Consider the following 57,671-nt stretch of genomic DNA (forward strand, 5'->3'; position numbering starts at 1 on the left):
TTCTACTCTTTCGCGCATTCCAATAATGCCGTAATGGCTTCCTTTTTCGATTTTCTTGTCGATGTTGTCCAGGGTAAACCCGACTCCGTTGTCGGTAACGACAATTTTCACCATTTGCTTCTGGTAGGTGACCTCCAGCATCACATGAGATGCTTGAGCGTGCTTGACTACATTGGAGAACGCCTCTTGAACAAGCCGGTAAATGGCTACTTCCATTCCGGAAGGAAGCCTCGCATCTTTGCCGGTGAATTCAAACTGCGTTCGAATCCGCGATTTTTCTTCAAAATCCTGCACAAATTTGCGCAAAGCGGGAATAACACCCAGATCGTCAAGCGCCATCGGCCGCAGATTGAATATGATTTTACGAACTTCTTCAATCCCGCCGCGGACCTGACCTTTCAGATCGACAAGCTCTTCTTTTACGGACGTATAGGCCTGCTTGGTTAACATTCGTTCGGCGATTTCGGTCCGGAGCACAACGTTAGCCATCGTTTGCGCCAACCCGTCATGTATTTCCCGGGCAATCCGTTTGCGCTCTTCTTCTTGAGCCAAAATAATTTTCAAGCCGAGCAGCTGCCGGTTTTTAGCCGATTCCAATAAGCGGGTCACCTGGTTCAAATCGCCGGACAGGTACTCCAGCACTACATTCACCTGGGATACGACCGCTTCAGCCCTCTCCAATTGTTTATCGACATTTTTAATCCTTTTTTGCAGATCATCTCTTCTCGCCTTCAGGTGAAGCTCTTTCTCCCTGTACATCGCGAGCTGGGTTTGCATCTGGGTGGCAAATTCATAGGCTGTGCGAATGTCATCCTCTTTAAAGCGTTTAAAATCACGGCTAACCTCGGTTAACCGAATGCGCGCCCGCCGATATTCCATTTCAATATGATCGACCATGTCGATAGTCTTAGTCGTTTCGTCGATAACTTGCTGCAGCTCGTTGTTCAGCGCATTGCGCTCTGACCGTACATTTTCGCAAATTTCAAAGATCTGATATTTGCTGCTCTCCATGACGTCAATCGCATTTTTGATAATGCGGTCTAAAGCGTCCACTTGCATACGTCGGGCTCCTTCTTCAACAATTCCCAAATGAGGAGCCTGTGCGACCCGATTGTCGGACAGGCTCCTAGCAATATAGTACCATATTTATAGTCGATTGTAAGAGGAGATAGGAACTAATTATTGCAATGTGATCTGCTTCGTCTTTTCATCCCAAGTCACTTTCCAGCCCATATTTTCCGAAAGAATACGCAGCGGCACGACGGTAACGTCATTCATAATCTTCGGAGCCACCTCAGCCGTAATCCGTTTGCCGTTCACAAGCAGGTCCGGATTGTCGATCCATAGATCGATCAGCTTGTCCCCGCGAATGACCGTAACCTTGCGCTCTTTATCGTCCCAGCGTACGGTACCGCCCAATGCATCCGTGACAAAACGGATGGGGATCAGCGTATTTCCGCTGACAATTACGGGAGCCTGTTCCAGCGTCATATTTTTGTTATTGACCGTAACGGCCGTTTTATTCACCGTCAGCTTAACCGAATTGTTCGACGGCACGGAGAGCTGGCCTTTGTAAGTGAACGTAATATCGTCGATGCCGATCTTGCCTACGGTAGCGCGTTCGTCTTGACCGACGCTTTCGCTATATACATATACGCTCTTCACAACAATCGGGAACTTGAGATCCAGATCGGACAAATCGGCCGAAACCTGCTTCCAACCCTTCCAGTTAATGTTCTTGGCTAATTCAACATAGTACACTTTGCCGCTATTATCTTTAATTTCCGTACGGAGAGAGTTCAGGCTTTCATCGCCGTCCACCTTCATCTTAATAAACTGCGGCTGGCCTTCGATCTGGATGCCTGTGTCCATATTGGCGTAGGCCCACTTCTCTCCGGTAGCTTTAGAAAAATCGTAATTCAGTTCCAAATATTTGTTTTTTGCCGCGCTCTCACGAATATAAACGGATGCTGCAACGCTTTCTTCCGGTTTGGAACCCGAGTTCGTCAACACCGCATTATGGTCCAGATCGTACCATACGCTGTCTTTGCCGATCGGAAGCGTCAGCATGGTGCTGTATCCGTCATAACGGGCGATAAGCTGAAGCTGTTTGGCGTCTGCCAAGCTATTCACGGTAAGGATGCCGTCTTTAACCTCAGCCTTCATGCCGAGTACTTCCCATTCAATGAGCTGCGGGGGCACTTCGCGAGATTTGCCCGATTTGGTCGTTGCTATGACCGGGAGCTTATAAGAACCGCCTTCCGATAGAGCAATATTGGTGGCATCAATCTGAAGTCCCGCCAGGTCGTTCCGTCCTACAACCGGAATCTCGGCCGACTGGCTTCCTTTTCCGGACGCAGCCGTTACTTTGGCTATTCCCAGCTTCGTCGGCGTGAATACATTATCCTTGAACGTTCCGTTGTCTGAAGACCATTGGGCCGTTACGCTGCCCGATTCGATCGGATTATAGTATTCGTCGTAGCCTTTAAAATTCAGCGGCGCCTGTTCGTTTAAAAACAGAAAATCGGGCGCTTGAATGAACAGCTCCTTAACATCCCCCTGAGGCGCCGTTGAGAACACGCCGACTCCGTTAACGACCTTACGTTGAATGCCTGTCTCCGTCTTATTGATAAGCACCGGATTGAACTCCCCAAGCGGTCGGGCCACCATCTGAGTCGATCCTCCGCCGTCCAGGTTCATCCCTTTCCAGACGCCGACTTTGATCATAAACTGCTGCAGCTCTTTCATGCTCAAGCCTTTGCTGTCCCCGCTATTATCCACGGTAATGATATAAGCCGTTTTTTCATCTTGAGAGTAACCGATCGCCGTTCTTGAGCGATAGCAGCATAGACTGTCCACTTCGCGGGAAAAATCGGTCGGCTGGCCGCCGTCTACCAAAATGGTATGGCCGCCGATCATCATTTTGAAATTTTTCGTATCGTACGTTTTGGTAGAGTCCTGCGGTAAAATATCGTAATCCGCTTTGAGCGGATCTCCGATCTTCATATGCTGCCGGACAAAGTCGGCCGCTTTTCCCGATGCTCGTAAAATATAGCCGTCCTGCGGAGCGATCATATCGATCGTCGTGTTATCTGCAATTTTCTGAATAATGCCTTTCTGGACGAGCACTTCCGTCGGTACCGTCACCCCGTCGTTCGAACGGTCCGATTGGCCCCATGCGTTAGTGTACATAAACATGGCATCTACGTGGCTATGCTCTCCGCCGGGCTCGAACCAATAATACGTTTTGTTAATGCCGCCTAATGCGAATTTGGCCCCGTCCTTGGTCATTACCGACCCCTGGAACGTAAACAAATCGACGATCGGCTTATTGTCCTTGGAGATAGCGAACGAATAAAAGCCCGGCAAATAAGGCGGCGTCGCCATCAGCCTGCCATTCTCGATCTCCGGCCCCATCGGAACGCCTTCCGCCTGCGTATTGTAAAAGTCGCCGTTTACGCCGGCAACCGCCTTCGTCTCGGTAGCCATTCCAAGGACGCTTTGCTTCTTCGTAAATTGATCGTTCGTCCCTGTCATCACGTCCAATTTTACGTTAGGATTCGTCAAATCTACTTCTATTACATTGCCATTGGTCGTAATCTCTTTATTGCTGCGAGTCGATTTCCAAACGTATTTTTTCATAACGGCGCCGGAAGTCAAAATTTCCTGGCCGGTCATCGTCACCGTCGGCTCCGAAGCCGCGTATACCTCAGCCGTTGTAATAAGAGGCGATAAACCTATGAATGCAGATAAAACAATAGAGGACATCTTAATCCAAGCCTTATGCTTACTCACACCTATGTTTCTCCCTTCTATTCCCACTCTCCTCTTACTTAGACTCTATTAACATGGAAAAAGTTACGTTTTTACTAGGCGAAATCGTGAACAATTTGGACAAGTTTCGCCATTTTGTGAACAAAAATAGCCCGGCTCTATAAAAGAACCAGGCTTTGGTATCGAATGCTATGAGAAAAACGTCTATCGATGTCGTTTCAAAGACGTTCAACCGCGTTCACTTTCCAATACGGTGAAAAAGATTTAAACGAGCGCATCGCGCTTCAAAAGCTCGGCTTTGTCCGTACGCTCCCAAGGAAGATCGACATCCGTGCGGCCGAAATGACCGTAAGCTGCCGTTTGCTTGTAGATCGGTCTGCGGAGATCCAACTGCTTGATAATGCCTGCCGGACGCAGATCGAAATGTTTGCGAATGACGGAAACCAACTTCTCTTCCGACACTTTGCCCGTTCCGAACGTGTCGACCGCAATCGATACCGGTTGTGCGACACCGATAGCATAAGCAAGCTGAACTTCGCATTTGTCCGCCAGACCTGCGGCAACGACGTTTTTAGCTACGTAGCGAGCCGCGTAAGCGCCGGAACGGTCAACTTTTGTCGGGTCCTTGCCGGAGAATGCGCCGCCGCCGTGACGAGCGTAGCCGCCGTACGTATCGACAATGATTTTACGGCCGGTTAAGCCTGCATCGCCTTGAGGTCCGCCGATTACGAAACGGCCTGTCGGGTTAATGAAATATTTGGTATTCTCATCGAGAAACTTCTCGGGAACGATCGGTTTAATGACATGCTCTTTGATGTCCGCTTGGATTTGCTCCAAGGATATATCTTCACTATGCTGCGTAGAAACGACAATCGTATCAACGCGCACTGGCGTATCGCCATCATATTCAACAGTAACCTGAGTTTTACCGTCAGGACGCAAATAAGCGAGCGTACCGTTTTTACGAACCTCGGACAAACGTCGGGAAAGCTGGTGGGAGATTGAGATAGGAAGAGGCATCAATTCCGGCGTTTCGTTCACCGCGAAACCGAACATCATCCCTTGGTCACCGGCGCCGATGGCTTCGATCTCTTCATCGGTCATTTGCCCTTCGCGTGCTTCCAGAGCTTTGTTAACCCCTTGCGCAATGTCAGGCGATTGTTCATTCAAGGAAACGAGCACAGCGCAAGTTTTCGAATCAAATCCGAATTTGGCGCGTGTATAGCCGATATCTTGAATCGTTTGACGTGCGATGGATTGAATGTCCACATATTCGGATTGGCTCGTAATCTCACCGATAACCAATACCAAGCCTGTTGCAACGGAAACTTCGCAAGCTACACGTGCGTTGGGATCGTTCTTAAGAAACGCATCCAAAACTGCATCGGAAATTTGGTCGCAAATTTTATCCGGATGACCTTCCGTTACCGACTCCGATGTGAATAGGCGTCGACCGCGTGGAATAGACATATAATCAACCTCCTACTAACTAGTATTCATTAATAAAAAAGTACACATACAAAAAATCAACCTTTTCCCGTAGGAAAAGGTTTCATTCATACCTTCTTGTAGTTATGTTACTGGATTTGTCGAGTACTGTCAATAATATTGCATGAGTTCCCAAAAAATTAACAATCCGCTTACAGGTTCAACATCATCTCTTCTGCCTTACGGATTAAGCGGCTTGTTATGGCCCCGCCTACGGCACCGGCATCGCGGGAAGCGATATGTCCCCAGTAATCTTCCTTTACCGATCCCGATGGAATAGCGCCGAGCTCTGTGGCAAATTCAACGTTAGCATTAGCCATGGATTTGCCTACAGGAAGTCCAAGTTCAGCAGCAATTTCATACTTCAACTGATCCAATGCTTGTTTACTTTCAGGTACCACTTTATTCGCTTTAGCCATAAAATCCACCTCCAAATGTGATGTAACGATAGTATGTCCTTGCGCTTTGGAGGCAAACGTATAAACGGTTGTCAATAAGGGTAAAATTTATGATGTAATCTTCGTTCCGTTCGCATCGGTCAAAACGTAGCTGCCGCGAACCATAACATAAATATCTTGCTTTTGTTTCGGATCGGGCTTAATGCCGCGCCCTTCCCTTGGAATGATAAGCAAATGGTTATTTTCTATCGCAGCGCCGGCTGCAATGTCCTTACCTGAAGTTACATCTGCAATCCCATTATCGTCAGAGCTGACTACCGTTACTTTACCGGTACGGACAATGATTTCTGCTCCGTCTCCGCCGTATAAGATTTGTCCTTGCTCAAGCTTAATAACCTGTAATTCTGAGCCCCCATTTGATTCGGAAGGTGTTGAAGCATCAGGAGCTGGCTGAGCGGGCGTAGTAGAGCCCGAGCCGTTTTTTCCAAGCTCCGCACTAATGATTTGACGTACTTTCTCTTCGGTAATGGACTGACTCGAAAGCTCGTCCGCAATTTTCTGTTTAATGTTCTGATCAAAATAACTCTTTGTTATAACAGGATCATCTACTGAGCCCGGCTGTACCGATGTGCTTCCGCTGTCGGCATTAGCACCGACAATGGTCGCCGCCCACAACAGCAAAGTGCTTATGGCCACTTTCGTACGTGTTTTATTCATGTTTCACCTCTATGTATAGAAATTGTTATGTATGTTAAGTATAGCTAAGTTAAATAAAAAAAAGAAGACCCCGAAGGGCCTTCTCTTAATGCTTATTAGTTAGCAGAACCAACAGTTACTGCGAAGGATGCAGTTACACCGCTTGGTGCCATTACATTGATTGTGAAACTGGATACGTTGCTTCCAACTGCTTGGATTTTACCAGGGTTGTCGGAGTCAAGTGTAACTTCATTGATTCCAGTTCCAGTTTTATCATTTTCTTTCAGCGTAATGTCGCTGACATAGAAGCTCAAGCCAAGAATTCCAACATGACGTTGCAAGAATTGGTCGCTGTCACCATTTTCTTCGTTCAAGGAACCAGGAGCACCTTCGGACACGATTTCATCACCGTATTGGTCTTTGACAGTGATTTTCTCAGCCAAAGTTTTATCCCACAGATATTTACCAGCAAGATCGCTCACAGTTTTACCTGTTTTCTTCAGGGAGATCGTAGCTACAGAAGGTCCTTCGTTCTTCGTAGTCAGATCGATTTGAGATGTTTGTTGCTCGTTCTTAGCATTAACAAAGATTACGTTCAGCTTGGCTGTACCTGCATCCAAACCATAAACGAATTTCTTCTCAGCGATGTTAGCAACACTTGGGTTACTGGAAGATACGGAAACGATGCTGGAAGGAATTTTAACTTCTTCACCGCCACTGTTCTTCGCTCTGATCTTGATTTCTTTACCCAGTTTTGGATAATGATCTCTCATGTAAGTTGCATCAACCGCAGTATTCAAGTTGAGATAATCATCGCCAGCAAGGATTGTGTTGTTAACGCCTTTATCCAAGTAGGCTTCGTAAGTCAATTTGTTTTGGGCTTTCTTAGGATCGATAACTTCGATCGTTTGGCTTACGGAGTCAACCAGTTTAGCGTTGGCATCGTTGTATCTCGTACTGTTGCCATCCAGCTTAATATCATACGAGTACAGCTCTGCTTTAACTGTGAAGGTGCCTTCAGTAGCGCCAGTTTTGGACCACACTTTGAACGATTTGTCAAAGAAGTTATCCCAGTCGTTAGCTTTAAGCAACTCTTGAGCAGTTTTCAGATCGTAGTATTTATAAGTAGCATCACCAGCAGATGCTAAGAATACATCTTGTCTATCGCCGTAGTCTTTATTGCTATCTTTAGGGCCTTTTTGCTTGGAAGCAAGATAAGTGTTTGTGTCACCGCTAGGACCGCTGTAGATCAGTTTTACGAAATAACCGTTATCTACATATTTGGAATCCTTGTTGATATACTTCATTTCTGCGCCTTGTTGGTCGTAGATTTTGAATTTCAGCTCATTATCGGAACCAGCAACCATTTGCTTCTTAGGAGCAGTGGAGAACTTGATTTCTTGAGCTTCACGCACATCGCCAACGGAGATATTCATAGTTGCCTTTTGGTTCGGGAAATCTCTCAACGTTACAGTGATGGATGCAGATCCTTTTCTGTCAACGTTTTGGATTTCGATTTGACCTTTATGAGTACCGGAAGTTGCGATTTCCATGTTTGCCAGGTTGATACCGCCGGAGGAACGGATGTCGAGTTTGTCTCTACCGTCGCCATATGCGTCAACAATGTCATCAGCATCCAGCAGGTCGCCATTGGAATCTTTCAATACCAAAGGTACGTAGAACTTGTTGTCTACAGACTCGTCATTGGTGTGGCTGTCGCCTTCAGCCAATGTGTAGTTGTAAGAACCGAATTCCACAGTAGCAGGAACTTTGGAAGCTTTGATTTTGATATCTTTACTTACCGATTGTCCGCCGCGAGCAAAGATGTTAACGTTGACTGTTTTCTCTTCGTTGTTAGTGGAACGCAATTTCAGGTCAGCAGCTGTATCGCCTACTGCGTCGTCTACGAATGCGTCTTTGTCATTGTCGCCAATTTCAAGATCGCGATCTGTAGTCGAAACAGTTACGGAATCGTTCAGCAAGCCTTTGTTCTCAACACGCAAGCCGTATTGATCCCATGCTTTCAGATCCAAGAAAGCGTAGCTGTTAGATTCGATAGCGTCAACTTTGTTGCCGGAAGAGTTCAACAAGTCGCCAACTTCGATTTTGGATACGATAGGTTCGTCGCCGATAGTGAAGATTTTGTTCACTTGAACGCCGCTATCTTCGTGCAGGATCGTGATGGACAGTCTGTCGTTTCTTTCCGTTTTGCTGCCTTCAGTCAAGTTGAACGCTTGAGTGCCAGCGATCGTAGCGATGGAAGCATCTCTGTCGCTTACACGAATATCGAAGTTGCTTGCGATGAAGGAAGCTTGTTTGCCGTATTGGTTCGTTGCTTTGAAGTCAATACGAACTTTGTAACCACTGTAAAGTGGGTTGCCGTTTTTATCAACTGCAAGTGGAAGTGTATCGGATGCAGTCAAGAAATCGATTTTTGTTACTTTTTCTTTCGTAGTTGTTACGGAAGAAGTTTTAGCAGTGTCGTCGATGTTGGACAAACCGCTGATTGTAACGTCGAATTTGTTTTCAACGAACTTCGTATCGAAAGTCAAAGTAGCAGTTGTTCTGTCATCGTTCCACTTCGTAGTGTAACCGGAAGACAATACGTTGCCGTCTTTCTTAACTTCGATTTTCAGGTTTTTCGCGTCGTCTGCACTCAAAGCGCCGTTCAGCTCAAGAGTCAACTCTTTAGCGTCAGTAGCTTTCAAGGATGCGATAGCGTATTTACCGTTGAAGTCAGGTTTGTATTGTTGTTTAGCTTCATAGGAGCCAAGCACCAACAGGTCGCGAGTAGCTGCAGTAGTACCGCCAAATGTGCCGTCGCTGCTGTTAGTCAACAATTTTTTCTCAAGAGCCAGAGCTACATAACCTTTAGCCCAGTCAGATACTGTGCTGTCGGAAACGCCTGGAGTTGCTTTAGCGTCGCTATCCAATTTCAGACCGCGAAGCAAGAAAGCAGCCAGTTGTTCTTTAGTTACTTCACCAGCTGGGTTGTATTCACCTTCAGCGTAGCCGTCAGTGATGCCGGCAGCTTTAACCGCTTCGATGTAAGGAAGAGCGTATCCGTTAGCAGGATCGTCAGCTTTAACATCGTTGAAGGAGGAAGTTTTCAAGGAAGTGTCAACTTTCAGTTTGAAAACCAAAGCTGCAACTTTAGCGAACTGAGCGCGGTTCATTTTGTCTTTCAGACCGAATGTACCTTCAGATACGCCGTCGAAAATTCCTGCGGAAATCATTGCGTCAAACTTAGCTTTAGTAGCCGCGTCAAGATCTTTCAAATCGCTGAAATCAGCGGAAGTTTTAGCAGCTTCAGCTTCTTCCCCAAATGCTACGGAAGAAAACATCGAGAATGCCATAGCAAGGGACAAGATTGTAGATAAACTTTTCTTCATAACCTTTTTTTCTCCTCCTCGAATATCTTTCGGTTGTTGAGAGTTTTGTTTAAATAAATTAGAGCTCGATTCTCTCATTAGCCGATTCACCCCCTTCCCAGAGTTGAGCGAATTAATTATTATAAAGGTCTGCAACGTATAGGATTGCAGAAACTAGTAAACAATAAAACTGGTAGAGCTAGGGACTCGCATACCCTTATACATTATACACTGCAAAACTATTAAGGTAAAGAGGGTATTTTGTGAAAAATATCCAACAAATGCTGGCCTTTATTGATGCCTTTTTGTTAGTTCACTGTATTAAACGCGTAGCCCTTTAAAAAGTTGCGCTGCTTTGAAAAACTTTTTTAAATTTATCATCGCCTGTATTCATGCTAAGATTCGAGCTTGTATATCATCTTGTACATCACTTTCGTATACTCGCTCGCTTACGAAACTTAGTATACAACGATCTATCACCTACGTCATCACGAATTATTTTCCAATGTCACGATACGAGTCATAACCACCGGCTTAGCCGGTGGCTTCCATCAGCCCTATAAGGGCATGGTACTAGCACGCGCCTAAGAAGGCGCACTGAAAGTCTGCCAACCGCGAGCGGTCCCGGGCTTGCCCCTCAAAGGGGCTCTTTTATTTGCCCTTTCCTACCGACTCACCCGTAAACGGGTCGAACAATTCTTTCATCGTGATTTGTTCGTAGTTCTTATCCTCTGTTAGTTGATTTCGAATGTATTCGGCTATCGCTTTCCTGTTTCGCCCTACCGTATCCACAAAATAGCCTCTGCACCAAAATTGCCGATTTCCGTATCGATACTTCAGGTTCGCAAATTTATCGAAGATCATCAGCGAACTTTTTCCCTTTAAGTACCCCATAAACTCCGATACACTCAGTTTCGGTGGAATACTCACCAACATATGGATGTGATCCGGGCACGCTTCCGCTTCGTGAATCTCCACCCCTTTGCGCTCACACAACTCCCGGATGATCTTTCCGATCTCTCTTTTTAATTTCCCATAGATGACTTGCCGTCTATATTTCGGTGCAAATACAATATGGTATTTGCAGTTCCAGCGGGTATGTGCTAGACTGCTCTTATCCATTCCCTTGTCCTCCTTGATTTGATGTTGCGGTTGGCAGACCGGCTATCATCTTATCATAAAGGTCAAGGGATTTTTACTCATAGCTATAAGCTTTCCCGAACCCCCAGTCGAACTGGGGGTTTTCTTAGACAAGAAAACCCCGCCGCACGGCGGGGTTTAAGCTATTATTTCGGTATTTTCTTTTGCTGTTTCAATACGCGAATCGCCACTGCCGCAGCTTCCGCTCTGGAGAAATAATCTTTTGGAGCAAAGCGCAGCGTTTGTTTCTTTTGCCCTTCAAGAAGCACATTCGGCATCCCTTCGATAAAGCCTTGCTTGGTTGCTGCTTCAACCGCAGAACGCGCATAATAATCGATGCTGGCCGCATCGGTAAATGATTTCTGCAAAGAAGCCAGCACAGCAGTATCATTGCTGTTCATCTTCAAGTCAGCCGCGCGAGCTATCATCACCGCAGCGTCCTGCCTTGTGATGGCATCGTGATGACCGAAATAACCGTCGCTGTTGCCCCGAACGATTCCCGCTCTTGCCGCAGCTTCAATATGCTTGAAGTCGTACAAGCCGGCAGAGTCAGTCAAATAATTGCCTCTTTGAACGTCTTTAAAGGTTCCGTCATATTTCGGATCGGTGCTATCGATAATATTCGTATCTTCGTTTTCTAACGGAATATTGAAGATTTTAACGAGCATGGTTACGAATTCGCCGCGCGTAATGGACTCATCCGGCAAAAATTTGGTCGGACTCGTTTCCTTATTCGTCATAATTCCTTTGGAATACAAAGTATCCAGGAAATCGCGAGCCCATGAATGGTTCGTCACGTCGTCGAAGCTGTCATCCATATACATAACTTGATAATACCCGAAAGAGTCGAAAGGTACGGTAATCGAGTTACTTTTCAGGTCAATCACTCCGCCGATATTTCTCCATTCCGGACGGGCCACGTTAGGATCACCGTTATTATCGGCAAACGTATTGAATTGGAATACGGTAATGTATTTCCAAGCGTCGTCTCTAATGTTAGGATCGTATTTCAACGTCAAGCTGCCCCGCTTGGTAGGCACAACCATATCTTTAATGTAACGATTGTAGAAAGTGTCGTTCGACGAACTATACTGCGACGCCTCATTAGGCAAACGTCCGCTGCCTTCCAAAGCATCCTTCAGCTTCAAATCTTCATTTGGAGCCGAAATTTCCTCAATTGTACCGCCGTCGATCCAGAATCGTTTGCTGGCAGGCTTGAACCGTCCCGTCGTTTCCACCAAGAAGTTCTTACCGCTGCGATCCTCAAGTTCCTTATCGACACGGCCGTCGTCATTGCTTGCAATGCCGAACAGGATTTTTCGGTCAGCCGATATATACTGTTTTTCCGCCGTTCTGTCATTGCGCATGAGCTTCGTGTCCTTAGGGAACGTTAACACTAAATCGCCATTAAACACTTTGAACGAGCTAGCCAACTTCGCCTTATATTGGTTGCCTTCAATGGGCGTATCTACATTGTAAAGGATAAAGCTTCCGCTTAATTTACCGGAAGACCGGTTGACGGTGAACTTAATTTCATTTTTGCCCGGCTTTAAACCCGTTGCTTCATAATAATAAATCCCCGGCTGATTAGGATCCGTTTCTTTTACAGCTTCCTCTTTGCCAAACAATACGCTGTCCGCATTTTCAGCCAGAATCGTGATCTTCTGGAAGTTCTTATTAATGTTGGCTTGATCTTTGCCGTCTTCATTTTTAATCAAGGTAGGAACCAAGATTTGATAAGGCGTAGGTTCCCTAGTTATGGAGAACGACTTGCTTACCGTAGCTCCGCTGGAGTTCGTACCTGTAACGGTGAACGTATACGTTCCGAAATCATTCAGCGAAATTGAGTCTACCGAACGAAATACCGTTGTCGTCGCGCCAGCCACTACAGGGGAAATGTTGACTGTAGCCGGCGATGTGCTGCCCGGTTTCAAATACGTTACAGATAAGCTGGCATTTGCCGCAGAACCACTGATTTTCATTTGATTGGCTGTCGTATAATACGTATCCGGCCGCGTGTCTTTGCTAAATCGAACGTCCTTCGGATCATAATCCGGCGCAAAGCTTACAATAGTCGGTAAAAAATTGCTGAATACAAAAATATCGTAGTTGGCTTCCGTCACTTTCTGGTTGTTGATAAAGATTTCAAAGTGAACCGGCTTGCGCCCGTCGTCCGTGCCGAAGTAGGAAACGGCATCGACTTTTACAGTAAACCGCCCCGTCGCCGGATCGAGTGTGATCGGGGAAGCGGTAGCAGAATTGGTAACTACTTTGTTATTAATGGATACGGTCATTTCCCCGGAGCCCAAATTAACTACTCTACCCGAAATACAAGGCCCGCCTTGATCTGCACATGTAATTTCGGTTGCACTCTTCACAACCATACCATCAAATATGTTATCGACAATAATATAAGGCGCTGCTGAGATGATAAGATCATAAGACTTGGCTCCCGCAGGCACTGATTCGTAGGCGGCATCGTAAGGAATCACTTCAAGCGTCGAAGCCCCGTCGCGTATTCCTTGCAAAATAATGTCCGCCGTCCCGGTTGTTCCTGCCGTAAGAGGATAGATGCCCCCGCTGTGACTCCCGTCGTCATAGGCATTTCCATTTAGCTTCACAAGCACTTGCGATGCATTCACCGCAGTAACTCGCAGCGTTGCCGGGAATTCGGTGATTTGGGTATTGCCCGTTTCGTTTAATACTGGGCTTGGCGTTACATTAGGGATAATGCGCTCCACCTTGTCCACGTAAGCAGCATCTTGATCGACAAAGTTAAACGTAAAGCTGGACTTCGTCGTATCGATTAAATTTTTATGAACGAAAGTGACATCGATTTGCTGAAACCTGCGGCTTTTATTAATCGGCAAATCAAGCTGAATGTTGTGAACTTCATATGCGCCCGACGAATCGACCGTAACATTTGCATTAACCGTATTCAATGCAGGCACAAAGGTCGGAGTTTCGTTTTCATTAAGAACGCCGGGATTGGACGGGTCGACGAAAGCCATCTTTTTATCGTTAAAATTGTAACGAAGCTTGTACACACCGCCTGTGCCCACCATTTCAATGTCGGCATATACGTAATCGGATACTCCGCTGGTTCTGGTTGTTTTCAGTGAGGTGGAGAAAGTTACGTTATTGCCGACTGTCGAGCTTTTTTCAAGCGTCGGATGCTGGCTCGCGCTGAGTTTTTTCGTCGGTGCGGCCGACGGCGTGCTTTTTGAATCGATATAAGAATTATAGGCGAATGCCTTGCCGTCATCGTAAATAAACGATTTGACCAAGTTATAGGTATTCGTGCTGTTCTTAGACACGAAAGTAACATCGTTATCTCCGGGAACAAACTTAATATCGTTGACCCTGCCGGTGTTCGTAATATAGGTAAAAGTTCCGCGTGTAAAATTGGCAGGTATGTAGGAAGTCGCGCCTCCGTTCAAGTATGCCTCAATGCTTGTCGCATTGCCGGCTGCACCTGTAATCGTAGCCCCGGTATAAGGAGCTTTCTTAGGATACATTTGTCCGTCAACGATGGAATCGCCGTTCATGTAGAGATTACTAATAGTAGAAACGGGAATATAGTACGCCCAGCTTGGCGCCGATGCGGTATTGACCGTTCCATCGAACCTCAGCACAATTTTGTTCAAGCCTTCAGTCAAGTTTACATTAGTAAATGTAATCTGATTATTTCCCGATTTTACAGGCTTGCTGGTTTTGTCTACGAAAGACTTGCCCGTACTCATATTTGTGACTTCAAAATAAATGTTGCTCATCTCTTCATCGGAGATGCCGTTAACATCCGCGATGACAGTGATCGGGTTAGTCGTGAACTGGTCTACCGCTGCATTTGCTCCCGGCGGTTCCTGCGTATTGCGGTACTGCAAATTCGATATGCTTAGCGTCACCTCGGCAAACGCCGTGATAGGTGCCACCAAGCTGATCAGCAGCGCCAACACAATAGACAAGCTCGTCCACTTGTAAGTTAGTCGTTTCAAGGGTGGTTCCTCCTTATGTAATGATGCTTGGTTTTATTGGTTATAAGCTGTCGCTTGTCTGCCGATAGTCAAAAACTCCTCCCTCATCCTTGGATTGCAAAAGTCTGTCTTCTTCGCCATATAAAGTGTCATGTACTCTTATTTATCGGTTTGAAGCCGCCAAAAATTTAGTTTTATCCCGAAAATAGACACAACAAAAAATCCCGAACCTAAGCGAGCAGGAACGGGACTTTCGTAATCTTTATAGTTATTTGGTCATGCGCGAACGGGCGCTAACCATCATCTTCACTTTTTGAAAAAATTGCAGCACAGGCTTCTTGGTCTGACTGATAATGCCTATCGCTTCAGCTCCCAATACCATAACAGCAAGCAGTACAACGATCAGCAGCACCATTCCCCATATCGTTTCTTGCTCCGACATATAGGATAAGAGCACCGCGGCGACTCCGAAAATAGAAGCGACTCCGTATATAATCAGCACCGTGATTCGATGGCTGAAGCCTAACTGCAGCAAACAGTGATGCAGGTGGCTTTTGTCCGGCTTCGAAATCGGCAGGTTGTTCACCCATCTGCGCAAAATCGCAAAGAACGTATCGGACAAAGGTACGCCCAAAATCATGATCGGCACCAACAGCGACAATACCGTAGCTTGTTTGAAGCCTAAAATAGACAAGGTTGCCAAGCTAAACCCGAGGAATAACGCGCCAGAATCGCCCATAAAGATTTTGGCCGGGTGAAAATTGTAAAACAGAAAGCCGACGATGCTTCCAAGCAAAATAACGCTAAGCAGAACGACTGTAATATTGCCCATCATCAATGCCAATACGAGAATGGTCGTTGTTGCAATACCCGATACGCCCGCCGATAGTCCGTCCAGTCCGTCGATCAGGTTAATTGCGTTGGTCACGCCGACAATCCAGAAAATCGTAAGCGGAACGGCTAGCCAAGTCAGTGAAACCGTCGTATCCCCGAACGGCACATTCACCAAGTCGATGACGACCCCGGAATACACAACCACGCAAGCCGCAATAATTTGGCCCAGCAATTTGACCTTCGGAGACAAATCGAACCTGTCATCCAGCGCGCCGACGAGCACGATAATGGCTCCGCCTACCAGCAATCCAATCGCCACATCGCCGTTAAGCGAGTCAATGGCCGGCGAAATAACGAAATAAGCTCCAACAAATCCAACAAAAATGGCCAAACCGCCCAGCCTCGGCATGATGCGACTATGTACCTTTCGATGATTAGGAGCGTCGACCGCGCCAACCCAAAAAGCAAATTTTTTCACCAAAGGCGTCATAAGAAGGGCGATCACGCATGCGACAGCAAAACCAATTCCGTATAAAACATTCATTTTTGTCTTCACAGCCCCTTTTATCTATAAAAACCCCAAACACTACAGATTATACTCCGTTTGAGACCCCAGCACCACATCAATTTTACGGAAAATAGGCGGTTTTTCGGGTGTTTTCATAGTGATTTTCAAGGTTTCTGTACATTTTCTTTTTCGCGGATCACTTTCGCTGCGAATTTCGGCAGGACCAGCATTCGTTTATACCGCCAAGGCTCCTGCAGCAACCGATAAAACCACTCCAAGCGAAGCTTCTGGAACAACGCCGGCGCCCGCTTCAGCTTGCCTGACAATACGTCGAAGCTGCCACCCACTCCCATAATGACCGGAACCTGAAGCTGTTCCTTATATTGGGCGATCCAAGGCTCCTGGGTATCCGCCGATCTTCCTACCAATAGGATGTCCGGATGATGCGACCGAATATTCTCGATGACTTGCATATCTTTATCGGTTTTAAAGTATCCGTCCCGATAACCGACGAGCTGCAGCGCAGGATATTGCTCTTTCAACCGAAGGGCCGCCGCCTCGATAATTTCGGGCGATGCCCCTAATAAAAATACTTTCCAGCCTTTGCTCTCGCCATGGCTCATCATCTGGTGTAACAGATCAAAGCCCGCTACGCGCTCGGTAACCGGATTCCCGATATAGTTGGCCGCCCATACGATGCCGGCGCCGTCAGGCACAATCAAGTCCACGCTCTTCATCATGTTCAAATAAGCCGGGTTTTCCAATGCCGACATTACCATAATCGGGTTAGCCGTTATAATCTGATGCGGCTTGCCGGATTCAATCATTCGGGTAATCAGGGCTACCGTGTCCTTCATACTTAGTTTGGAGAACGGTACGCCGAATATCGAAACTTTCGGTATAGTCACTTGGAACCCCTTCCTTTGATGAAAAATGATGCGATTTGATGTGCGGGCCTCTGTGCCTCGTCCTTCAAACGGTGAATCAGTTCGCGCTTTTCTTCCTGCCATGCGGAGCGCCGCTCAAGCAGCCTCAGCATCTCCTCGGCTACTTTCGCCGAATCGACGGTTTGCGTGCTCGCAATGGCTGAAGTTTGCAGCCGGTTGAGAAACTGATCGATTTTCGGATCGTAAGATATCCCGAGCAGCGGCACCTCCTGCGATGCCGCATAGATCAGCGAATGCAGCCGCATGCCGAGAAGCAGCCGGCAGCGGCCGACTTCGGCGAGCATATGCTGCGGATGGGTTATATGATCGGCCACCGTCATCCTTGAATCGAAGCCTCCGCCGATCCATCCCATTAGCTCGGCGGATGCAGCGGCATCGGACGGTAAATGAAACGGAAGGAACCGGATGACGGCCTCGCTCCGCTCCAGAACCGTACGCAAAGCCTCCGCCAGCGCCTTCAGCTCGGAACGATCCTGATTCCAGTAGCGCACCGAAACGCCGATGACCGGCTTATCCGAAGCCGATCCGCCGCGATCCGCATGAGCGGCCGCCTGCGAAGCGCAAGAACCCAGCGGCATTCCCATAACGGGGTCCGGCACTACGGCAATCTCTCTGGCGACCTTCATCTTCAGCAGCAGTTCTTTCGATTCCTTATCGCGCACCGAGATGTACTTGCTTTTATTAAAGACCGAACGAATCCATCCGAAGAACATCCCCCGGTGGACCGGACCGATTCCTTGGGAATAAATGAAGGTCGGTTTACCGAATAGCTGAGCTATCTTGAGTATCGCCAAGTAATAAGGAATCGTCTTCGCGCTGGTCGCATCCTGCAGCAGGCTGCCGCCTCCGCTAATCAGGCCGTCCGCGCCGCGGATCGCGCGAATGACTTCGCCGATCCTCATTCGATGCGCCGCTTCGACTCCGTAGGTCGCCTTCGTTTTCTCCGGGCTCGCCGAAAGCACTATCGGCACGAAACGAATGCCGCTCTCGCGCCCTTGCTCCTCCAGAGCAAGCAGGATGGATTGCAGTACCGCTTCGTCGCCGCTGTTGTCAAAACCGTAGTACCCCGATAAAACTATTCTTTTAGTAACGACGGTGTCCAACGACGCCAACTCCTTACGACAATCTCCCAAACGATAATGTATCCGATGCCGATAACAATCCCGAACGACAGGCCGTACACGATCCGAATCGACGAGATCATGAGCGGCGTATGCAAATGGGCGAATGTATCGACAATCGACGCCTGCCCGACTACGCCAACCAAAATCAACAGCAGCGCATTGCGGTATTTAAAGCTGAGGTAAGCTCCGAGCAGGAACAAAGGATGGGCTATCAAAAACTCCTTCGTTCTCGGACGGATGCCGAGCGTATTCTCCAAAAACGACCGGAACAGCCGTTCGAATGCGGAAGCTTGCCCTTCATTACCCGTTCTCGACAAGTAATACATGCCCGCAGCAACGATCACCGCGGCGCCGATAACCCATAGAACGCTAATATAAGAGGACAGCAGCTTCTTGCCTTTGACGATTTTATCGCGATGAGACAAGTTCTCGTTGAACAGCAGCCAGTACAGCGCCGCCAGAACGATAGGAAGCAGATGTAAAATGCTGACTCCCCGGAATTGGTCAATCACCAGCGGATAAATAATCTGATTGAGCAGCCCGACAATGAAGCATACGCCGATAACCGATATCGCCGCCGTCCGCACCAGCAGCCATATGGCAAAGCCGAGCCGCGATCCGGTGCGGGATTGAAGCTTGTCTCTGGCCGTACGAATAGCGAATATCGTAGCCAAAGTCGGAGCGCAAGTGCCCGCCCCCAGAGCTAAAGCTTGTGCGAACAAGTTCGGCGACAGCACGTATAGTCCGGCTGCCCCTATCAGGCCGATGACAAACACGAACAGGGCGAGCTCCGGGATAAAATAAGCTATCGTCAAAGCGATTAAAGCTACTGCCCCGACGAAGAGCACCACTTTAGCCGCCTTCTGCCAGCCGGAATGGAACGGGAAGAACCGTTCGGCGATTCCCATCGAATAGCCGGCGTTTTTAATTCGCGGAATCGCCCCGTCAGGGCCGTTCAAGCTCTCACGAATCGAATCGAGCGGATTTAAAATCTTGCCTTTATCTAAGTTTTTGACGGCTCTGGCATTTAAGAACACCATGCGGATATTGCGGTCTTTGACCGCGAGCACGAACCGGTCGGCTACACCTTGAATCCGTTCGTCCAGCTCTTGATCGGTTAAATTCTCGGTTAGCTTCTCTCCGTCCTTCTCCGTAAAGGAGTGAAGCCGGACGACGTTGTAATCGAGCAGCTTGGCCAATCGATTGAAGCCTTTTTGCTGCGTCTTTTGCAGCTCGATATTGGCCAGCCCCATATGATGCTTCTTCATGAGCTCAGCCATGACTTCGAGGTTTTCCGGTTTCGACTCGCTTACATAGCCCGGCACGGTCTCTCCGTCCACAATAAACCGCTTGACTCCAAGCTGCTGCAGCTGTCCAAGCAGCGCGTCCATCTGCGCTTCGTCAAACGGTCTGCGGTTCGACATCCGCATGACGATTTGAAAGCCCTGTTCCTTGAGCATTTGCAGCGTAATCGGATCGGGGTCCATAGGCTTCATATTCGCCTCGTCCAGTCCCATCTCAATGATCATCCCGTTTTGATTTTTAAAGCTCCACGGTCTCGTCTTTACATTGAGGCTCGCGAACGTCTGGGTAATCAGCGGCTGAAGCTTGTCCTGGGCCACCTTATCCGTAAACAAAATATACGTAAAGTTTTCGTTCGGCGAGATCGGACTTTGCGTTAGCGCCGTGGCCTCGTGAGAGGAAAACACCTCAATACGGCGGCTTAGCCTGAGCTCGCTCAGCGTCGCTTCGTAGACAGCCATCGATTGGACGCCCGCTCTCTTCATTTCTTTCAACTGCGTCGCCACGAACTGCTGCGGATCGGTCTGCAAATCGGAAATCTCCAGCAAATCGCGGTAGTCGAACACAAATTCGACTTTTCGCGCCGTCTTTTGTTCCGTCTCGTTTCTCTCATATGCTATAGGGAGGGAAGCCAGCAATCCGAGGATCACCAGCCACCACAGCCATTTGATGCAACGTTGGTTCCAGTGCAAGTAACGCCCAGTCAACACGTTCACTCCTACCTATTTTTGGTCAACCCGGCTCATGACGGCATTAACCAGTCCATGAATCGCGTCGGAGGCTGCTTGCGCTGAAGTACCGCGGACAGCAAAATATACTTTAATCTTCGGCTCCGTACCGGATGGCCGCAGGCAAAACCACGAGTTATCCGACAAGGTGTATTTCAATACGTTTTCAACGGGCAGTCCGTACAGCCCTTGAGAGAAATCCTCTATCTTGACGACTTGCTGCCCGTTCACTTCAGCAGGCGGATTCTCGCGCCAGTCGCGCATAATCGATTGAATCTGTTCCACGCCGTCTTTTCCCTTCATCGTCCGCGATTCCAGCGATTCCAAGAAATAACCGTGGCGCTCATAAAGCTCTTGCAATACTTCGTACAGCGTCTTGCCCTGATGTTTGTAATAAGCGGCTGCTTCGCTGATCAGCATAGCGGCAATGACCGCGTCCTTGTCTCTGGCGTAATTACCGGCCAAATAACCGTAGCTTTCCTCATAGCCGAACAAGAAAGTCGCTTCCTTCGATGTCTCGAATTGAGTCATTTTCTCGCCGATGTATTTGAAGCCCGTCAGCGTATTCAGCGTTTCCGCGCCATAATGCTTGGCTATGGCCGCTCCCATCTCGCTCGTCACGATCGTCTTGATGACGACGCCGTTCTGAGGAAGCTGTCCCCTCTCTTTCAAAGCGCCGAGCAAATAATCGACCATAATGGCGCCGGACTGGTTGCCGGTCAGCACGAAATATTCGCCGCTTGCATCCTTCACTACCGCTCCCATTCTATCGCAGTCCGGGTCCGTGCCGATAATAATGTCGGCGTTCGAAGCCTTGGCCTGACGGATAGCCAGCGTGAAGGCTTCCTTCTCCTCCGGATTCGGAGATTTGACCGTCGAGAACTTGGCGTCCGGCAGCTCCTGCTCGGCTACAACATCAACATGACTAAATCCGACCGCCTGCAGAACGGCTCTTACCGACAAGTTGCCCGCACCGTGCAGAGGCGTATATACAATGCGGAAATTATCGCTCATCTTCCGAATGACATCTTGATTCAGGCTAACGGACGTAACTTCCTGTATGTACCGCTCATCGATATCCTTGCCGATCCATACCAGCAAATTTGCCCCCTCTGCCTGAGCACGAGTCGCACGATTGACGTCGGCGAACGATTGCACCTGCTGAATCTCGCTGATCACCTGCTCGGCCTGTTCCGGCACCAGCTGTCCGCCGTCGGCTCCGTACACCTTGTACCCGTTATACTCCGGCGGATTATGGCTTGCCGTCACGACGATGCCCGCGGAAGCTTTAAGCTCTCTTACAGCGAAGGAAAGCTCCGGCGTCGGGCGCAGCGACTCGAATACATAAGCCTTGATGCCGTTGCCGGCCAGCACTTTGGCTGCTTCCAGCGAAAACTCGGGAGATTGGTTGCGGGAGTCGTAAGCAATGACAACGGAAGGATTCGCATGTCCCGATTTATTGACGAATTGGGCCAAGCCTTGCGTAGCGCGCGCTACCGTGTATAGATTTAAGCGGTTCGTGCCGGCGCCGATGACGCCGCGAAGTCCTCCAGTGCCAAACTCAAGATCCCGGTAAAAACGGTCTTCGATCTCTTTGGGCTGATCCGCAATGGATTTCAGTTCATTTTTCGTGTTTTCATCGATGGCAGGATCGTTCAACCACAGTTTATATTGTTCTTCCACTCGGTTTTGCGTACTCATAATCCATCTCCTTCGGTATATGTATCGTTTTACGATTTATATGAACACTGGCCCGTAACTGGCATCCTTGCAGTCAAGGAGGTGTTTAATTTTTATCTTTGGCCGGGTCGGATAGAGCGAACATCAAGGTGCCTTCCGCTACCACTTTGTCTCCGACTTTCGCCGTAGCCCGTCCTTTGCCGATCGACCCTTTAAGTCGGGTGATCTCCACTTCCAAGGTAAGCGTATCCCCCGGAACGACCTGCCCGCGGAACCGAAACTCGTCAATGCCGGCGAAGAAGCCCAGCTTGCCGCGGTTCGCTTCGACCTGAAGCATAGCTACCGTACCCACTTGAGCCAAAGCTTCCACAATCAGCACGCCCGGCATAACCGGATAGGATGGAAAGTGACCCGCAAAAAACGGTTCGTTAATGGTCACATTTTTAAGACCGACCGCTCTGACCCCGGCCTCCACCTCCAAAATTCGGTCTACAAGTAAAAACGGGTAACGATGCGGAATAATTTCTTGAATTTGCATGGCATCCAGCACTGTCAAGTTGCTCCTTTCTCGGTTTAGTATAAAAACGGTGAATTCAACTTACACTATAGTTGTCCCTTCATGAGCTGCAGTAATGAAGGTTGATATAAGGGAGCTTATGTATAGATTTGCCGATGATGGCCGGCCTAGACATAAGCTCTTTTTACGCTTTTCTCATTAAAATAGACAGCCTTGTTACAAAATAACACGCCTTGAGAAGACATACAAGTTCTCTTGTACGCAGCGTTATAATTCCTTGTGAAAACTTTTGTCGGACTTTGTCCGAAGACTGCTTTTTTCCCGGTTTATACTATTAAACTGATATATGTATATAAAGGAAGTAATGAACGAAACGATGATCACAAACCATAAATAAACATGCGCATAAGGAAGTTGGAATATAATAAGCAAAATCGCTATGTAGTACAACACGGTCGTCAGCTTGCCCATTGCGTTGGCCGGAACGGTTCGCTTGCCCCGAAAATGGAATATCGCCGAACCCACAATCATCCCCGCATCCCTTAAAAACATCGCCACCGCCGCTTCCCACGAAATCATACCGGAAAATACCAAAGAGAGAATGACCGTAATCATCATCGACTTGTCCGCGAGCGGGTCAAGCATGCTGCCAAGCTGGGTAACAAGCTTTCTCTTGCGCGCAATATAGCCATCGAGCACATCTGTCAGCCCCGCAGCCAGCAAGACCAAAAAAGAAGTCTTCATGTATCCGGATTCGAATACGGTTATATACACGGGAATTAGTAAAAATCGGCATACGGTCAGCAGATTAGGTAAATTCAGCACGTAGTCACAGGCCTCTCCCTCCGTGTAATATACGCATCGTTCCATCCTTCATTATACCGTTGTTAAGGCAAAAATAAAACTCCCGTACAAGGGAGTCAGCATAATCCGTTTAAGTTTGAGAAAATACCAAATCATAAATATGACGCCATGTTTCCACTTCGTATACTTCATCCAAAGGACGCTTGCCGAGATACACATATCCGATGACCATCCCGATGGATACGGCCAGCAGACATGAAACAGGAATAGCCAGCCATTTGCATAAGGACAAAACGACTCTTTTCCATTTCTTGACCGGACGTTTCTTCTTCTTTTTTGCCTTCGGTTCTTTCTTGCCTTCTGCTTCTGCCATGCTCACCAACCTCACTTCAAAAGATGCTTAGCCGTTGCGCAAATTGTTCGCAATGCCCATCATCGTATCCGAGGAGGAGACAGCCCGTGAATTTAACTGAAATGCTTTTTGTACCTGCAGCAAATCGGTCATTTCATCAGCCAGCGTAACGTTCGACTGCTCCAGAAAACCTTGGCGAACAGAGATCGGATCGACAGCATTATTTCCAGTATCTACGGTTTGCAAAATATCTTCACGGTTAGCCGCATTGGCCGGCACACTGTACATATTGTCTCCTAGCTGCTGAAGCAGCTGAGGCCGCAGCACACGAACCATCTTGATCTGACCGACTTCTATGGGAGCCGCGGATTTATCAGCGTCGTCGGAGGCAAAAATCGTTCCGTCGGATTCGATGTTCACACTGGAATTAGCCGGAATTCGGATCGGGCTGTCATCGGTTCCCATAACATATTGACCGTCTTTGGTCATCAAGAATAAATCCGGATCGGCAGGGTCCGTCGATTGGCTCAACTGAAAGGAACCGTTGCGCGTCCAGGCCGTTTGAGTAGTCAGACTGTTATTGGCATCACGAACTACATTATTAATCTCGAAGAGGCCATCCCCTTCGATTGCAAGATCCAGACTCTCCCCGGTAGGTTTCAAAGAGCCTTGGGCCATATTCAGCTGGGCTTGTACCAGTCTGGCGCCCCAGCCTTGGTTGTAACCGAGCGGCGATAACCGTCCCTGCTTTTCAAACCCGCCGGGCTGCTGTTTTACGCTGGTCAGCACATCCTGAAACGAGGCGTCCTGACGCTTGTAGCCTACCGTATTCAGGTTGGCGAGATTGTTCGCAACCATATCCAGCTTTTGCTGCAAAGAGCGCATCGTTACGGATGAGTTAATCATCGAATTATTCATGCGGTTCCTCCTAAGAGTTTTGCTTTAGCAAAACTGACTTCGTAAGCATCCACTTTGAGTTTTGCTTTAGCAAAACTGACTTCGTAAGCGCTAGACTCGTCCAACCTCGTTGGCGGCTTTATCCATACTCTTGTCGTAAAACTGAATCACCTTCTGATTCGCCTCATAGGCTCTCAGGGCCGACATCATATCGACCATCGATTGGGTCGGATCGACATTGGACCGTTCTACGAAGCCTTGACGCACTTCCACTCTATCGTTAGGGTCGGCCGGATCAATCACCCGGGCCAGACCTGCCGTTCCTTCATTTAAATGATACAACCCGTTGCCTTCGCGAACCAGCTGGTTCGGATCTTCGATCCGGCTGATCATAAGGCTTACCGGCTGGTTGTTGGCGTCCAGCAGTTCTTCTCCGTTAGCATTCGTAAATTGGCCGGAAGCCGTAATGCGGAAATCCGTCAGCGGCGTCTGAAAAACCGGGTCTACCAGGACGATCGGCTGCCCGTCGCGCCCGACCACATAGTCCCCATCCGTTGAGATAAGACGTCCGTTCACATCGACGGAGAACTTGCCGTCCAGCGTGTAACGCTGCTCGCCCGCCGCATTTTGCACTGTGAAAAAGGCTTGGGGCTGCACAATCCGCTGCCCGTTCTCGTCCACGTATTTGCCGGATGCGTCGAACTGCGCGCCCGGCACCTGAATATCGGACACCAAAGCGAAGTCAAACGGATTTTTCGTTTCTTGAATATCTCCCTGCTTATGTACGGAAACGTTCTCTTCGGCCATTACTCCGGTATTCAGACGGCCGACCGGCACCGCAGCCGGCTCGTCCTTGCCGTTGCCGATACGCGAAATCAGCATTTCGGGGAATGACCGGTTAATGGCATTCCCCTGTTTGAAGCCGGGCGTATTCACATTGGCAATATTATTCGTCACGATGTCGTGTCTGCGCTGTTGTGCGATCATTCCTGAAGCTGCGGTATATAGACCTCTTAGCATGGAACAAAGTACCTCCCAGACGTATGTTCTGACTTGGAACGATTGCTGATTCGTCCACCCTTTTCAGCCGCCGCTAAAACTTGCGCTTCGATACCTTATCCAGGTTGTCCAACATAATGCCGGTCCCTTTGACCACGCAGTGCATCGGATCTTCGGCGATAAGAACCGGAACCTTGAGCTCGTCCGCCAGCAATTGATCGATCCCGTGCAGCATTGCCCCCCGCCGGTCAAGATGACGCCGCGGTCGATAATATCCGCCGACAGCTCCGGCGGCGTACGCTCCAGCACCGACTTGGCTGCAGCCACGATCGACGATACCGGGTCCCACAAAGCTTCCTGAATCTCGTTCGAGTTGATGGTAATCGTAAGCGGCAGCCCGCTCACCATATCTCTGCCGCGGATATCCATCGTTTCCTTGCGTCCGTCCGGATAGACCGTGCCGATCTTGACCTTAATGTCTTCCGAAGTGCGTTCACCAATCAACAGCTTGTACTTACTCTTGATGTATTTCATAATGGCCGAGTCGAACTTGTCCCCCGCGATTTTAATGGAAGAGGAGGTGACGATGTCGCCCATCGACAATACAGCGACATCTGTCGTCCCTCCGCCGATATCTACGACCATATTCCCGCTAGGCTGGTAAATGTCCATGCCCGCTCCGATCGCTGCAGCTTTAGGCTCCTCTTCCAGAAATACCTCCCGCGCGCCGCTGCGTTCCGCCGCTTCGCGAATTGCTTTTTGCTCCACGGACGTTATATTGGTGGGGGCGCAAATGAGAATTCTCGGATGGCTATACCACTGCTTTCCTCCCACTTTATTGATGAAATGCTTAAGCATCAATTCCGTAATTTCAAAGTCGGCAATAACGCCGTCTTTAAGCGGGCGGATAGCCACAATATTGCCGGGAGTACGGCCTACCATACGGAACGCTTCCTCACCGACAGCCAGCACCCGCTTCGTATCGCTTTCAATGGCGACGACGGACGGCTCATCCAGCACAACGCCGCGCCCCTTCACATGAATAAGGACGTTCGCTGTCCCCAGATCTATGCCAATATCCTTGCTTAACATTGAAATGTTCCTCCCTAAACAAAACCGTCCATTCCTTAAAAAGAAGCGGCACCTCTATTATAATCATTACTTTAATACATTCGCTATTTATTTTCAAAATCCTCTTTTTTATTCGGTTTTTTCGACATGAGTCGCTTCGATTTGTCGGTTCGGATCGGTTACAGGGAGCGGTTTCGGATTCCATTCCATTTTACTTCGCGGTGACCAGTTTATCCTGCGATTTCGGGTTTCGCGTCTTCCGATATTTAATCTTCGTAGCTTCCCCCCCGCGCAGGTGACGAATCGACTTGTGGTACTCCAGAATGTGCTTTACTTGATTGGCCAGATCCGGGTTAATTTCGGGCAGTCTCTCGGTCAAATCCTTGTGCACCGTACTCTTGGAAACGCCGAATTCTTTTGCGATCGTGCGAACCGTGTGCTTCGTCTCCACAAGGCAACGTCCGATTTTGATGGTTCGCTCTTTAATGTAATCGTGCACTCCCCTCGCCTCCCTACTCGAGTTAGTTTGGTACATTATATGAGGGGCGTTTACTTATATTCTTTGTTTCCAAGCGTGACAAGCCCATTAAGCCACAATTATTTTCAAGGACAAGCGCTTGGGGCCGGGCAAACCGCCAAAAAAAAGGGGGCGTCTGTGCGCCCCCGTAAGCTATATGCCGATTTTCGATTACTGAGCGGTGAAGAACTGCTCCGGATTGACGGCTTGCCCGTTCTCCCCTTGACGAACCTCGAAGTGAAGGTGGTTGCCCTGCTCCTTCTCCAATTCGTTGCGTCCCGCTTTGGCGATGATATCGCCTTTTTTGACCTCGGCGTCTTTAGCCACCTTGATGTCGGTCAAGCTTTGGTATACCGTCACCAATCCGTTAGGATGCGTAATTTCAACCAAATTGCCGACTACGGGGTTTTTCTCGACAGCCGTCACTTTTCCGCTCATAGCGGCCATAACGTCGAACGCTTGATTGTCAGGCCGGGAGAAATCCATTCCCATATGCGGAGTGAAGGTGTCGCCATACTCGACCATTGCCGTCTGTCTTACTTCGTTAGAAGCTTTGCTGTCGAAGAACGGGAGAACGACTTCCAATTCGCTGCGGTCTTTAAACGGCCATTGCATCGTTTCGGTGCTGCCATTGACAGCCATGGCATCGGGCTTCATAACATTGTCGGTTACCGTTGCAGACGGGGTGCTGTCAATCCCGAGCTCATTGCCCGTGGACGACTTTCCGGCATCCTGGTAGACCCACATTAACGTTAAGATAATTGCCGCCGCTGCCATGTACGTTGCGGGAAATACCCACTTTTTCGCCAGTAGTCTTCTCCAGGAAAAAGATGGACTTGTTTGCGCTCCCTCGTTAGTTTTAGGAGCTTCTTCATTGTTTTGCAAATCTCTCTTTTGATCATTCATAGATTTATCACCTCGCTACTCATTGTTGCCACGGCTGCGAGTTTTATACGCGAGGCGATCTATTTTTTTTGCATATATTTCAAATAAATAATAGTTTGCGTTTCACGGGGCAACGCCGGGGAATCGGCGCTACCTCCGGTTCAATAGAACCGACGCTCTATCAATCTCGATTCCGGTATAAAAGTACTTGACGATTTCGTCCGCCTTGCGTCCCTCCATCGCCATCCCGTTAGCTCCCCATTGACTCATGCCTACTCCATGCCCGTATCCGAAAGTCGTAATTTGCAGATCGTTTCCTTTCCATGTCCACTGGAATTGCGAGGATGCCAATCCTAGCTTTTCGCGAACCTCTCGTCCGCTGAAGGTTTTGCTCCCGATCGTTATCTTTTTGATGCGATGCCCTTGGGAAGTTTCCAGCACCTTCAGTCCTCCGCTGCCGCCGCCGGCCGAGACCGGTACGACGCCGCGGACGCTCAGCTTGCTCTGCAGCTCCTTGTACGAGATCGTCACCGTATCCTTATAGCGCGGCGATAGCTTCACATCCCACGGGCTCGGAACGCTGCGCAAGTATGGAATATAGTCGTTCCAGTAATCTTCCGAATTTTCCGTGTACCCGTTGCTGGTAGAGAAGAACGTCGCTTCGATCGGCTTGTGCTGATACGTCAGTATCAAATCCCTAGTTTCGCTGATCGCGCGGTTCAGCTTGTCCGAATTGGTCTGATAGGCCGGTCCCCAGCGCTCCTTCAGCTCTTCATCCGTCACATAAGCTTGATGGGCGATCGTATCGGTCACCCAAGCGCCCGACACCGGCATATTGCTGAAATCCTGCTCTATTACCCTGCGGACAATATAGGTCCGGGCGGCCATAGCCTGCGCTTTCATCGCCTCAATCTCGAATTCGATCGGCATCTCCGCCGCAAGAACTCCTCGGATATAAGCTTCCAATTGAATCGATTCTACTTTCTTCTGTTTCGTCAGATATACGGGAACGACGAGCGAGGATGCATCCTGAGTTTGGAGCTGACTCCATGCCGATGCGGACGGTTGGCCTACCGGATCTTGGGAAGGGGCGGTCGTTTTTACGAGAATTGCCGGCACGATGACGATCACAGCAATAAAGCTGGACAAAAAAGCGGCTGCCGGGCGTATCCATTTCTTCTTGTTCATTAAGCTTCTTCCTCCGTATTCTGTCCGCTCTTAGAATGTCTCCTGGCAGCAACTGCAGGTAACATCATCTTATGAGCGAAAAAAATAGAATAGAACACGGAAAGAGAAAAGAGGAGACCCTCTCCTGGTTTGAGAGAATCTCCTCGCTTAAGCTGATTGTATAGGGGTTATGCCAAACTCGGACTGACCGCAAAAATTGAAATCGGCTGTTCTTCCGGCTCTTCCGCCTCGGCGGTAACCATCTGAACATCAGCTCCCACCATTCGCAGCTTAGCCGCAATGTCGACATAGCCGCGCTCGATATGATGGATTCCGGTAATCTCGGTCTCTCCTTCGGCGGCCAACGCCGCAAGAACCAGCGCCGCTCCCGCTCTAAGGTCGGTTGCGCACACTTTGGCTCCGCGCAGCTTGGTTCCTCCGCTAATGACCGCAGCGCGCCCGTCCACTTTGATCTGAGCATTCATATTGACGAATTGCTCCACATGCATAAAACGGTTTTCGAAGACGGTTTCCGTCACGATGCTGGTTCCATCCGCAGTCAGCAGCAGCGCCATCATTTGCGACTGCATATCCGTCGGGAAGCCCGGATACGGCAGCGTCTTCACGTCAACGCTCCGCAAGGGGCGGTCCGTATATACGCGCAGCCCGTTCTCATCCTCGGTAATATGCACGCCCATCTCCTGCATCTTGGATATAACAGGACGCAGATGGTCGCCAATCGCCCCTTCGATGTACAAATCGCTGCCGGTAATCGCCGCCGCAATCATATATGTACCTGCTTCAATCCGGTCCGGTATGACCGTATGTACAGCGCCGCGCAATCGTTCTACGCCGTCGATCCGGATCAGCCCGGTTCCGGCTCCGCGAATCTTGGCGCCCATGGCATTGAGATAGTTCGCCAGATCGACGATCTCCGGCTCCTTGGCCGCATTCTCAATCGTCGTCGTGCCCTCCGCCAGCGTGGCCGCCATCATAATATTCTCGGTGGCGCCTACGCTCGCAACGTCCAAATACACTTTGGCGCCCTTCAGCCGGCCGGACACTCTAGCTTCGATGAAGCCCTGTCCAAGCTCTATTTCCGCTCCCATCGCCTCAAAGCCTTTGAGATGCTGATCAATCGGCCGGGTGCCGATCGCGCATCCGCCCGGCAATGAAATTCTCGCCTGACCCATCCGGGCCAATAAAGGTCCCATAACGAGAAAAGATGCCCGCATTTTCCGGACCAATTCATAGGCCGCCTCGCAGGTTGTAATATTTCGCGCATTGACACGTATGGTTTCATCTTTATATTCGATTTTTACACCGAGACTTTCCAGTACCTTATTTATAACGATAACGTCGTCCAAGGGAGGCGCGTCGTGAATGACGCTTTCTCCTTCTGTACCTAAAATAGAGGCTGCGATAATCGGCAATACGGCATTTTTCGCGCCGTGAATCCTTACTCTGCCCGATAATCTTTGGCCACCGCGGACGATAATTTTGCTCATCATGGTCCCCCTCCGCGCTGTTTTCACTGCATACTGTACTAGTTTAGCATTGAACCTTCAGCATGTAAATTTTCATTTTTTGAAAAACCGGTCATGATACTGTTCGGAGCTAATCAGGGATTTGCAACGGTTGTACTATCCATTGTTGACAAAATTCACCTCAGTTATTCGCGAATCGGCCGGAATAAAGCTATGTAGTGTCCTTTTGGAGCAGGAGGAAGCCTCTTAAGCACGGTTAACATCGCCGCCCCACTCCTGCAAGCCGTACCATTAGCAAGCGAACGCAGCGCGGCTGAGCAATTTTCGCTCGAATCCGCGCGCCCGCCCGCAATATGCATGGTTAAAACATTCCCGACAACCAGGTCGACCAAAGAAAATAGTCGATGAAAAAACGCGCCACTTGATAACCAAGCGCAATGGCCAGCAATATTTGCAGCACTTTGCTTTGCGTGCTTTTCGGTTTCTTCAATATTTTATCTAAATGAAGCTCCTGCAGCGCCCACCAAGCAAAGACGATGCAGATGAGAACGATGAAAATGTTCAACAATCCGTTCATCCCCATCGAGCTGTTCATTTTTTCAACATAATCCACAAGCAAATCCTCGCTTTCACATTAAGGCATAATTTGGGCCAGCATGGAGACGAACTCGGCTCGGGACGCTTGCTGATCGGGCTTGAAGCTTCCGTCGGCATAGCCGGTAATCCAGCCTTCGGCTTTCATCTGCTTCAAGATGCCGACGCCCCAATAATCGTCATCCACATCGGTAAAAGGAACCGCTCCCCGCACTTTGCCCGATTTATTCATGCTTCGCGCAATCATGGAGGTCATCTCCATCCGGCTAACCGGCTGATCGGGAGCAAACGTTTGGTCAGGATATCCGTCAACGATGCCGCTCTGCGCGGCTCGCGCAATATCCACATAAGCCCAATGACTAGGCGATACATCCTTATACTGAATGTTTTTTTGCTTACTGAGCTTAAACGCCCGGCTTAAAATGGCCGTCGCCTCCGCGCGGGTAATCGGAAGATCCGGGCGGAACGTATAGTCGTCATAGCCGTTAATGATCTGCTTGCCGCTCAGCTCAAGGATGTTATCCTGCGCCCAGTGGCTCTGAATGTCGCTGTACCCGCCCAGCAGCGGTTCGGCATGGACGATCAGCTGATACAGATCGCGATCGAACGGCTCGCTCGCCGTCAGCTTCAAATAATACGTGCCTGAAGGCAGCCGCTGATGCAGCTGAATCGCGGTTTTACCGTCCCCGCTGCTGACAGGCTTCATGCTTCCGTCGTATAAGTTCGCAAACATAGTCACGCCGGACGGAATGTCCGTTATATCGGTTTGAACGTAGCTGTCGCCGGAAATCTGGAACTGGAACCAGTCGATATCGTCCGCCTTATCCATCAAGCCGGAATATTCCGTATCCAGCGATATCGTCGTCGATTGATACGATTTATTATTAGGCTCGTTAGGATCAATCTGCTTGGCGTCGTATTCAATATCCAGCGTGTACTCCCCCGTTACGGGAAACGCATATTCCTTCACGTTGCTCACGCGGATATAATAGCTGCCGGGAAACACCTCGGGCAGTACCAGCATCTCCGTAACCCCGTCTCCGCCGTCATCGACCGTAACTCCCTTTTCTCCCTGCTTTTGCACGTATAATACGGGGTCGATCCTGGCCGTATCCGTGCTGAGACGGATCGTCAGCATACCGGATTGTTCCACGGGGAACTCAAACCAATCCTGGTCGTTCATCTGATGGAATGTGCCCTTGATCGTCTGACTTCGCGAAGGAATGACGTAAGCTTTGTACTGTTTATCGTTATCCTCAAACTGATCGGCGTAGATGTCGAAGGACGTCGTCAGCTTGTAAGGCACTTCTTCCTTCTTGCCACGGTCGCTCAAATGAAGCTGCAAATAACTGCGCCCTTTGCTTACTTTGAGCGCTACAGGCTTCCCGGGAGCGGCAGTTACTCCGGTAAACGTTCCTTTGGCATCCGTATGCTGAACGTCCACCGATTGTCCCGCTTCCAGATCGAAATTCAGATTGACCGTACCGTCATAAGGAGCGTCAAAATAAAACCAGTCCTGATCCGATCCGCCCGTAAACGAGGCTGCGATCATTTGGCTGACGGACAGCGCCTTCGCTTGATCTTTCCGGTTGTTCGGCTCATACATGTCGAGCAGCGGCGTCTCGGTCAAAGCACGGTCCGCCCTAAGCAGTCCGTAGCCGGTGACCGCGTCCCATCCAGGCACCATCAGGTCGTCCGCAGTTTGGCGCAGCAGCTGGCGTATTTGGTAAGGCTTCATGTCGGGATATTTGTTCCAGACCAGCGCGGCGACCGCCGCCACTTGGGGAGCCGCCATCGAGGTGCCGTCCTTGTATTCGTACGTGCCGCCGAGCGCCGTAGTGAACACATCCCAGGGGGCGACCAGGTCGATCTCCGGACCCGAATTGGACCGGGTATCCGCAATATGATCCGGCGTCATCCCCCCTACGGCGAGCACCGTAGAATAAGCGGCGGGATATCGTACCCGATTGCCTTCATTTCCCGTAGCGGCCACCAGCAGTACGCCCTTCTCCTCGGCATACTTGACGATATCGCTCATATATGTCGAATATTTATTTAATCCCAAGGACAATACGACAATTTTCGCGCCATGATCGATAGCATAACGAATGCCTTCGCCGAGCTTAGCCTCTCCGCCGGAACCGTCGGCCTCCAGCGCCTTGATTGGCATAATCTTGGCATTCCACAAAATGCCGGAGACGCCTTGATCGTTATTCGTTACAGCGGCGACGACGCCGGCCACGTTGGTGCCGTGCCCGTTATCGTCCTGAGGGGGCAGCTTCGGATTCATCAGATTGACTCCCGGAACCAGATTCCCCTTCAGATCGGGATGATTCAAATCGACGCCCGTATCGACGATCGCTATTGTAATATTCGGGTTTCCTCGAGTCACATCCCAGGCATCCGCAATGTGAATTTCATTTAAGTATTTTTGCTTTTCTCCCAGCGGATCGTTAGCCGTCGCCCCATCGCCTGTCCGGCAAAGGCAAACAGCATCACAATACCAATGACCCAATGAACGAATCGGCGAGTAACGGTTTTATGTAACATGTCCATGGTTCCTTCTTTACTTAATTGGAGTAGCTTTACTAATTCGATAAGGGGGGTGGGTTTCCTGCCGTATTTTCTGAAAACAAACTGGCAAATAATGGAGTTTTATTGAATGTCGTTTAAGGTTTTTTTAAGCTGCTCTTAAGCCTTCTCATTGTACCATTTATCACAAGCCCAGTCATGTAATTTTAGCCCTAAAATAAGGCATATTAGCATCACTTTCGGCCGTTTTGACCGCTTTAAGCGAAATGAATAATTCACAGCTTCCATTCTATAGATTTATCGTTAAATCTGCGCTTCGTTTGTATTTTGGGCGGACTCTTTCAACACGAATTTCGAAGGCGGCCGCTATCGCTTCTCTCCTTACCCAGGGAAACACGAAATTTTATAAATCCTATAAGAACAAATCCCCCAAAAGCCATCCATGCCGCTACGCGGCACCACAGACAATGGAAATGGGGTACCAAGAGTAATTTCCAGGGTAGTGATGTGATGCTCTGAAGCTTATTCCGTCCGCATCCAGCCTAAGCTGGATCGGCGTCTAACCATTCCTCTGGGATCGTTCTATGGGTAGACATTACCTTTGGGGGAGCCCCCGGATATCCACAGGATATGGCTGCGCATCATTTCCTAAACAATGAAAAAAGCCCAATCATCCAGAACCGCAGGACAATTGGACTTATGTTCAGAGGCCTCAGCCTTAGCTGAAGAAAAACAAATCTTGCGTCAAGGCGAATATCCGGTCGATCCAGCCCAGCACCCATTGCGGCACGATCCCGAGCAGCAAGCTGGCTCCCGCGCATAACCACAGGGTGATACCCAGCGGTACGGGCACGATGACGTCGCGGGACTCGAAGTCCGTCCGCATGAACATCTGACGGATAAACCCGAAGTAATAGTAAAACGAAGTTACGCTCGTGGCGATCATAACCGCCGCTAACCAGTAATGCTGCGTCTGCAAGGTACCCAGCATAATGAACAGCTTCCCGAAGAACCCGCCGGACAAAGGCAATCCCGCCAAGGACAGCAGCAGGAATACGGCAGCTACGGCCGTTCCGGGCGCGCGGTAGTACAAACCCGCCAAACCTCCGATCGATTCGTCGCCCGTGGAACGCTCTATAATCATAAGCAGAGCGAATATGCCGATGTTCATAAACAAATACGCAATCAAGTAAAAGGCGAATTCTGCGAAGTTCGTATAATGCACCATCGAAAATTGCGTCGAAATGGGAACCAGCAAATAACCCGAGTTGGCAATCCCCGAATAAGCCAGCAACCGTTTCAGGTTATTTTGCCTAAGAGCGGTGAAATTACCGAGAATCATTGCCGCCGCTGCGACAACCATAAGCGCGAGCAGCATATCTCCATGGAACGGCAATTCCATTAACGAGCCGATTCCGAATATGCCGTACAGCACTCGGAACAATATAGCGAAGGCCGCCGCTTTAGATACAACGGCCAGAAAAGCCGTTACCGGGGTCGGCGCTCCTTGGTAGACGTCAGGCGCCCACATATGGAATGGCGCCGCCGCTATTTTGAACCCGAAGCCTGCGAGCAGCAGGAAAAAAGAGACGTATAGGAACGGCAGCATCGCCTGCGCGTTTTGCCCGAGCGCGGTATTGATCTCGGCAATGCTGGTGGAACCGCTCATGCCGTACAGGAAGGACATGCCGTACAAAATGATCGCCGACGAAATCCCGCCCAGCACAATATACTTGAACGATCCCTCGTTCGAACGCAGATCTTTCTTACGCATCGCCACCAATATGTACGAGGTGATGCTGAGCAGCTCAAGACCGACGTACAGCGTAATGAGATCGCCGGAGGAAGCCATAATCATCCCGCCGAGCGTAGCCGGCAAAAGCAGGTAATAAAACTCGCCGACATGCGGCACTTCCTCTTCCTTCACGGTGCCGAAACTCATGAACGTGACGAGGCCTGCGCCTGTGAGCAAAATCAGCTTCATGATACCGGCGAAATCGTCGATGCGATAGCTGTAATCCAGCAGCTGCTTCGGTTCGGCAGGATTCAAATAACCGATGACGAATAAGCCGGAGATGATGATGCCGACCAGCGATAACCAACCCAGAATCGTCCGGTTCGTCTGCTTGGGCATCAGAAGATCGAGCAGCGATAAGATGACCGCAGCAATAACCAAAGTCAGCTCCGGTGCCAAGTATCCGAGATCGCTCCATTGGAGACGTAGTTGTTCCACCGGTCTAACCCCCTATCTTCACTACGGATTGAATGAACTGATCGAAGCTGCTGACGGTTTGTTGCAGCGGATCGCTCAGCACCGCAGGATAAATGCCCAGCACAACGATAAAGGCAGCCAGAGTGACCATTGGAATGGCCTCCATCAGACGAGCGTCGCGCATACTGTCGGACGGGAGCGCCGGCGGCCCGTAGGTCATGCTGAGAACCCCCCGAAGGACATACACAGCGGTCAATATAACGCCGACCGTCCCAACGACCGTAATGATTTTGGCGGTCTGGAACAAACCGACGAAAGCGAGAAATTCGCTGACGAATCCCGATAATCCCGGCAAGCCCAGCGAAGCCATCCCGGCCAGCAGCAAAATCCCGGAAAGAAACGGCACATTTTTGGCCAGCCCGCCGAGCTGGTCCAGCATCGTCGTCTGCGTCCTCTCGTAGATGGCGCCTACGAGCAGGAACATGAGGGCCGAGATCAAGCCGTGAGAGACCAGCTGGAATACGGCGCCGCTCATTCCTACCGTATTGAAGGCCGCGATCCCCAGCAGCACGATGCCCATATGGCTAATACTGGAATAAGCCAGCACCAGCTTAAAATCCTTCTGCACAAAAGCCAACACGGCCCCGTACAAAATATTGATAACCCCCAGCACCGCCAGCACTTTGGCCCATGCCGTCGCCTGCTCGGGAAAGAGCAGTACGCCGAAGCGGATCAAGCCGTAAGCGCCCATTTTCAGCAAAATGCCGGAGTGAATCATAACGATAGACGGAGGAGCTTCGGTATGGACCCGCAGCATCCACGTGTGGAACGGAAAAATCGGCAGCTTGATGCCGAACGCCACCAGCAGCATGATGAATAAGGTCCATTTCATCGCCCCGCTTAAGAAGAACGGGTTGCCCTCCAAATCGCCCTGATTGACGTAGGAGCCCTCGCCTTGGAACAGATGGCCTGTAATGACGCTTAAGTCGCCGCTGTAAAAGATCGATGTCCCGCTATCGTTGGACACTTGCCCGAAGCCCGCCGTACAAATAAGAATGAGAAAAGCGATTAGCATGATGGCCGAGCCCAAACCGTTATACAACAAAAATTTGTTGGCCGCCCGTTCGCGTTCCATATAGCCCCATATGCCGATCAGGAAAAACACCGGAATCAGCGTAACTTCGAAGAAGACGAAGAACAAGAACAAATCCTGCGCCATAAAGACGCCGAACATCCCGGTTTCCAGCAGGAGGAACAGAATGTAATACGACTTCCATCTTTTCTTAATGTAGATGGATGCCAGAGCCGCCATGGAAGCGACCAGTGCGGTCAGGAATACCAGCGGCAGCGACAGTCCGTCGACCGCCATCGTGTACTTGAATTCAAGAAAGAACGACGTCATCTGATTCAAGCCCTGGGCTTCATGATTGAGCGGTATTCGAATCCAGCTGTAATCTTCCTTGAACTGCATGCCCTCCAGTTGGTGATTGAAGACCGCGTACAGCCATGCCGACAAAATCAGCGGGATGAAGGTCGCGGCAATTCCGACGGTCTTGATCCAGCGGCCTTGATGCTTCGGCACGAAGAGCAGCACCAGAACGCCCAGCAGCGGCGAGAAGGTTATCAGCGATAAAATATGTAAGCTATCCTGCATGGATAAACCTCCTTCCTGCTATAGCCAGCACCAGAATGAGCAATCCGAGCAAAGTCGCAAGCCCGTAGGACTGCACCTGCCCGCTCTGGAGACGGGAGCCGACGCGCCCGATTCCGACGACCGAGTAAGCAGCCAGCCTCACGATGCCGTCGACGACATACTCGTCGAACAGATTTAAGATTAATCCGAGAAACTTCAAAGACCTGACGAAGACCGCCTGATAAATCTCATCGATATAATATTTGCGGTTGAGCAGCCAGTACAGCCATGGTGCCCGGCTCGATACGACGTCGCTCGGAATCGATTGCTTCACATAGATCAAATAGCCGAGCCCGATCCCCAGCAATCCGACCACCGTAGACAAGATCATCACGACGGCGTTCGCATGCTCTTCCTCCGCATGACCGGTCAGCCAAGTGCCGAGCCACGGGCTGAACGGCGTGAACACGAATCCTGCGACAACGGCCAATACCGCCAACACGACAAGCGGCAGCGTCATGCTGGCCGGCGACTCGTGCACCTTCTCCTGATGCCGCGGTTTGCCCAGGAAGACGAGGAAGAACAGCCTCGACATATAAAAGGCGGTGAAGAAGGCGGCAATGAGGCCGACCCAGAACAGCAACGGGCTATTCGCATAAGCTTCCGAAAGAATGGCGTCTTTGGACCAGAAGCCCGAGAACGGAGGAATTCCTGACAGCGCCAGCGCGCCGATGCCGAACGTCCACGCCGTTATTTTCATTTTCCGGCCGATGCCGCCCATCTCGTGAATATCCTGCGTATGCACGGCGTGAATGACGCTGCCCGCGCCGAGGAACAATAACGCCTTAAAGAACGCATGAGTGAAAAGGTGAAAAATCCCGGCCGTGTAAGCAACCGAAGTCCCGATCCCCAGCGCCATCATCATGTAGCCAAGCTGACTAACGGTGGAGTAGGCAAGTATCCGCTTAATATCGTTTTGCGCAATCCCTATCGTAGCTGCAAAAATCGCCGTAAACCCGCCTATACACGCAACTACCATCAGCGCCGCCGGAGACGCCTGGAATACGTCGAAGGTGCGCGCCACCAGATATACGCCCGCCGCAACCATCGTCGCCGCATGGATCAGCGCACTGATCGGCGTCGGCCCTTCCATCGCGTCAGGAAGCCACGTATGCAGCGGAAACTGGCCGGATTTGCCGACCGCTCCGACAAAGATCAAGATGGCGATCCATGTGGCCATGCCGCCGGATATTTTGCCGCTGCTGAACGCATTATGAATGGACGTGAAGTCTAGCGCATGATTCGGCATCGCCCAGAACAGCAGCAAAATCGCGATCAAGAGACCTACATCGCCGATTCTTGTCACGATAAAAGCCTTTTTGGCTGCGGCGCGAGCTTCCGGCTTGAAGTACCAGAAGCCGACCAGCAGGAAGGAACATACGCCCACCAGCTCCCAAAATATATACAGCTCCAGCAAATTTTCCGAAATGACAAGCCCCAGCATAGAGAACGTAAACAAGGCTATGTATGCAAAAAATACGTTGATCCTCTCGTCGCCGTGCATATACCCTTTGGAATACAAATTGACCAGCAAGCTGACCAGCGTCACGATGACGAGCATCAGCGCGTTTAAATTGGTCACTTCAAATCCCATATTGAAGGAAAACGTACCGAGATTGATCCAATGCAGCTTATTCCACGTATAATCTTCAATTTGCCCGCCCAGCCGTTCGATGAAAATGAGCAGAGACACGACAAACGAAGCGAAAACCGCAACAATGCCGATATAAGCGCCCGCTTCTTTCAATTGACGCCCTACTGCCGTCAGGAGCAGAAACGAAAGCAGCGGAAACAACGGGATAAGCCAGGCATACTGCGAGTAGGCCGATATCATGAATTTATGTCCTCCTCCTACAAGTTTGCGTCAGCAAGCTTACCTCGGGCTCCCGAGTAAGCCCGCGCCCGCAAGCTATCGTTTCAACGAATCCATCTCGTTGACATCCGTCGTTCCTTTGTTGCGGTAAAACGCAATCAAAATCGCTATGCCGACCGCAGCCTCCGCCGCGGCTATCGTAATGTTAAACAGCGAGAAAATTTGCCCCGTCAGGCTAGGCTGAACGCCCAGCTTGGAGAAGGCGACGAGATTCAAATTGACGGCATTGAGCATAAGCTCGATGGAGAGCAGCACGATCACCGCATTTTTTTTGGATAAAGCGCCGTACAAACCGATACAAAACAGGATGGCAGCAAGAGTCAAATATGGGGTTGCCGATCCGGCCATGCTTTTAGTCCTCCTCTCTCTTCGCCACGACGATCGCACCGATGAAGGCTACGGTCAAGAGCACCGACATCAGCTCGAACGGAATGACATGCCGTTGGAACAGCAGCTTGCCGATCTCCAGCGTGTTGTCCTCCGCCGCCTTGAACTCGCCGCCGGGCAGCGTCACGTTTTGGATCGCATAGAAGAGAATCCCGAACAGCGCCAGCGCGCCGATAAACAGCAGCGTGTTATAGACCGGACGCTTCGGCTCCTCTTCTTCGCCCTGATGCTTGGTCATCATAATCCCGAAAATCATCAGAATCGAGATGGCTCCGGCGTAAATGAGCACCTGCACGAAGGCGACGAACTCCGCATTCAGAATGACGTACAAGCCGGCCAGGCTGATAAACGTCAGCGCCAAGGCAACTACCATGTGGACGACCTTATTGAAGCTGATCATGAAAATCGCTCCGCCTATCGCCATCAGGGCAAAAATGAAGAAGGCGATATTTTCACCGTTTGACAGAAACGCCGCAATATTGGCCAGCATCTTATTTCGCCCCTCCTTTCGGAAGCGCCGAATTGTTCTCCTTGCGCACATTCACATTGTTCTCGTTCAGCCACTGCAAATTTTTGAACAAATCGTCGCGGCTGTATGCGCTCAGCTCGAAGTTGTTCGTCATGACGATCGCTTCGGTCGGGCATACTTCCGTACACAGGTCGCACAAGATGCAGATTTCAAAGTTAATATCGTACGTGTCGATCACCTTGCCCTTTTTTTCGGGGTCGGGGTTCGGCTTGCCGGTTAATGTAATGCATTCCGTCGGGCAAATGCGCGCGCATTGATTGCAGACGATGCATTTGTCAGGATCAAAATGCTGAATGCCTCTGAACCGGTCCGGCATCTCCAAGGGGACGTCGGGATACGCATAGGTCACTTTTTTCTGCGTCATGCTTTTCAGGGTAACGCCGAGACCTTTGACTATGCCTTTCATGATTTCTCACCCTTTCCAAAGCATCATGGTTTATTTAAAAAAGTAAACCGACATCACAGGCCCGATACTCATGTAAATCGCCGTTACGAAAATGTTGATCAGCGCCAGCGGCAGCAGCACCTTCCAGCCGAGCCCCATCAGCTGATCGACCCGAATCCGCGGCAGCGTGGCGCGAATCCAGAACAGGAAAAACACGATGAACGCGAACTTCAGCAAAAACCAGATGATCCCCGGGATAAAATCGAGGAACGGAAACGGCGACTGCCAGCCTCCGAGAAACAAAGTCGTCGTCAGTCCGGCGATGGCGAAGACGTACACATATTCCGCCAGCATGAAGAACGCGAACCGGAAGCCGCTGTACTCCACGTGATACCCGGCCACAAGCTCCGACTCCGCTTCGGGAAGGTCGAAAGGGGTCCGGTTCAGCTCGGATACGCCCGCTATGACGAAGACGACGAAGCCGATGATTTGCGGCAGGAAGTTCCAATGCCAGAAGCCGCCTGCCTGATGCTCGGCAATCACATTCAAATTCAAGCTGCCCGTCATCATAATGATGCCGATAACCGAGATGACGAGCGGAATCTCATAGCTAATCATTTGCGCGGCGGAGCGCATGCCCCCGAGGAGCGCATATTTGTTATTGGAAGCCCAGCCTCCGAGCACGATGCCGATCGTGGAAATGCCCGACAAAGCCACGTAAAACAGCAAGCCGACGTTCAAGTCGGTGCTGATCAGCTTCTCCGAATACGGAATGACCGCTATGACGACGAAAGCCGGAATGAACGTGATAACGGGCGCGAGAATGAACAGCTCCCGTTCCGCCTTTCGCGGAATCGTGTCTTCCTTAATCAGCAGCTTGAATACGTCCGCCACCGTCTGCAGCAGCCCTAACGGCCCTACCCGGTTCGGCCCGATCCGAAGCTGCATCCAGCCGATCACCTTGCGTTCGAAATAAATGGCATACGTAACGAAGCCCAGAACAAGAAGCAACAATACGACGCCCCAAGCGCAAAAAATCGCAAAATTCGTCCACGTGAGCGGTTCATGCAATATACTGCTCATTAGCAGTCCACCTCCCCGACGACAATATCGATGCCTCCGAGTATTGTGATCAAATTGGTCATCGTCTCGCCGACGAGCAGCTTCGGAAGAATTTGCAGGTTGACGAACGACGGTCTGCGGAACTTCAGCCGATACGGCTTATCCTTGCCCTTGGATACGATATAACAGCCGATCTCGCCGCGAGGCGCTTCGATTCGGGCGTAAACCTCGCCCTCGGGCGCGCGAAGAACGCGAGGCACCTTGCCCATAATCTCGCCCTCGGCAGGAAATTGCTCTACGGCCTGCTCCAATATGCGCAGCGACTGCCGCATCTCCTCAAACCGGATTAAATAACGGTCGTAGCAATCGCCGTTCGTCCCAACGGGAACGTCGAACTCGAAGCGGTCGTACAAGCAGTAAGGCTGGTCCTTCCGAAGATCCCAATTGACCCCCGTACAGCGCAGATTGGCTCCGCTCAGCCCGTAGGCAATCGCCGTCTCCGCATCGTATTTGCCTATGCCCTTGATTCTGGCGAGAAAAATTTCGTTGCCGCTGACCAAATTGGTGTACTCATCCAGCTTATCCCTCATATAAGGAATAAAATCGCGAACCTTCTCGATCCACCCCTCCGGTGCGTCCCATTTCACGCCGCCGACCCGCATGTAGTTATAAGTCAGACGCGCACCGCACAGCTCGTTAAACAAATTGATGATGATTTCCCGATCGCGGAATGCATACAAAAACGGGCTCATCGCCCCGATATCCAGCAAATAGGTGCCCCACCATACCATATGACTGGCAATCCGCTGCAGTTCCATCACGATGAGCCTTAAGAAATCGGCCCGTTCCGGAATTTCCAGCTGCATCAGCTTCTCCACGGCGTGAACCAGCACATAGTTGTTGGTCATCGCCGAAACGTAATCCATTCGATCGGTATACGGAATAATTTGCGTATAGGATAAATTTTCGGCGAGCTTCTCCGTCCCTCTGTGCAAATAGCCCATCACCGGGTCTGCGTGGGTTATAATTTCACCATCGAGCTTAACCACGATCCGAAATACCCCGTGGGTACTTGGATGCTGAGGCCCTACGTTCAACAGCAGTTCTTCCGTTCTAATCAAGAGACTCTACACCTCCGGGTCAAGCGGTTCATAGTCTTTGCGCAGCGGGTGGCCCACCCAATCGTCGGCCATCATAATTCTTCTCAAATCCGGATGTCCCGGGAAATCGATGCCCAGCAAATCGTATATTTCGCGTTCGTTCCAATTGGCGGTCGGCCAAATCGGCGTTACCGAAGGAATCGACGGAGCTTCGCGGTTCGTCTTAACCTTGATGCATACTTCATGCTTCGTATCCAGCGCGAGCAGATGATAAGCGACCTCCATATGGGTTTCTTGGTCGACGCCGGATACGTTGCGCAAATAGTTCATACGAAACTCGCTGTCGTCCCTCAGCTGTTCGGCCGCTGCGGGCCACAGTTCACTTTTAATGACTATATAAGGAAGATGTCCGTCCTTCTCGTTAACAAAAGCCTCCTCCACCGCCGCATCGCCATGCTGCGCCTTCAACAAGGCAATCCATTGATCCAGCCGCGGCTGATTGGGAGACGGCTGCTTAGGCGCAGCCTCTTCGCCCTCCGGCTTTTTGGCACGTGCGTTCGCTCTGGCCGCGCGGGCTTCCGCCGCCGCCTTCGCTTTGGCTTCTTTCTCCGCGTCCGAAGGAACGGCCCGTTCGGCGGCCGGAGCATCCGACGGCTCCTTGCCCGGATCAGCCGCAGCCGGCTCCGCCCCATCGGCCGCCGCCCTGGCCCTCCGGCGCGGGGCAGCTTCCGGCTTCGCGGAAGCTTCCGTGCCTGCCTCGCCGCCGGGTTCATCCGGCTTGGCCGCAGCCGCTGGGGCCGCTCCTTCCGGCGTCTCGGCGCTTGCAGCCGGCTTCTGCTCCTGCTGAGCCTGCACCTGCGCTTCGGCAGCTTCCGCCGCCTTGGATTCAGGCTGCTCCGAAGCTTGAGCCTCCGGCTCGGGCTTCGCTTCCTCGGCGGCCGCCTCCGCCTCCTTCGGCTTCACGGCTTCCTCGTCCGCCTTCGGGAGCATATCCTTCTTCTGTTCATCGCTCATCGATTCGTCACCTGCTTACCGGTTTTTGCCTCGTAGCGGATCTTTTCCTGCAGCTTGTTGATTCCATAGATCAGCGCCGCCGGATTCGGCGGACAACCGGGAATATAGACGTCGACCGGTACGACCTGATCGACGCCCTTGACCACCGCGTACGATTTGACGTACGGACCTCCCGCCGTAGCACAGGAGCCCATCGCAATCACCCATTTCGGCTCCGGCATTTGCTCATACAAGCGGCGCAGCAGCGGCGCCATCTTCTTCGTCACCGTACCGGCGACGATCATCACATCGGACTGTCTGGGCGACGTACGGAAAATAACGCCGAACCGGTCAAGGTCGTAATGGGAAGCCCCGGTCCCCATCATCTCGATAGCGCAGCAGGCAAGACCGAACGTTAGCGGCCACAGCGAGTTGCTTCGCGCCCACGCCTTGATTTGCTCCAATGTCGTCATAAATACATTACGATCCAGCTCTTGTCTCTCTTCCGGGGAAATCGACTCTAAATTGAAGTCCATTGCAGCACCTTCTTCTTCCAAGCGTAGATTAACCCAACCACAAGCAGCCCTACAAAAATGCACATCTCTACAAGCGCAAACAAGCCTAATTGCTTATACGCAACGGCCCATGGGTACAAAAATACAGTTTCCACATCGAAAATAACAAACATCAGCGCAAACAAATAATAGCGGATATTGAAGCGCACATGGCTTTCGCCGACAGGCTCATTACCGCTTTCATAAGTGGTATACTTCTCCTCCACCGGCTTGTTCGGGCGAAGCCATCGTCCCACTGTAAGCGCTACAATTGGAAGCAACACACCAAGCACGAGAAAAATCGCAACGACCACGTAACTGTTCATGTACATCGTGAACGATCCGCCTCCCATTTACGTTTTGGAAAGTATGTACTCCAGCAAGCATGTGCAGACTCATCGTGCTGAACGAGGAGGGCTTGTTCTGTTCTTGTTTCCATTGTAAGCGCGAACAAGATGAATTTCCCTGCAGACTCATCTAACGATACCTTATCATGCACAACACTTCTGTTAATATATGTCTAAGCAATTATATCAAATGCCTGTTGGGGTGTCTAATATTTCCTGTAAGAAACAAATCCCCCAAAAGTGACGTGATGCTCTGAAGCTTATTCCGTCCGCATCCAGCTTCGGCTGGTTCGGCGACTAACCAATCCCCCGGGATCGTTCTATGGTTAGACATTACTTTCGGGGAGCCCCCGGATATCCAAAGGAAATTGCTGTGCATCATTTCCTATAACAAAAAAAGCGAAGGAACCCGGTTCCTCCGCTATTTCTTTCGTTCCAACTTCTATTTTCTCCCAAAAACCTCGATCCGATTCAATGCTTTTTGCAAAGCCAGTTCCGCCCGTTTGAAATCGTAATGGTCCTTTTTGGACGCCAAACGTTTCTCCGCGCGTTCCTTGGCCGCCTTGGCACGCTCGATATCGATTTGTTCCGGCAGCTCAGCGCTTTCCGCCAGAATAACCACCTTATCTTTGCGGACTTCCATGAAGCCACCGTTCACCGCAATATAATGATCTTTACCGCTTTGCTTCACGGTAACCGGCGCAACTCTCAATGGAGTAACCAAAGGAATGTGATTCGGCAGAATACCAAGCTCTCCATCGACGCCCTTGACGATAATCATGTTTACCTCTTGAGCAAACACTTTACGCTCGGGAGTTACAATTTCCAGCAGGAAAGTACTCACTTGGATTCCTCCTAAGAACCTTTCTTTACGAAAAGTCCACTTCGTAGGCATAAATCGAGCCTATTCGAGCATAGCCCGTTCTTCAGCCTCTAGTACACCAGTATCTTTATTGGCTCGTTCAGGCATGATCGCTCATGCCTAAACGACGTCATATTACAATGTTTTCGCTTTTTCGATCGCTTGCTCGATCGTACCTACGTTATGGAAAGCCGGTTCCGGAAGATCGTCATGCTTGCCTTCCAAAATTTCTTTAAAGCTGCGAACCGTTTCTTTAACTGGCACATACAATCCAGGAATACCGTTGAACGCCTCGGCCACGTGAAGCGGCTGGGACAAGAACAATTGAATCCGTCTTGCGCGGAGTACGACCAATTTATCGTCGTCGGACAACTCGTCCATACCGAGGATTGCAATGATATCAAGCAATTCTTTATAACGCTGCAAAATTTTCTTAACGCCTTGCGCTACGTTGTAGTGCTCTTCACCAAGAATTTCCGGCGTCAGAATACGGGAAGAGGATGCGAGTGGATCTACCGCAGGGAAAATACCCATCGCCGCAATGTTACGCTCCAAGTTCGTCGTTGCGTCCAAGTGAGCGAACGCCGTAGCCGGAGCCGGGTCAGTATAGTCATCCGCAGGCACGTAGATCGCTTGGATCGACGTAACGGAACCTTTTTTGGTCGAAGTGATACGCTCTTGCAATTGACCCATTTCAGTTGCCAGCGTCGGCTGGTAACCTACCGCCGAAGGCATACGGCCGAGAAGCGCGGATACCTCGGAACCCGCTTGGGTAAAGCGGAAAATGTTGTCGATAAACAAAAGAACGTCACGGCCTTCTTCATCGCGGAAATATTCCGCCATCGTCAAGCCGGTCAAAGCTACGCGCAAACGCGCGCCAGGAGGCTCGTTCATTTGCCCGAACACCATCGCGGTTTTGGAAATAACGCCGGATTCTTTCATCTCGTGGTACAAGTCGTTACCTTCGCGAGTTCTTTCGCCTACGCCGGCGAATACGGAAATACCGCCGTGCTCGGAAGCGATGTTGTGAATGAGCTCCTGCATCGTTACCGTTTTACCTACACCGGCACCGCCGAACAGACCGATTTTACCGCCCTTCGCGTATGGAGCCATCAAGTCGATAACCTTGATCCCGGTTTCCAGAATTTCCGCTTGCGTCGACAAATTGTCGAACGCCGGAGCTTCCTTATGGATCGGGCTGGTCAACGCGCGGTCCACTTCGTCCACGCCGTCGATCGGATTGCCCAATACGTTAAATACACGGCCCAGAGTAGCCGCACCGACAGGAACGGTAATCGCCGCACCGGTATCGACCGCTTCCAAACCGCGAACCAAACCGTCGGTAGAAGACATCGCAACGCAGCGAACCAGATTGTCGCCCAGATGAACAGCAGCTTCAACTGTCAGGTTGATATCATGTTCGCCTGAATTTTCCGCTTTTTTCTCGATTCTAATCGCATTTAAAATTTCAGGGAGGTGTCCACGCTCGAACTCAATGTCGACGACCGGCCCTGTGATATTCACAACGCGCCCTTTGCTCACTGTTTTCCCTCCTAAAAGCTCTGCCCTTGGACAAAAGCTGCTTCATATCATCGACTTCGCTCAGCTCGCAGCTTCGCGTCGCCGTAGCCGTTCTTCATTTATCGCTCAACTGCAAACCGTTCTATGCTTGTGCGTTCGCACCCGCAACGATCTCAGAGATTTCCTGAGTGATCGCCGCCTGCCGCGCACGGTTATAAGACAAGGTCAATCCGCTGATCATCTTCGTCGCGTTCTTGGTCGCGTTGCTCATCGCGGTCATTCTCGCGCCGAACTCGCTCGCTTTACCGTCCAGAACCGCGCTATAGATCAACGTTTCCGCATATTTAGGCAGAAGCACTTCCAACACGCCCTCCGGAGAAGGCTCGTACTCGTAGTTGGACACTACCGCTCCGCTCATATCTTCCATCGGCAGAAGCTGCTTCATTGTCGGTATTTGAGTAATTGCATTCACGAACTTGTTATACACCAGGTATAACTGGTCGTAAGAACCGTTCTCGAAATTCTTCACTGCAGCGGCGGCAACCGGTCTTATGTCTGCAAATGTCGGCGAATCGGAAAGACCTACGACTTCCTCAACGATCGAAATGTTGCGCTTGTTAAAGAAATCTCTTCCTTTACGTCCGATGACAAAGACGGCGTACTCGCTCGGAGAACTATGTCTCTCTTTGATTTCAGCCATTACTTTACGAAGCACGTTCGCATTGTACCCGCCGGCCAAGCCGCGGTCCGAGGTTACCACCAAATAACCGGTTCTCTTTACCTCGCGGTTTTGCAGCATCGGATGCTTGACGCCTTTCGTTCCCGCAGCGATGCTTCCGACCACTTCCTTCAGCTTATCCGCATAAGGACGGGCTGCTTCCGCTGCCTCCTGCGCTCTTCTCAGACGGGAAGCGGCGACCATCTCCATCGCTTTGGTAATCTGCTTCGTGCTTTGTTTGGACTTAATCTCGCGCTTAATCTCGCGCATCCCTTTTGCCATGCCTGTTCACCTCTCTCTCGAAGCTTCCCCCGCCTGGAGGAAAGCCTTCACTCGAAAAGCCTGTTAAAAGACTTATAATGGAACACCGAGCTTCTCAGCCGAGAAGCTCCGATGGTTTTATATGCTACGCGGATGGCGCGAATCCTTTTTTGAACTGCGCAATCGCATCTTTCAATGCGTTTTCGTTATCCGACGTCAAATCTTTCGTGTCGCGGATATTTTGCAGGACTCCGGCATGGTTGGATTCGAGGAACGCCAGGAATTCCGATTCGAAACGGCGAACGTCTTGCACCGGCAGATCGTCCAGATGGCCTCTTACGACGGTGTAGATCGAAACGACTTGCTTCTCAACCGGAAGCGGCTGGTGAACGCCCTGCTTCAAAATTTCCAGCGTACGCAGACCGCGGTCCAAACGATTTTTGGTCGCTTTGTCCAAATCGGAACCGAACGCTGCGAACGCAGCCAGCTCACGGTATTGGGCAAGGTCGGTTTTGAGCGTACCGGCAACCTTTTTCATCGCTTTGATTTGAGCGGAGCTACCTACCCGGGATACGGAGATACCGACGTTAACCGCCGGACGTTGACCGGAGTAGAACAGGTCGGACTCAAGGAAGATCTGACCGTCCGTAATCGAAATTACGTTCGTTGGGATATAGGCGGATACGTCGCCGGCTTGCGTTTCGATGAACGGAAGCGCGGTCAGCGATCCGGCGCCAAGCTCATCGCTCAGCTTAGCTGCACGCTCGAGCAAACGGGAGTGCAGGTAGAAAACGTCGCCCGGATAAGCTTCCCGACCCGGAGGACGGCGGAGCAGCAAGGACAGCTCGCGATATGCAGCCGCTTGTTTGGACAAGTCGTCATAAACGATCAGCACGTGCTCACCTTTGTACATGAAATATTCGCCCATTGCGCAGCCTGCGAAAGGAGCAAGCCACAGCATCGGAGCAGGCTCGGAAGCACTTGCCGTTACGACGATGGTATAATCCATAGCGCCGGCTTTGCGCAGCGTCTCCACTACGTTAACGACGGTGGATTGCTTTTGGCCGATCGCAACGTAAATACATTTTACGCCGTTGCCTTTTTGGTTGATGATCGTATCGATCGCAATCGCCGTTTTACCCGTTTGACGGTCGCCGATAATCAATTCCCGCTGACCGCGGCCGATAGGAATCATCGCGTCGATCGCTTTAATACCGGTTTGCATAGGCTCATGAACCGATTTACGGGCCATAACGCCTGGAGCCGGGGATTCAATAGGACGGAAAGCCGACGCATTGATAGGACCTTTGCCGTCGACCGGTTGTCCCAGCGGATTTACTACGCGGCCGATCAATTCTTCCCCTACGGGAACTTCCATAATGCGGCCTGTGCGTTTGACTTGGTCGCCTTCGCGGATATCCTTGAAAGGCCCCAAAATAACGATACCTACGTTGCTTTCCTCGAGGTTAAACACATAGCCCAGTACCCCGTTAGGAAACTCAAGCAATTCGCCCGCCATGGCGTTCTCCAAGCCGTGAGCGCGAGCGATACCGTCACCAACCTGAATCACCGTACCAACGTCAACGACTTGGATTTCGGATTTATATTGTTCAATCTGCTGCTTAATCAGCGTGCTGATTTCTTCCGGTTTGATACTCAAACTTCCTCACCCCTATCTACAGTGCTTGAGATTGATTCAACGTTTTTTTCAACCGTTCAAGCTTGCCGGCCAAGCTTCCGTCATACAGACGGTCGCCGATGCGCACTTGAATGCCGCCGAGCAAGCTTTTATCGAGAACCGATTCGACACGGATTTGTTTGCCTGTCACTGCGCTGAATTTTGCCGCGATGCTGCCAAGCTCCGTTTCGGACAAATCCACCGGCGTATAGACGGTAGCTTTCGCTTGACCGAGCGCGTCGCTTGCAATCGCCGTAAAATACGTTGCCAGCGCGTCCAGCAGCTCTTCTCTGCCCTTTTCGACAAGAAGCAGCAGCGTGTTAAACGTAATTTCCGACAGCTTGCCTTCAAAAATCGACTTGAGCATCGTCGCTTTCGCTTCGGTTCCGATTCCCGGATGCTTAACAAGCTTCGCGAAATCGCCGTTATCTCTCAGAACCGCAGCTACGGACTGCAGCTCCTCTTCCACCTGCGCGATCAAGTCTTGCTCTTGCGCAAGCTCGAACAGCGCTTTCGCATATCTTTTGGCTACGATCGTATCCTGGCTCATTGGTTGCCTCCTACCTCTTTCAGGTAATGCTCAACCAACTGCTCTTGAGATTTCTCGTCGATTTGTTTTTCGATAATTTTCGATGCGATCATAACGGACATCGCGCTCACTTGGCTGCGAAGTGCGGCAATCGCCTTGTTCTTTTCGTTCTCGATATCGCGAAGCGCCTCGTCTTTCAAGCGGGTAGCTTCGTTTTTAGCCTGCAGGATGATCTCATCCGCCTGCTTGGAGCTGGTCACTTTCGCCTGCTCGATCATATCGTAAGCTTCTTTGCGAGCTTGTTGAATCGCTTCTTTTTGCTCGTTCAGCAGTTGTTCGGATTCTTTGCGGTTTTGTTCCGCGCTTTGAATTTGATCTTGGATATGCGTTCTGCGTTTTTCCATCATACCGAACAAAGGACCGAAAGCATATTTGCTCAGCAGGAAGTAAAGAACCAGAAACGCGATAAGCTGAATAATAAACGTAGACGGAATAAAATTCATCTAAGTGTCACTCCCTTCTGAGAGGTTTACTGGTTACTGTTCAGCCCGAGAGGGCCACGCACAGCTTGCTATGGGCAAAACGAAGGCGGAGGCTACAAGGCTTCCCCGCCCATCGAACTATTTCAATACGAAAGTGAACAGTAACGCAAACACGAGGGAGATAACCGGCAATGCCTCGACAAGACCTACCCCGATAAACATTGTCGTTTGAAGCGTACCGCGAAGCTCTGGCTGACGGGAAATACCTTCGATTGCACGACCTACGATCAAACCGTTACCGATACCTGCGCCAAGCGCACCCAAACCAATCGCAATTGCTGCTGCAAGAAATTCCATGGATAAAATCCTCCTCAAAATGGTTAAATGTTTTTTATTGGATCAATCAGCCTGTAGTAAAGACTGTGTTTGATTTAGTGATCTTCTTTGTGCTCAATAGCCTGAGACAAGTATACCATTGTCAAAATGGTAAAGACGAACGCCTGAATGGCACCGACGAAAACGGAGAACCCTTGCCATACGATCAGCGGAATAACTCCCAACGGTCCTGCCATCAAGATAACGCCGATCAGAACCTCGCCGGCATAAATGTTACCGAATAACCGCAAGCCGAGCGTCAAGAGTTTGGAAACCTCTTTGATCACGTTCAGCGGGAACATCGCCCAATGCGGTTCCACATAGTGTTTCAGGTAATGCTTCGTGTTGCGGGTGAGACCCAGGTAATGGGACATCACGATAACCATCAGAGCCAAAGCCATAGTAACGGCAACGTCAGCTGTAGGCGACTTCCACCAAGCGATAGCAAGGTGCTGACCTTTCTCGTGAGCCTCGTTGAACACTTGCTCCGTAATGCCAAGACCCGGCAGCGGAGAAGTTACCTCCGTTGTAATCCCTAACGGCAAACCAAGCATATTGCCAACGAAGATAAACATGATCAAGGTAATGCCGAGCATAAGGAACGACTTTCCTTTTTTCATATCCATTGTGCTGGCAATCAATCCATGAACGAACTCAACGATCCACTCGACAAAATTCTGCATTTTCCCCGGTTTGTCAACGGACAAGCGGCTGGTGCCCACTTTTGCCAAAATAAATACGATCAAGCTGGTTACGACGATCATGATGATCGCGGACAAATCGAATCTGATACCGCCTAATGTAATAATGGGCAATTCATGCATGCAGTTTGTTTCACCCCTTTCCCAAAATAATGTTTTACTTCTTCCTTGCCTTTAAAGTAGAAATAATACCCAATAGGAGTGTTGCCATCTGTACGAAAAATAACCCTGCCAGCGTTGTCGAAAATGCAACCTGCTGCTCATACTTGTAGGCCATTAAAACGGCTAACAGCGAAACGGAAGCGCGGGTAATGAAGCCCAAATTCACTTTCCGGTTCGATTTTTCCACGACCGCTTTGGTCAACTGCTCGATTTTCCAGGCCAAGTACCGTGAGTTGATCATGCTGACGACCGTGCCGAGAATGAGTCCGGCAAAGTATACGCGGTAGGCAGGCAAAACGGCCCATCCCATAAAGCAGAAGGACAAAAAAAATATGGTCATTCGTTGAACCGTTTTCAGATGGGCAGAGAAATCATCCATTAGAGCCCCCTGTGTACTTACGAAGTATGAGGATGACACTGAAAACACCTACGAAAAAACCAAACATAATCCCGGCCACCAACCAGATCGACTGGCCGCCGGTCCAGTCACGGAGCAGATTGCCTATCCAGTAACCGGCCAACATGCATACGATTAAATCCGCACCAATTGCACTCACTAAAGCTACAGCGCGCCATGGATCATCATCAAATCGCTGGTTTTTCATAAGCCACCCTTATCAATCCTAGTATATTTTATCGGAGCAGTATCATTTTTGTCAATTACCGAAGTTTGTTAACTAACAGTGATCAAAATCACAAAAACCTTGATGTATCAAGGTTTTTTGCGATTTCAAACCAAACAGTGTAACTGTACGCTGTAACGTTTGTCATGAGATTGTCACGGTTGAAACGGTTCAGGCCTTGCGGAGCCTCGTCCGAAATGGTAAAGGATGGCTTGAACGATACGTTCCGACGCTTTTCCGTCCCCGTACGGATTCGCCGCCCGGCTCATTTTTTCATACAAATCGCGGTCGGTGAGCAGCGCTTTGGCCCGCTCGTACACCTTCTCTTCGTTCGTTCCTACGAGCTCCAGCGTGCCCGCATCGATTCCCTCGGGACGCTCGGTCGTATCGCGCAGTACCAGCACAGGGATGCCGAAGGACGGGGCTTCTTCCTGAAGACCGCCGGAATCGGTCATAATCATGTAGGTTTGCGGATACAGATTATGCAGCTCGAATACGTCTAACGGATCAATCAGCTTAATGCGCGGATGGTCTCCGAGCATCTCGTGGGCCGGCTCCTTCACGGCAGGGCTCGGGTGTACCGGATAGACGATCGCGATATCGTCGAATTCGTCGGCGATCCGGCGGACGGCGCGGAAAATTTGCCGATGCGGCTCTCCCTGCGCTTCCCGGCGGTGAGCGGTCATCAGGATAAGACGCTTGCCCTTCGCCCACTCCAGCACGGGATGCTGGAAATCTTCCCGCACGGTATACTGGAATACGTCGGTTACGGTATTGCCCGTAATGAAGATGGACGCCTCCGGCTTGTTCTCCTTACGCAAATTGCTCGCCGACAGATCGGTCGGAGCAAAATGAAGATCCGACAGCACGCCGGTCAACTGACGGTTCATCTCTTCCGGATACGGCGACAGTTTGTTCCATGTGCGAAGTCCCGCTTCTACGTGACCGACATTGATTTGCTGCATGAAGGCGGCATAGCTCGCCAAAAAGGTCGTCAGCGTATCGCCGTGCACGAGCACAAGATCCGGCTTTTCCTCGCGGAATACGGGGTCCAGCCCCTGCAGTACGCGAATCGTGATCTCGTTAAGCGTCTGCCGGTCTTTCATGACGTCCAGATCGTAATCCGGCTTAATACCGAACGTATCGAGCACCTGATCGAGCAGCTCGCGGTGCTGCGCCGTCACGCATACGAGCGATTCGATCTGTTCCGGATGCTTTTGCAGCTCCAGCACGAGCGGAGCCATCTTGATCGCCTCGGGTCTGGTCCCGAAGATAGTGAATACTTTCAACTTGCTCATGCCCGGTTCCCCCTCAGGTTTCGTTCCCCTAAATGATTTCGTTCCGATATTATTTCGTTCCGAACAAGCGGTCGCCCGCATCGCCGAGCCCAGGGATAATGTACCCATGATCGTCCAAATAATCGTCGATGGCGGCCACATAAATATCTACATCCGGATGCGCTTTCTGTACGGCCTGGATGCCTTCCGGCGCCGCAATCAGGCACATCAGCTTCATCTGCGTGCAGTTTCTGTTCTTCAGCGCGGTGATCGCCGCATTCGCCGAGCCTCCGGTGGCCAGCATCGGATCGATCACAATCAGTTCTCTCTCCTGAACGTCGGTAGGCAGCTTCGCATAATACTCCACCGGCTCGAGCGTATCCGGATCGCGGTACAGACCGATATGGCCGACTTTGGCCGCCGGTACGAGCTTCAAAATACCGTCTACCATGCCAAGCCCCGCGCGCAAAATGGGAATCAGCCCTAGCATCCGCCCGGAGATGACGCGGCACTCTGCGGTGGCTACAGGCGTCTGAACCTGCACCTTCTGCAAAGGAATGTCTCTGGTAATCTCGTAAGCCATCAGGGTGGCCACTTCATCGACAAGTTCTCGAAAATCTTTGGTGGTGGTCGACGCATCCCGGATATAAGTCAGCTTATGCTGGATTAGCGGATGATCGCATACAAATACTTTTCCCATAGTAAGTCCCCTTTACGCCAAATCTTGTCTATTATACCACAATTGCAAGTCGTTATCCTAACAAGTTGTCATTTTTGCCGTCTCGTTCGTTGAACTGCCTAATAGCCCCCCCGCGCGGCAAAAAAGCCTCCTTCCGACGGCCGAATGCACAGCATACCGCCGCGGAAAGGGGGCTTATGGATTGACGTCTTACTGGTTCTGCAGCATATGGAACACTTGTTCCACATCCTTGTCTCCCCGGCCGGACAGATTAACGATCAGAATATCGTCGCGGCTCAGCTCGGGAGCGAGCTTCAATGCATAGGCTACGGCATGGGCGCTCTCCAGCGCCGGAATGATGCCTTCGGTTTTGGACAGCACTTGGAAGGCGTTCAGCACTTCCTCGTTCGTTACCGTGTAATATTCCGCGCGCCCGCTTGTCTTCAGATGGCTGTGCTCCGGCCCGATGCCCGGATAATCCAGCCCGGCCGCAATCGAGTAGGTTTTGCGCGGCTCGCCGTTCTCATCGAGCAGCACGAGGCATTTGAAGCCGTGCAGAATGCCCGGAACGCCTTCCGATAACGTCGGCGCCTGGTCCGGTTCCACACCGATCAAACGAACCGACGGTTCATCGATGTAGTGGGCGAACGAGCCGATCGCGTTGCTTCCGCCGCCGGCGCAGGCCAGTACGGCGGTCGGCAGCCGGCCTTCCTTCTCCATAATTTGACGTTTGGATTCCTCGCTGATGACCGATTGAAAATGCTTGACCATCGTCGGGAACGGATGGGGACCTACGGCCGATCCTAGCAAATAGAAGGTGTTCCGGTAGTTTTGCACCAGATCCCCCAGCGCCTCGTCCACCGCATCCTTCAGTCTGCCTTGGCCTTTATCTACGGCAACCACCTTCGCTCCCAGCAGCTCCATGCGAAATACGTTCAAAGCCTGGCGGCGCGTGTCCTCGGCACCCATATAAATCGTGCAATCCATATCGAACATCGCGCATACCGTCGCCGTAGCGACCCCGTGCTGGCCCGCTCCCGTTTCCGCGATGATGCGCTTCGCGCCCATCCGCTTGGCAAGCAGAATTTGTCCCAGCACATTGTTAATTTTATGTGAGCCGGTATGGTTCAAATCTTCGCGCTTTAAATAAATTTTCGCGCCGCCGAGCTTCTCCGTCAAATGCTGGGCATACGTAAGCGGATTTTCCCGGCCGACGTATTCTCTCAAGTAGTATTGAAACTCCTGAACAAACTCCGGATCGTTCTTATATTTCTCGAACTGCTCCGTCAAATAATCCATCACTTCTTGAAGCTCGGGAGGAATAAAACTGCCCCCAAATTCCCCAAAGTAACCTGCGGTTTGTACCGAATCCATCCGTTGCCTTCCTCCTCCAAAACGAAAGTAAAGTCCTGGTATTCATTGTACTAGACCGCCTCCGGGTTGGACAAGCACCGGGTTGCCCGACAAGCTGTTTTTTTTCGCGGAAATGCACCCGCTTGCGTCGACCGCGACAACAAAAAGAGCCGACGGCCACCAAACGGCGGCGCCGGCTCTGTGCAAGGCTAAATGTTAGTAAGAAAGTCCGGGATACAGCGGGAATTGAGCGGTCAAGTCTTTAACCATGCCGCGCGCTTTGTCATGCACTGCCGCATCGGCAGGATTTTTCAAAGTCAAAGCGATAATTTTGGCGATCGTCTTCATCGCTTCTTGATCCATGCCGCGGGATGTAGCGGCCGGAGTGCCCACGCGGATACCGCTTGTGATCATCGGCTTCGCCGGATCGAACGGGATCGCGTTTTTGTTGACCGTAACGCCCACTTCGTCAAGCAGATGCTCGGCGTCTTTACCGCTGATGTTCAAATTGCGCAGGTCGATCAGCATCAAGTGGTTGTCGGTACCGCCGGATACGAGATCGACGCCTTCGGCGATCAACGACTCGGCCAGCGTTTTGGCGTTGTTGACGACGTTTTGCGCATACGTTTTGAATTCAGGCTGCAGCGCTTCGCCGAACGATACGGCTTTGGCCGCGATCGTATGCATCAGCGGTCCGCCTTGCGTGCCCGGGAATACCGCTTTATCGATAGCCGCCGCCCATGGCTTGCGGCACAGGATCATACCGCCGCGAGGACCGCGCAGCGTCTTGTGCGTCGTCGTCGTGACGAAATGAGCGTAAGGAACCGGATTCTGGTGCAAGCCTGCCGCTACAAGGCCGGCGATGTGCGCCATATCGACCATCAAGAGAGCGCCGACATCGTTAGCGATCTGGCCCAATGCTTCGAAGTCGATCATACGCGGATAAGCGCTCGCTCCGGCAACGATCATGCGGGGCTTATGCTTGAACGCCGCTTTGCGGACTTCGTCATAATCGATCCGGGAATCGGATTCTCTGACGCCGTAAGCGACGAAGTTGTACAAGAGACCGGAAGCGTTGACCGGGCTGCCGTGCGTCAAATGGCCGCCGTGCGCCAGGTTCATGCCGAGCACGGTATCTCCGGGCTGCAGCGCAGCCAAATAAACCGCCATGTTCGCTTGCGCGCCGGAGTGAGGCTGCACGTTCGCATGTTCTGCGCCGAACAATTCTTTAGCGCGGTCGCGTGCGATCTCTTCGACGATGTCGACGTATTCGCAGCCGCCGTAGTAGCGTCTGCCCGGATAACCTTCGGCATATTTGTTCGTCAGGACGGTGCCCATAGCTTGCATAACGGCTTCGCTGACAAAGTTTTCGGAAGCGATCAGTTCGATTTTATCGCGCTGGCGGCCAATTTCAAGATTCATAGCCTCGACGATTTTCGGGTCTTGTTTGCGTAATTGTTCCACGGATAAATCCTCCTTTATGATCATGAGATAGATTTAAAATGAATCCTGTTCATGCAGGTATTGCC

The 57,671-nt window shown here is 50.7% G+C and carries 50 protein-coding genes and 1 pseudogene (1 of these 51 running past the window's edge); all 51 read right to left on the reverse strand.

Going from position 1 to position 57,671, the window contains the following annotated elements:
- Positions 1-1,059: the 5' portion of a sensor histidine kinase gene (locus tag SK3146_RS18225; protein WP_249860171.1), read on the reverse strand. Its footprint begins 96 nt before the window's first position; the window shows 1,059 of its 1,155 coding nt (coding positions 1-1,059); it begins with the start codon at positions 1,057-1,059; its stop codon lies off the left edge, out of view.
- Positions 1,060-1,179: 120 nt separating this feature from the next.
- The gene (locus SK3146_RS18230; protein ID WP_249860172.1) at positions 1,180-3,795 is read right to left on the reverse strand and encodes a stalk domain-containing protein; all 2,616 of its coding nucleotides are present in this window, start codon (positions 3,793-3,795) and stop codon (positions 1,180-1,182) included.
- 243 nt (positions 3,796-4,038) lie between these two features.
- Positions 4,039-5,244 carry a methionine adenosyltransferase gene (gene metK, locus SK3146_RS18235; protein WP_249860173.1) on the reverse strand — a complete coding sequence of 402 codons (1,206 nt, stop codon included), beginning with the start codon at positions 5,242-5,244 and terminating at the stop codon, positions 4,039-4,041.
- Between the two features lie 170 nt (positions 5,245-5,414).
- Complete coding sequence (locus SK3146_RS18240; protein WP_249860174.1) at positions 5,415-5,681, reverse strand: alpha/beta-type small acid-soluble spore protein; 267 nt, start codon at positions 5,679-5,681, stop codon at positions 5,415-5,417.
- A gap of 87 nt (positions 5,682-5,768) precedes the next feature.
- A complete protein-coding gene (locus tag SK3146_RS18245) occupies positions 5,769-6,377 on the reverse strand; it encodes a hypothetical protein (RefSeq protein ID WP_249860175.1) in 609 nt (202 codons plus the stop codon).
- Positions 6,378-6,472: 95 nt separating this feature from the next.
- On the reverse strand, positions 6,473-9,826 hold the full coding sequence (locus tag SK3146_RS18250; RefSeq protein ID WP_249860176.1) for an S-layer homology domain-containing protein: 3,354 nt from the start codon (positions 9,824-9,826) through the stop codon (positions 6,473-6,475).
- Between the two features lie 552 nt (positions 9,827-10,378).
- Positions 10,379-10,849: an IS200/IS605 family transposase gene (gene tnpA / locus SK3146_RS18255; RefSeq protein WP_249860177.1), complete on the reverse strand. Its 471-nt coding sequence runs from the start codon at positions 10,847-10,849 to the stop codon at positions 10,379-10,381.
- A gap of 164 nt (positions 10,850-11,013) precedes the next feature.
- Positions 11,014-14,862, reverse strand: a complete 3,849-nt coding sequence (locus SK3146_RS18260) for an S-layer homology domain-containing protein (RefSeq protein WP_249860178.1) — start codon at positions 14,860-14,862, stop codon at positions 11,014-11,016.
- A gap of 247 nt (positions 14,863-15,109) precedes the next feature.
- Positions 15,110-16,219, reverse strand: coding sequence for an MraY family glycosyltransferase (locus tag SK3146_RS18265; protein WP_249860179.1), 1,110 nt, complete (start codon positions 16,217-16,219; stop codon positions 15,110-15,112).
- A 128-nt stretch (positions 16,220-16,347) separates the two neighbouring features.
- Entirely contained in the window at positions 16,348-17,040 is a 693-nt protein-coding gene (locus SK3146_RS18270; RefSeq protein WP_249866353.1) for a WecB/TagA/CpsF family glycosyltransferase, read from the reverse strand.
- Positions 17,041-17,087: 47 nt separating this feature from the next.
- Entirely contained in the window at positions 17,088-18,233 is a 1,146-nt protein-coding gene (gene csaB, locus SK3146_RS18275; RefSeq protein WP_249860180.1) for a polysaccharide pyruvyl transferase CsaB, read from the reverse strand.
- Positions 18,206-20,263, reverse strand: a complete 2,058-nt coding sequence (locus SK3146_RS18280) for a DUF5693 family protein (protein ID WP_249860181.1) — start codon at positions 20,261-20,263, stop codon at positions 18,206-18,208. The genes csaB and SK3146_RS18280 overlap by 28 nt, the downstream gene beginning before the upstream one ends.
- Positions 20,264-20,278: 15 nt before the next feature.
- Positions 20,279-21,985 (reverse strand): phospho-sugar mutase, encoded by a 1,707-nt coding sequence (locus SK3146_RS18285; protein WP_249860182.1) that lies wholly within the window; start codon positions 21,983-21,985, stop codon positions 20,279-20,281.
- Between the two features lie 85 nt (positions 21,986-22,070).
- On the reverse strand, positions 22,071-22,514 hold the full coding sequence (gene fabZ, locus SK3146_RS18290; protein ID WP_249860183.1) for a 3-hydroxyacyl-ACP dehydratase FabZ: 444 nt from the start codon (positions 22,512-22,514) through the stop codon (positions 22,071-22,073).
- Between the two features lie 234 nt (positions 22,515-22,748).
- Entirely contained in the window at positions 22,749-23,306 is a 558-nt protein-coding gene (locus tag SK3146_RS18295; protein ID WP_434006799.1) for a CDP-alcohol phosphatidyltransferase family protein, read from the reverse strand.
- Positions 23,307-23,415: 109 nt separating this feature from the next.
- Complete coding sequence (locus tag SK3146_RS18300; RefSeq protein ID WP_249860184.1) at positions 23,416-23,658, reverse strand: DNA-directed RNA polymerase subunit beta; 243 nt, start codon at positions 23,656-23,658, stop codon at positions 23,416-23,418.
- A 27-nt stretch (positions 23,659-23,685) separates the two neighbouring features.
- Positions 23,686-24,555 (reverse strand): flagellar hook-basal body protein, encoded by an 870-nt coding sequence (locus SK3146_RS18305; protein ID WP_249860185.1) that lies wholly within the window; start codon positions 24,553-24,555, stop codon positions 23,686-23,688.
- Positions 24,556-24,645: 90 nt separating this feature from the next.
- Positions 24,646-25,554 (reverse strand): flagellar hook-basal body protein, encoded by a 909-nt coding sequence (locus SK3146_RS18310; RefSeq protein WP_249860186.1) that lies wholly within the window; start codon positions 25,552-25,554, stop codon positions 24,646-24,648.
- Positions 25,555-25,627: 73 nt separating this feature from the next.
- Positions 25,628-26,625 (reverse strand): annotated as a pseudogene (locus tag SK3146_RS18315) (rod shape-determining protein).
- 190 nt (positions 26,626-26,815) lie between these two features.
- Entirely contained in the window at positions 26,816-27,103 is a 288-nt protein-coding gene (gene spoIIID, locus SK3146_RS18320; RefSeq protein ID WP_249860187.1) for a sporulation transcriptional regulator SpoIIID, read from the reverse strand.
- 189 nt (positions 27,104-27,292) lie between these two features.
- Positions 27,293-28,027 (reverse strand): M23 family metallopeptidase, encoded by a 735-nt coding sequence (locus tag SK3146_RS18325; protein WP_249860188.1) that lies wholly within the window; start codon positions 28,025-28,027, stop codon positions 27,293-27,295.
- 129 nt (positions 28,028-28,156) lie between these two features.
- Positions 28,157-29,194 (reverse strand): stage II sporulation protein D, encoded by a 1,038-nt coding sequence (spoIID, locus tag SK3146_RS18330; protein ID WP_249860189.1) that lies wholly within the window; start codon positions 29,192-29,194, stop codon positions 28,157-28,159.
- 167 nt (positions 29,195-29,361) lie between these two features.
- Positions 29,362-30,681: a UDP-N-acetylglucosamine 1-carboxyvinyltransferase gene (gene murA / locus SK3146_RS18335; RefSeq protein ID WP_249866355.1), complete on the reverse strand. Its 1,320-nt coding sequence runs from the start codon at positions 30,679-30,681 to the stop codon at positions 29,362-29,364.
- A 340-nt stretch (positions 30,682-31,021) separates the two neighbouring features.
- Positions 31,022-31,273, reverse strand: a complete 252-nt coding sequence (locus SK3146_RS18340) for a DUF1146 family protein (RefSeq protein WP_249860190.1) — start codon at positions 31,271-31,273, stop codon at positions 31,022-31,024.
- Positions 31,274-31,294: 21 nt separating this feature from the next.
- Complete coding sequence (locus SK3146_RS18345) at positions 31,295-33,646, reverse strand: S8 family peptidase (RefSeq protein WP_249860191.1); 2,352 nt, start codon at positions 33,644-33,646, stop codon at positions 31,295-31,297.
- Positions 33,647-33,675: 29 nt separating this feature from the next.
- Positions 33,676-33,804, reverse strand: a complete 129-nt coding sequence (locus SK3146_RS35020; protein ID WP_283942766.1) for a hypothetical protein — start codon at positions 33,802-33,804, stop codon at positions 33,676-33,678.
- 700 nt (positions 33,805-34,504) lie between these two features.
- Positions 34,505-36,019, reverse strand: a complete 1,515-nt coding sequence (locus SK3146_RS18350) for an NADH-quinone oxidoreductase subunit N (protein ID WP_249860192.1) — start codon at positions 36,017-36,019, stop codon at positions 34,505-34,507.
- Between the two features lie 4 nt (positions 36,020-36,023).
- On the reverse strand, positions 36,024-37,652 hold the full coding sequence (locus SK3146_RS18355) for a complex I subunit 4 family protein (protein WP_249860193.1): 1,629 nt from the start codon (positions 37,650-37,652) through the stop codon (positions 36,024-36,026).
- A complete protein-coding gene (nuoL, locus tag SK3146_RS18360; protein ID WP_249860194.1) occupies positions 37,642-39,525 on the reverse strand; it encodes an NADH-quinone oxidoreductase subunit L in 1,884 nt (627 codons plus the stop codon). The genes SK3146_RS18355 and nuoL overlap by 11 nt, the downstream gene beginning before the upstream one ends.
- Positions 39,526-39,600: 75 nt before the next feature.
- The gene (gene nuoK, locus SK3146_RS18365) at positions 39,601-39,912 is read right to left on the reverse strand and encodes an NADH-quinone oxidoreductase subunit NuoK (RefSeq protein WP_249860195.1); all 312 of its coding nucleotides are present in this window, start codon (positions 39,910-39,912) and stop codon (positions 39,601-39,603) included.
- Positions 39,913-39,916: 4 nt separating this feature from the next.
- Positions 39,917-40,441 carry an NADH-quinone oxidoreductase subunit J gene (locus SK3146_RS18370; protein WP_249860196.1) on the reverse strand — a complete coding sequence of 175 codons (525 nt, stop codon included), beginning with the start codon at positions 40,439-40,441 and terminating at the stop codon, positions 39,917-39,919.
- A 1-nt stretch (position 40,442) separates the two neighbouring features.
- Positions 40,443-40,886 (reverse strand): NADH-quinone oxidoreductase subunit NuoI, encoded by a 444-nt coding sequence (nuoI, locus tag SK3146_RS18375; RefSeq protein ID WP_249860197.1) that lies wholly within the window; start codon positions 40,884-40,886, stop codon positions 40,443-40,445.
- Between the two features lie 30 nt (positions 40,887-40,916).
- Positions 40,917-41,948: an NADH-quinone oxidoreductase subunit NuoH gene (gene nuoH / locus SK3146_RS18380; protein ID WP_249860198.1), complete on the reverse strand. Its 1,032-nt coding sequence runs from the start codon at positions 41,946-41,948 to the stop codon at positions 40,917-40,919.
- Positions 41,948-43,048: an NADH-quinone oxidoreductase subunit D gene (locus tag SK3146_RS18385; RefSeq protein WP_249860199.1), complete on the reverse strand. Its 1,101-nt coding sequence runs from the start codon at positions 43,046-43,048 to the stop codon at positions 41,948-41,950. Before SK3146_RS18385 ends, nuoH begins: the two co-directional genes overlap by 1 nt.
- 6 nt (positions 43,049-43,054) lie before the next feature.
- Positions 43,055-44,041 (reverse strand): NADH-quinone oxidoreductase subunit C, encoded by a 987-nt coding sequence (locus SK3146_RS18390; RefSeq protein WP_283942767.1) that lies wholly within the window; start codon positions 44,039-44,041, stop codon positions 43,055-43,057.
- Complete coding sequence (locus SK3146_RS18395; RefSeq protein WP_249860200.1) at positions 44,038-44,556, reverse strand: NuoB/complex I 20 kDa subunit family protein; 519 nt, start codon at positions 44,554-44,556, stop codon at positions 44,038-44,040. Before SK3146_RS18395 ends, SK3146_RS18390 begins: the two co-directional genes overlap by 4 nt.
- Positions 44,541-44,906 carry an NADH-quinone oxidoreductase subunit A gene (locus tag SK3146_RS18400; protein ID WP_249860201.1) on the reverse strand — a complete coding sequence of 122 codons (366 nt, stop codon included), beginning with the start codon at positions 44,904-44,906 and terminating at the stop codon, positions 44,541-44,543. Before SK3146_RS18400 ends, SK3146_RS18395 begins: the two co-directional genes overlap by 16 nt.
- A 457-nt stretch (positions 44,907-45,363) precedes the next feature.
- On the reverse strand, positions 45,364-45,765 hold the full coding sequence (locus SK3146_RS18405; protein ID WP_249866357.1) for a F0F1 ATP synthase subunit epsilon: 402 nt from the start codon (positions 45,763-45,765) through the stop codon (positions 45,364-45,366).
- A gap of 153 nt (positions 45,766-45,918) precedes the next feature.
- A complete protein-coding gene (atpD, locus tag SK3146_RS18410) occupies positions 45,919-47,325 on the reverse strand; it encodes a F0F1 ATP synthase subunit beta (protein ID WP_249860202.1) in 1,407 nt (468 codons plus the stop codon).
- A gap of 121 nt (positions 47,326-47,446) precedes the next feature.
- Positions 47,447-48,304, reverse strand: a complete 858-nt coding sequence (gene atpG / locus SK3146_RS18415; RefSeq protein WP_249860203.1) for an ATP synthase F1 subunit gamma — start codon at positions 48,302-48,304, stop codon at positions 47,447-47,449.
- A 124-nt stretch (positions 48,305-48,428) separates the two neighbouring features.
- A complete protein-coding gene (atpA, locus tag SK3146_RS18420; RefSeq protein ID WP_249860204.1) occupies positions 48,429-49,943 on the reverse strand; it encodes a F0F1 ATP synthase subunit alpha in 1,515 nt (504 codons plus the stop codon).
- 16 nt (positions 49,944-49,959) lie between these two features.
- Complete coding sequence (locus tag SK3146_RS18425) at positions 49,960-50,511, reverse strand: F0F1 ATP synthase subunit delta (RefSeq protein ID WP_249860205.1); 552 nt, start codon at positions 50,509-50,511, stop codon at positions 49,960-49,962.
- Positions 50,508-50,993, reverse strand: coding sequence for a F0F1 ATP synthase subunit B (gene atpF, locus SK3146_RS18430; RefSeq protein ID WP_249860206.1), 486 nt, complete (start codon positions 50,991-50,993; stop codon positions 50,508-50,510). The genes SK3146_RS18425 and atpF overlap by 4 nt, the downstream gene beginning before the upstream one ends.
- Before the next feature lie 117 nt (positions 50,994-51,110).
- Positions 51,111-51,329 (reverse strand): F0F1 ATP synthase subunit C, encoded by a 219-nt coding sequence (gene atpE / locus SK3146_RS18435; protein WP_144847632.1) that lies wholly within the window; start codon positions 51,327-51,329, stop codon positions 51,111-51,113.
- Between the two features lie 74 nt (positions 51,330-51,403).
- Complete coding sequence (atpB, locus tag SK3146_RS18440) at positions 51,404-52,171, reverse strand: F0F1 ATP synthase subunit A (RefSeq protein ID WP_249860207.1); 768 nt, start codon at positions 52,169-52,171, stop codon at positions 51,404-51,406.
- Between the two features lie 34 nt (positions 52,172-52,205).
- A complete protein-coding gene (locus SK3146_RS18445) occupies positions 52,206-52,589 on the reverse strand; it encodes an ATP synthase subunit I (RefSeq protein ID WP_249860208.1) in 384 nt (127 codons plus the stop codon).
- Positions 52,582-52,815 carry an AtpZ/AtpI family protein gene (locus SK3146_RS18450; protein WP_249860209.1) on the reverse strand — a complete coding sequence of 78 codons (234 nt, stop codon included), beginning with the start codon at positions 52,813-52,815 and terminating at the stop codon, positions 52,582-52,584. The genes SK3146_RS18445 and SK3146_RS18450 overlap by 8 nt, the downstream gene beginning before the upstream one ends.
- 173 nt (positions 52,816-52,988) lie before the next feature.
- Positions 52,989-54,131, reverse strand: a complete 1,143-nt coding sequence (gene wecB / locus SK3146_RS18455) for a non-hydrolyzing UDP-N-acetylglucosamine 2-epimerase (RefSeq protein WP_249860210.1) — start codon at positions 54,129-54,131, stop codon at positions 52,989-52,991.
- Between the two features lie 49 nt (positions 54,132-54,180).
- Positions 54,181-54,810, reverse strand: coding sequence for a uracil phosphoribosyltransferase (upp, locus tag SK3146_RS18460; protein ID WP_249860211.1), 630 nt, complete (start codon positions 54,808-54,810; stop codon positions 54,181-54,183).
- Between the two features lie 189 nt (positions 54,811-54,999).
- Complete coding sequence (trpB, locus tag SK3146_RS18465) at positions 55,000-56,163, reverse strand: tryptophan synthase subunit beta (RefSeq protein ID WP_249860212.1); 1,164 nt, start codon at positions 56,161-56,163, stop codon at positions 55,000-55,002.
- A 195-nt stretch (positions 56,164-56,358) separates the two neighbouring features.
- Complete coding sequence (gene glyA, locus SK3146_RS18470) at positions 56,359-57,606, reverse strand: serine hydroxymethyltransferase (RefSeq protein ID WP_249860213.1); 1,248 nt, start codon at positions 57,604-57,606, stop codon at positions 56,359-56,361.
- Positions 57,607-57,671 lie beyond the last annotated feature (65 nt).

It is taken from the genome of Paenibacillus konkukensis (genome assembly GCF_023523925.1).
Taxonomy (GTDB): Bacteria; Bacillota; Bacilli; order Paenibacillales; family NBRC-103111; genus Paenibacillus_S; species Paenibacillus_S doosanensis.

Coding starts and splice junctions, on each gene's coding strand:
- nuoK (WP_249860195.1), bottom strand. CDS start 39,912: ATGGCCGGATCGGCAACCCCATATTTGACTCTTGCTGCCATCCTGTTT.
- SK3146_RS18245 (WP_249860175.1), bottom strand. CDS start 6,377: ATGAATAAAACACGTACGAAAGTGGCCATAAGCACTTTGCTGTTGTGG.
- nuoI (WP_249860197.1), bottom strand. CDS start 40,886: ATGAAAGGCATAGTCAAAGGTCTCGGCGTTACCCTGAAAAGCATGACG.
- atpB (WP_249860207.1), bottom strand. CDS start 52,171: ATGCATGAATTGCCCATTATTACATTAGGCGGTATCAGATTCGATTTG.
- spoIID (WP_249860189.1), bottom strand. CDS start 29,194: ATGAACAAGAAGAAATGGATACGCCCGGCAGCCGCTTTTTTGTCCAGC.
- SK3146_RS18300 (WP_249860184.1), bottom strand. CDS start 23,658: ATGGCAGAAGCAGAAGGCAAGAAAGAACCGAAGGCAAAAAAGAAGAAG.
- SK3146_RS18240 (WP_249860174.1), bottom strand. CDS start 5,681: ATGGCTAAAGCGAATAAAGTGGTACCTGAAAGTAAACAAGCATTGGAT.
- SK3146_RS18370 (WP_249860196.1), bottom strand. CDS start 40,441: ATGCTGGCCAATATTGCGGCGTTTCTGTCAAACGGTGAAAATATCGCC.
- SK3146_RS18285 (WP_249860182.1), bottom strand. CDS start 21,985: ATGAGTACGCAAAACCGAGTGGAAGAACAATATAAACTGTGGTTGAAC.
- SK3146_RS18390 (WP_283942767.1), bottom strand. CDS start 44,041: ATGAGCGATGAACAGAAGAAGGATATGCTCCCGAAGGCGGACGAGGAA.
- upp (WP_249860211.1), bottom strand. CDS start 54,810: ATGGGAAAAGTATTTGTATGCGATCATCCGCTAATCCAGCATAAGCTG.
- tnpA (WP_249860177.1), bottom strand. CDS start 10,849: ATGGATAAGAGCAGTCTAGCACATACCCGCTGGAACTGCAAATACCAT.
- SK3146_RS18425 (WP_249860205.1), bottom strand. CDS start 50,511: ATGAGCCAGGATACGATCGTAGCCAAAAGATATGCGAAAGCGCTGTTC.
- SK3146_RS18305 (WP_249860185.1), bottom strand. CDS start 24,555: ATGAATAATTCGATGATTAACTCATCCGTAACGATGCGCTCTTTGCAG.
- nuoH (WP_249860198.1), bottom strand. CDS start 41,948: ATGAGCAGTATATTGCATGAACCGCTCACGTGGACGAATTTTGCGATT.
- atpE (WP_144847632.1), bottom strand. CDS start 51,329: ATGGAATTTCTTGCAGCAGCAATTGCGATTGGTTTGGGTGCGCTTGGC.
- nuoL (WP_249860194.1), bottom strand. CDS start 39,525: ATGATATCGGCCTACTCGCAGTATGCCTGGCTTATCCCGTTGTTTCCG.
- trpB (WP_249860212.1), bottom strand. CDS start 56,163: ATGGATTCGGTACAAACCGCAGGTTACTTTGGGGAATTTGGGGGCAGT.
- SK3146_RS18310 (WP_249860186.1), bottom strand. CDS start 25,554: ATGCTAAGAGGTCTATATACCGCAGCTTCAGGAATGATCGCACAACAG.
- metK (WP_249860173.1), bottom strand. CDS start 5,244: ATGTCTATTCCACGCGGTCGACGCCTATTCACATCGGAGTCGGTAACG.
- SK3146_RS18265 (WP_249860179.1), bottom strand. CDS start 16,219: ATGAATGTTTTATACGGAATTGGTTTTGCTGTCGCATGCGTGATCGCC.
- SK3146_RS18270 (WP_249866353.1), bottom strand. CDS start 17,040: ATGAAGGACACGGTAGCCCTGATTACCCGAATGATTGAATCCGGCAAG.
- SK3146_RS18445 (WP_249860208.1), bottom strand. CDS start 52,589: ATGGATGATTTCTCTGCCCATCTGAAAACGGTTCAACGAATGACCATA.
- SK3146_RS18325 (WP_249860188.1), bottom strand. CDS start 28,027: ATGAATGATCAAAAGAGAGATTTGCAAAACAATGAAGAAGCTCCTAAA.
- SK3146_RS18450 (WP_249860209.1), bottom strand. CDS start 52,815: ATGAAAAACCAGCGATTTGATGATGATCCATGGCGCGCTGTAGCTTTA.
- SK3146_RS18400 (WP_249860201.1), bottom strand. CDS start 44,906: ATGTACATGAACAGTTACGTGGTCGTTGCGATTTTTCTCGTGCTTGGT.
- SK3146_RS18355 (WP_249860193.1), bottom strand. CDS start 37,652: ATGCAGGATAGCTTACATATTTTATCGCTGATAACCTTCTCGCCGCTG.
- murA (WP_249866355.1), bottom strand. CDS start 30,681: ATGAGCAAAATTATCGTCCGCGGTGGCCAAAGATTATCGGGCAGAGTA.
- atpF (WP_249860206.1), bottom strand. CDS start 50,993: ATGAATTTTATTCCGTCTACGTTTATTATTCAGCTTATCGCGTTTCTG.
- atpG (WP_249860203.1), bottom strand. CDS start 48,304: ATGGCAAAAGGGATGCGCGAGATTAAGCGCGAGATTAAGTCCAAACAA.
- SK3146_RS18250 (WP_249860176.1), bottom strand. CDS start 9,826: ATGAGAGAATCGAGCTCTAATTTATTTAAACAAAACTCTCAACAACCG.
- SK3146_RS35020 (WP_283942766.1), bottom strand. CDS start 33,804: ATGTTACATAAAACCGTTACTCGCCGATTCGTTCATTGGGTCATTGGT.
- SK3146_RS18395 (WP_249860200.1), bottom strand. CDS start 44,556: ATGGACTTCAATTTAGAGTCGATTTCCCCGGAAGAGAGACAAGAGCTG.
- wecB (WP_249860210.1), bottom strand. CDS start 54,131: ATGAGCAAGTTGAAAGTATTCACTATCTTCGGGACCAGACCCGAGGCG.